This is a genomic window from Citrobacter sp. wls717 (assembly GCF_005280955.1).
Taxonomy (GTDB): domain Bacteria; phylum Pseudomonadota; class Gammaproteobacteria; order Enterobacterales; family Enterobacteriaceae; genus Citrobacter; species Citrobacter werkmanii.
The window spans coordinates 230,687-288,357 of sequence record NZ_SZWW01000031.1 but is presented as its reverse complement, the minus strand read 5'-3'; the positions used below and the strand labels follow the sequence as shown (position 1 = coordinate 288,357).

Below are 57,671 nucleotides of genomic sequence, written 5' to 3'. Positions count from 1 at the left end.
CCGCCATCAGCTGCATAGGGAGGATCATATTGACGGCGCTTTCACCAAATTTTGCCGCAATCGAGGGAGCCAGGCCGGAGAAGGAGAAAAAGGCCGCAACGCCAGAGCCTGTCAGCACAGCGGTTACGCCCACCAGCGCAGTCATCACCAGCGTCATGCTGGTAAAGCCCAGACCGGCGTTTTGTACGGACTGCAGTAAGTAATCCACCGCGCCAATTTTCTGCAGCCCCTGAGCATAGATGTCCGCACATACCAGTAAAGAAACGATGCTGGTAAACATGCTGCCCATCCCTTTGAAAAAGACCTGTATTCCTTTGCAGCAACTTTTAAAATCCCGCGTGGTCGCCAGTTCGAAGAAAAAAGCGACCACTGCGCCAAGAATCATCGCCGTGACCACGTCAATTTTGATGGATTTGATCACTAGCGGACTAAAGACCAGCACCAGTAGCACGGGTAATACCGGCAACAACGCGTAAACAGCAGGGACTTTACGCCCCTCTTCTTCGGCCTCAACCACGCTTTGTGCGCCAGGTACGAAGCCATCTTTCTTGTCGAAATATTTTGCGGTGAAATAAATCACCACCGCCACAGCCAGCATGACTACCACAGCCACCGGCATCTGATAATGGGCAAAGTAGATAGCACTTTCCATACCGGCATGCTTCGCCGCCAGATTCGCCGTACCAACCGCAGGCCCTAAATCCATAAACGCGCACAGGCCAATCATCGCGGCCGCAGAAGCTTTACTGACACCCAGGCGAACCAGAACCGGGAAGAATGTCACCAGTAGCAACATCGCCAGACCCGCCGCACTTGAAATTGCCACATGCAGAAGCTGCGCACAGATATACCCTAACGCAAGGATTAAATAAGGCGCTTTAATCACCTGAAGCGGTCGAATGCACATATTAACCATCGCATTCGACGCTTTGATGTGATCCATATAGCTGGCGAATCCTCCCGCAGCCATAATGATAAGACCAATGCCCGCAATTTGTGTGGTAAGCGATTCTTTTGCAAAACTAAAGATATCCAGCCAGGTTGACCCCGTGGATTTCGCTTTATCATAGAGAATGCTGTTTTCTGGATAAAACAGTACGGTAATGGTCAATAATGCCAGTCCAGCGAGTAATAAAACAGTTTGCGGCTGATAATTTTTCACAATTAACCATGCAGCAATAACTGTTATCACTATTGCTATAATAAACGCCGTCATAATAACAATTCCTATGCCATACAAATCGGGTAGGGTTACCTGTCATATCATCATAGCTTATGTAGGATAGTAAAAAATCACACCTATATATAAGCAGCTATAGTATGTACGTTAATTTATCGTATTACATACTCAAATATTGAGTCTTAATTGTAATGGTTTGTGTGAGCGTAAAATACGGGAAAGGTGTTTTCCCACCCCTTTTTGTGAGTAAGATCGCAACTCATCTGAATGTGTCCGCGCTCTGCAGAAATAGATGGATACGGGTTTCCAACATATTCACTCTATGATTGACGTCGAAAGCGTATTACCCTATAACAACGTTGATATACAACAGCCATCGGGTATTATCCATGTACAAAAAAAACACATTAAGTCTGGATGAATATAATTCTCTTACTCTTAATATGGGTGATTTAACTGAATCTGAATGCCGACTCAATGAGTACATAAATAAACACTTCAATGAACTCCCCTATCATGGCATTGTCGACCTCTCACAAAATGCGATGGTAAGCAAAGCGACCATTGGCCGATTTTTGAATAAAATTGGGTTTACGGGCTATGCTGCTTTCCGCAAAGCATTAGACATTACGCTGTCAAAAAATAAAATCTCTGCACCTTTTGAGAAAAACACCATACAGCGTAACAATCCTGACATTACCACTGAAAGTATCGTTACCGATTTCACCCACAAAGTAGCAGAATTATTTAATCAATTTAAGAATAATATCGATATTACAAGCCTGAATGCTTTTATCGATCTGGTACTGAACAATCAACGTCATATTTATGTTGTTGGTCCTTCGTCTTCTCATGCCATGGCGACACATTTTTGTACCTTGTTAAAGTACTTTCGCAGTGACATCACTCTGTTACCGACGGATATCAGCGAACTCCCTAAATGTCTCATCAATATTAAGGAGGACGACGTACTGATTGTGTTCTCCTACTATCGATTTAATCGGGTAGCCCTCAATATTGCAAAGTGGTTCAGAAAAAAGAATGCTTCCGTGGTGCTGGTGACCAACTCAGAGGCAAACCCATACGGTAAATTTTGCGATCTGCAGTTTGTTCTCCCCAGCGACGTACAATCCATTTTTCAAAGCCGTATTCTCGGCTTCTTCTTCATCGAACTGATTTTGCATCTGGCTTATGAGAAAGGAGATAACGAGGGGAATTTTGCCCAACTGGAAGAATTGTTCGTCTTCTTTGAAACATTTTCGGCCTCAGCACACAACACGTAATGCCGCCAGGAGGATTCTCTCTCCAGGCAGCATTACGATTCAGGCCATCTCTGTCGTTTTCACACGATCGAATTCAGCAACCGTTTCTGCAATTAGCGCATCGTTAGCCCCAATATATGACAGCGGTTCGCAGGCGGCGGCAATTTCCGCCACAGACAATGACGCGCGGATTACCGAACTGGACTGCACGATCTCCATGAAGCTTTGCTCGCCTGTTGCATGCTTCAGCAGGTTTTTCACTAAGTTATAGGCAGATTCCCTGCCAATTTTAGCGGCAAGCTTCATCGTCAGCGATTCCGACATAATAAAGTGCTTCGAGCAGTCAAAATTAGCGCGCATCTTCTCTTCATTAACAATGAGATGAGAAAGCAAATTTTTTGCACGTGTAAGACTGGTCGATAAGGCATTAGAGGCCTCCGGAAGGATCGTCCAGTTCAGGACCCTCATAGAGGCGGCTCGCACATCCTGTTGATCCAGCATGGACGGTGCGCCGGAAGCATACATCCAGCCCATTCTGGCCAGCGTTTGCATCATGTTACTGGCGCGCGGATTGACTTTGTGCGGCATCGTGCTGGATCCGCCGCCACCTTCGCCCTCAAACACTTCAGCAATCGGCGTGCGCCCCATGGTTTCGACATCGTTAGCCAGTCGACACAACGTGCCGTGAACAAGCGCAAAAAACTGCACAACTTCAACGACCGCATCCTGACTGGCGTTATTAATACCACAGGGCACGTTCAGACCTAACGCCTGCATCAGTCGTTCACGCGTTTCCATTCCCTTCTCGCCCACGGAAGCCAGATTCCCCACCGCACCGCCAAAGAGTCCGGTCACCGCACGCGGATACAACTGCTGGAGTCTTGCCAGATGGCGGTTAACCTCTGCCAGATAACTGCAAACATGAAGCCCCCATGTTGTGGCGGAGGCATCCACCGAATTGGTGCGCGCAACCATAACCGTACGGGTGTGACGTATTGCCATCGCTTTCATCGCTTCACCCACATCACACAATTGCTCACGCAGCAACTGCAGCGTTTGCTGCAATCTCATCGCCATTCCTGAATCCAGTAGGTCCTGAGTGGTACATCCCCAGTGCAAAAACTGGCTTACCAAAGGTGTGCCAGAAGCAGAGATCTGATCAATTAGCGGTTTTATCGCCATCCCCACCGTTTGTGTATCCTTGGCCAGAGCAGGCCAGTCTATCTGTATTTCCTGGCAGGCTTGCGCAATTTCTGCTGCCGCCTGCTCAGGGATAATCCCTAACTCACTTTGAATGCGTGCGACAGTGGCCTCAAAACGCAGCCAGCAACGCATCAGATTGTCGTCAGACCATATTTCCCGCATCCGACCGTGGGTGAACAATGAAGAATAAAGATCAGAATCAAATACCGTTGTTTGCTTACCGAACATACAGCGCCTCTCCGGCCAATGAATGCGTCATAATCGAAAATGTGATTAATCAATTTTGCGGGATCTGTCCTGCAAATTACAGGGGAAAATAGTATTCCCACCCCAAAACCGACTATGAGAATGCACTATTCCCATTTTCAGTTTTTACATCCGTTAGAAATGGGATGCACTTCACAGTAATTTTCGCATTACATTTTAAACAGTCGTAATATTTCAATAAAATCGCTCATTAAATATAAGAACCATTAATACAATAGCGCAATCGGAGATATTTATGCGTGAATAATCACATTTCATTACGAGAAAAAATGTTTCCCATATCGCTGCCATTCCTTTTCCACAAACAATTATCCCGCTGTGAACTTTCTTTTTATGGTCAGGAAATTAATGCTGTTTTGAGGGATGACATGAAGCTAAAAAATTATTCACTAATATTACTAATGGGTATGAGTTCCTCGGCGTTCGCCTTAAACGTCTATAATAAGGATGGAAATACTCTGGATATCTATGGTCGCGTTGAGGGCAAAATTGCCAGTGGCCAGAATTCATTTGCCGGTAGTGAAAGCCGAAGCGATCTGGGTGGCCGTGTAGGTATTTATCTCACCCGAGATCTGGATCTTCTGCCAGATACCAAAATCGTGGGTCGCCTGGAATGGCAGGTGCGTACCGAAAAAAATGATAACAATACCGGTGAAAGCGATATGGAGGCCCGCTATTCCTATGTCGGCCTGTCGAATAAAACATGGGGTGAACTGATCACCGGGAGAACCAAAAACCCGCTGTATCAGGTAATGAAAATGACCGATAAGTACAAAAACTTTACCCCCAATATCTACAGCTATGGCATTACAACCATTGATGATTCGTACCAGTTCAACCGCCAGGACGGCACCGTACAGTGGAACGCCAAATTTGCGGGCAATGAGATTCAGTTGGCATGGGTCTCTGGTAATGGCAACAGCGATAACGAAGCCCTGGACTACGGCGCGATGGCCAGCTATCGCAAGTCTTTCAAATTTGGCGATTTTAGAATTACACCTGCGATTGCTGCCAGTCGTTATAAACGACAGGATGGGGTAGAGACTACCGATGGACGTAATCAAAACGATCAAATTATGGGAGGGTTACAACTCAACTATAAAGCCTATGAAGTCGCGGTAACCGCGTTACGGACTTCTATTTCCCGCGATAACAAAAGTGATAATAATTATAAAGGAATGGATTCACTTATTTCCTACAACTTTGGCACCGTCAAGGTTCTCACTGGATATAGTTTTTTAAATGAAGATGGTAAAGATATCGCTGAAAAAGAAGACTGGCGTGCTGAAGCGCAATTAACATTGGCTGAAGATACGTGGTTATCATTTACTTATGATAAAGAATTCGCCAGTAAGAACAAAAAAACCAATGATGATGCGCTCATCGTTGGACTCCGTTATGATTTCTAAGAGATAACCGATGAAAAAAATAACCTTGTTTACCGCTGCAATGACCCTTGCACTGAGCAGCATTTGCTCTCACGCGGATACATTATTAGCGCCTTCCGCCCATGCCAAAATGGATGGTGAGAATAAAATTGTCGCGCTTTATGGTAACTCGTTCACTTTCTATAACAATAATATCAATACCCGATTGCGGGATTTGACGCAGTCTTTACTGCCGGACCATGCCAAAGGCTATAAATATCGGGGGATCACGATTTCCAGCGGTCATTTAGGCTGGCAAATTGAGAATATGCGCTACCAGAACACGCTACAGAAATGGGATGTGGTGGTATTGCAGGGGAACTCCACAGAAACGATCTCAAAGAAAGAAAGCACCCGGCAAAACTTCGTTGACTCCGCAACCCAAATGGCCGAAATGGCGCATAAAGCAGGTGCAAAAGTCGTCTATTTCATGACCTGGGCGAAGAAAGCTCAACCCGAAGATAGCCAAAAACTGGCGGATGCTTATATCTCCATTGCGCAAAAAACGGGGGGATATGTCGCTCCGGTAGGTCTGGCTTTCGAGAAAGCGCGCAAAACCCATCCGGAAATAAACCTGTATTATCATGATGGCGTACACCCTTCGATTTCTGGAACGTATCTCGCAGCCTGCGTATTTTTCGCTACCCTGTATAACCAGTCTCCGGTCGGCGGCGCGCTTCCTGTTGATACGGATATGACCCCAGCTGCCGCCAAAGCGTTACAACAGGTAGCATGGGAAACCGTCACTGAGTTCCAGAAGTCATAATCATCAGGTTATTCATCCGCTGCGCGGCGACAATCGTGTCGGCGCGCAACGCGTTATCCCCGTCAATTCCTTAGCACCCTACGCAAATAAGAATTATTTTCATTTGTTTATACCTTGTGCTATATAACATAGCAAAGGCTATATTCGTTGATAAATTAACCACTTTGTTGTGAGGGATACTATGCCGCAGTTGCCCCATCTGAAGTCATTTCTCCTTGCTGGCGCGTTAACGGCGCTGACGTTGTCGCCTGCCTGGGCGCAAGAAAAGTTCAAAGTGATAACCACCTTTACGGTGATTGCGGATATGGCAAGTAACGTGGCAGGTGACGCCGCGGACGTCAGTTCCATCACCAAACCTGGGGCAGAAATTCATGAATATCAACCCACGCCGGGCGATATCAAGCGGGCGCAAGGCGCACAGCTTATCCTTTCGAACGGGCTCAACCTCGAGCTGTGGTTTGCCCGTTTCTACCAGCATTTATCCGGCGTGCCGGAGGTAATGGTCTCCAACGGTGTGCAGCCAATGGGTATCAGCGAAGGGCCGTACAACGGTAAACCGAATCCGCACGCCTGGATGTCGGCAGAGAACGCGCTTATCTACGTGGATAATATTCGCGATGCGCTGATGAAATACGATCCGCAGAATGCCGCGATCTACCAGAAAAATGCGCAGAGCTATAAAGCCAAAATCCAGCAGACCCTGGCGCCACTACATGCAGAACTGGCGAAGCTCCCTGCCGATAAACGCTGGCTGGTCACCAGTGAAGGCGCGTTTTCTTATCTGGCACGCGATAACGGCCTGAAAGAGTTGTATCTGTGGCCGATCAACGCCGATCAGCAGGGCACCCCCAAACAGGTACGCAAAGTGATCGATGCGATCAGAGTGCATCATATCCCAACGGTATTTAGCGAAAGCACTGTCTCCGACAAGCCTGCGCGTCAGGTCGCCCGTGAATCCGGTGCGCATTACGGCGGTGTGCTGTATGTCGATTCGCTCAGCGCTGCTGATGGCCCGGTACCGACCTATCTGGATTTACTGCGCGTCACAACACAAACCATTGTTAACGGCATCAACGAAGGTCTGGAGAGACAACCATGAGTCACTCTGCGATTACCGTAAATCAGGTTACGGTGACGTATCGCAACGGTCACACCGCATTGCGGGACGCCACTTTTCAGGTTCCGGGCGGTTCGATTGCCGCCCTGGTCGGCGTAAACGGTTCGGGAAAATCAACGCTTTTTAAAGCGCTGATGGGTTTTGTTCGCCTGGCGCAGGGGGAAATATCTATTCTGCAGCAGCCGGTTAATCAGGCGCTGAAACAGAATCTGATTGCCTATGTTCCTCAGTCGGAAGAGGTGGACTGGTCGTTTCCGGTACTGGTGGAAGATGTGGTAATGATGGGTCGCTTTGGCCACATGGGCTGGCTGCGTCGGCCAAAACAGATCGACCGCGCCTGTGTTGATGCGGCGCTGGCACGGGTCGATATGCTGGACTATCGCCATCGCCAGATAGGTGAACTGTCCGGCGGGCAGAAAAAACGCGTTTTTCTGGCGAGGGCTATTGCCCAGGATGGACAGGTGATTTTATTGGATGAACCCTTCACCGGCGTGGATGTGAAAACCGAGGCGCGCATCATCGACCTGCTACGCGAACTGCGCGATGAGGGGCGGACCATGCTGGTCTCTACCCATAATCTGGGGTCCGTTACCGAGTTTTGTGATTACACGGTAATGATTAAAGGTACGGTGCTGGCAAGTGGCCCGACCGAAACCACCTTTACGACTGAGAATCTTGAGCAGGCATTCAGCGGCGTTCTGCGCCATGTGGCGCTGAGCGGCGGTGAGCAACATGTGATTACCGATGATGAACGCCCGTTTATTTCACGACGCGCGGCCAACGAGGGGGAATAATCATGAACTGGCTGACAGAACCGTTTGGTTACCAGTACATGCTCAACGCGATGTGGGTCTCGGCGATGGTCGGCGGCCTGTGTGCGTTTCTCTCCTGCTATCTGATGCTCAAAGGCTGGTCGCTGATTGGCGACGCGCTGTCGCACTCTATCGTTCCGGGCGTTGCTGGCGCTTATATGTTAGGGCTTCCCTTCGCGCTTGGCGCTTTTCTTTCCGGTGGACTGGCAGCGGGCAGCATGCTGTTTCTCAATCAGCGCTCGCGCCTGAAGGAAGATGCGATTATCGGACTGATTTTTTCCTCTTTTTTCGGTATCGGGCTGTTTATGGTGTCGCTCAATCCGATGTCGGTCAACATCCAGACCATTATTCTGGGAAACGTGCTGGCGATTGCACCGGAAGATATTGTGCAACTGGCCATCATCGGCGTCATCTCGCTGACTATTCTGTTGTTGAAGTGGAAAGATCTGATGGTGGTTTTTTTTGATGAAAACCACGCGCGCTCCATCGGTCTGAATCCTGGCTGGCTAAAGCTGTTATTTTTTACGCTGCTCTCCGTTTCCACGGTTGCCGCTCTGCAAACCGTCGGTGCATTTCTGGTGATTTGTCTGGTGGTCACACCCGGCGCCACCGCCTGGCTGCTGACGGATCGTTTTCCACGTCTACTCACTATCGCCGTAGCTATCGGCAGCCTGACCAGCTTTTTTGGCGCCTGGCTGAGCTACTGGCTGGACGGCGCAACCGGCGGAATTATTGTGGTTCTACAAACGCTGCTGTTCCTGCTGGCGTTTGTCTTTGCGCCAAAACACGGTCTGCTGGCGAATCGCCGTCGTGCCCGTCAGGTAAACAAGGAGTCCGTATGAGCTTAACGACGCTGCTGGAACCCTTTCAGTTTAGCTTTATGGTCAATGCGCTGGTCATCTCCACCATTGTCGCCATCCCCTGTGCGCTGTTGTCGGTGTTTTTGGTGCTTAAAGGCTGGGCGCTGATGGGCGATGCCATGAGCCACGCGGTTTTCCCCGGCATTGTGCTGGCGTGGATTGCAGGTATTCCACTGGCGATTGGCGCGTTTATCGCCGGACTGTTTTGCGCGGTGGCGACGGGCTATCTCGACGACAATAGCCGAATTAAGCGTGACACCCTGATGGGGATCGTCTTTTCCGGTATGTTTGGCGCGGGCCTAGTGCTGTACGTTTCGATCCAGTCGGAGGTCCATCTCGATCATATTCTGTTTGGCGATATGCTGGGCGTGTCGTTTAGCGATATTGTGCAAACCTCCGTTATCACGCTGGGGATTGCGCTTATCATCGGGCTAAAGTGGAAAGATCTGCTACTGCACGCATTCGATCCGCATCAGGCAAAGGCCAGCGGTCTTAACACGACGCTGCTGCATTATGGTCTGTTGTGTATGATTGCCCTGACGATCGTCGCCACGCTGAAATCGGTAGGCATTATTTTGTCGATTTCCTTACTAATTGCCCCGGGCGCCATCGCGATATTAATGACACGGAAATTTTTCCATGCCTTGTGGCTGGCAGTGGTTATCTCAGTCGTTACCTCGTTTATGGGCGTGTATCTGTCATTTTTCATCGACAGCGCACCAGCCCCCACCATCGTCGTACTATTTTCTCTGCTGTTTGTGATTACTTTTATTTATTCCGGTCTGCGCGTTCGCCGTTTCGAACGGCGACGCCAACAATACGACCGCTAACGGCGTGGGCAGTGATATGTCCACTATCGTTATTAGAATACGTAATGACAATATTCCCAGCGCCCTGAACAAATGTCCCGCTCTGAAAGCATGCCATATTGAATAACGCTATTTATTAATCAAATAGCCGCAATCGCATTAGATAAAAATACAGCTAAATTTCAGCCAGCGGGGAGCTTTGCTATGAATGTTAAGTTAAAGGTTATTTCGGCATGTGTGTTACTTTCCATGTCAGTCTCAGCCACCCAGGCGCTAGCCGCATCTGATACCAACGGGACAACTTACTTAGTTAATCGTGGTAACCCACAGTTAAAAGCCAACGGCAAATATATCGACCAAATGATTGCCGAGGTAATGGCAAAAAATAATCTGCCGGGTTTATCCATGGCTATCGTTCAGGCCCCCTATATTCCGCGTTCTGCAGGATACGGCCTGGCAACGGCAACCAATGATGAACTCGCGTCCACCAAGACTATGTGGGGGATTGGGCCAATCACTCAGGCTTTTACCGCCGTTGCGGTGATGCAACTGGTAGAACAAGGTAAATTAAGCCTTAATACCCCGGTGAGCAATTATTTACCGGACCTGCCACAAAGCTGGCATGACATTACGATTCTGGAGTTAATGCAACATTCATCCGGGATCCCGGACTTCAGATTATTCGGCTATAAGCAGACGCAAAAATATACGCCTGCGCAGCTGGTTGATCTCGTCAAAAATAAACCGCTCGAATTTAAAAGCGGTACGGATATCAACTCCAGCGCGACCGATTTTATTCTGTTAGGGATGGTTATTGAGAAGGTCAGTGGAATGAGTTACGCAGACTTTATCGACAAATACCAAATCGAGCCGTTAGGCCTGCAAAGCACCATGTTTGCGAAAGACATGCCAACGAAAGTGTTTCTCGATCGCCCAACGCCTGATAAGCAACACAATCAGCACGCAAAATTTAAATCTGAAATCCCCTGGATAAACCCCGTTGAGCCCGCGACAGGTTATGTCTCATCGGGTGACAAACTGGAGCCGGTAAGCGCAACCGCCACTGATAACCTGTACGCCTACGGCGGCCTGTGGTCATCTGCAGAAGATATCAGTAAGTGGGATATCGGTCTGGCAGGCAGTACGCTGGTTAAAGACAAAACGCTGCGTGACATCATCTATAGCCCGGCAAAACTGAAAAACGGTAAAGTTGTGCCTGCCATGGCTGGCTGGGAATTTACCCATCATCCTGGTTTCCTTGAAATTAAAGGCACCACGGGCGGATTTAGCGCCTATCTGAGCCGCTTTACCGCAGGTGATGAGCTGGTTTGCGTGACCCTATTGACCAACAAAGAAGGTGTGGACCTGACTCAGGTGGCGCGTGATATCGCTGAGGCCTATAAAACCGGTCTGGGCTCTGGATTAAATTCAGAGAAGATCAAAAATCAGGAGAGTAAATTTTCTGTCGATGAGACGATCTTCCGTCTAAAAGCCCTTCTGAAGAGTGAAGGAGTTCCGGTCTTCACTGAAATTGATCATGAGAAAAATGCTAAGGATGTAGGCATGAACCTCAGGCCCACCAAAGTCCTGGTATTTGGTAACCCGAAAGTCGGCACAAAACTCATGCAAGATAAACAGGGGATCGCGCTGGCTCTGCCACTACGAGTTTCGGTATGGCAGGATAAGATTGGACGGGTTTGGGTGGGCTATGAAAATCTGGATGATGTGGCAAAAACCTACGATCTTCATGATCAGCAGACCGTTGATAAAATTGACAACTTTATGACTAAGCTGGTCAGCCGGGCTGTAGATGTTTATACCCAGTAACCGGAGAAGACTTCCCGGTCATCACCTGTAGCGGGAGCGTGACGGCTCCCGCTACGCATGGGCGTTCACTATTTCAGCGCCAGCTTAACAACGGACTAAACGCTTCGCTGCCCACCAGCGCACGCAGCGCTGGTAGATGGCAATTTCGCGCCAGAAGCGGCGGTACGGCAAAAATCGTATCGCCAGGTAAGATGACATTCTCCAGTTGCCCCCACAGATACCAGCCGGTCTCAACCCCGCTATCCGGTACAAACAAATGCAAATGCCTGCCCTGTTGCGGCTCATCGGCAATGCCCAGCCACTGGCTAAAACGCGGGATATCCGGCGCAACCCCTGTCACCAGCGAACAGCGCCCAACCTGGTTTGCCGGAATATAAAAATTGAGCGTCCCGAGGGTAATACGCACCACAGCCAGATTAATGAGAGTCGGCATAACCACTGGTCTCCTGATAACGCGCAAAAACCAGATTCAGATCGAGCAGCGTGAACCAGGTTTCCGCCACGTTAACCACACCCACAGCGATAGTCTGCAGCGCCGGAGGCAGCGAGTCTCCCGGCAAGTGGATCTGGCTTTCGGCGACTTCCAGCACATCAATCAGCTTATCTATCAGGATCCCGCTTTGCATTTTTTCGGCGCAACCAATCAGGATGGTACGTTTACCTGCCGGGTTAACGTCAGGTTTGTCGATCAGGCTGTCCAGCCTCATCACCGACTCCACGCGACCACGGTAGTTGATGACGCCTTCCAGCATCGGCGCACAGCAGGGAACCCAGGATATAGGACGCTCCGCGAGGATCTCTTTTATCTGCGCCCCGTAGAACGCAAAATTCTTACCCGCCAGTTGAAATAGCACCAGCGTGCGCTGCGGTTCATCTACGTTTTCACACTCCGGCTTTTCACCGTGATTTAGGGCGAGAATTTGCTCCAGCTGTTGGCTCATGTTTTCTCCTTTTACTCAGCAATGCAGAAGGTGTTACGGCCATTTTGCTTCGCGGCATACAGCGCCTGATCGGCGCGTTCGCGCAGCGTTTCAACACGATCGCCAAACTGCCACTGCGCAATACCCGCGCTGAAGGTACTGTGAAAACTGGCGTCATTGACGGCGAAGGTGACCTGTTCATAGTCCCTGCGCAATCGTTCGACCACCCGAGCCGCCTTTTCGCTACTGGTATTGGGCATAATGATGACAAACTCTTCGCCCCCGTAACGCCCAACAATATCGGTGCTGCGTAAGCGATGGGAAAACAGCTGCGAAATCCCAACAATCACCTGGTCGCCAACCGCATGGCCGTAGGTGTCGTTAATGCTTTTGAAATGATCCAGATCCACCATCACCATGCAGAACGGATTACTACTGTAATTCGACTCGGCAATCGCGCTTTTCAGAAAATGGGTCGTCGTCGAGTGGTTATATAACCCACTCAGACTGTCCTGCGACATACGCGCGCGCAGAGTGCGCATTCTTTCGGCACGGATAGACACGGCACGGATGAGCTCCTCAGGATCGGCTTGTTTGAGAATAAAATCCTCCGCGCCGATGCTCATTGCCCCAAGCTGCGCATGCTTGTTGGTCTCGCTGGAGAGATAGGCGATCGGCAGACCAATATGCTGTGGTATTTGACGAATAAGTTTCGTTAACTCCTCACCGCTAAATTCCGGCATATGGTAGTCCATCAGTACCAGATCGATAGGTTGCGCGTTCAGCACATGCAGTAAATAGTGAGGTTTCTCCAGCACATGTACCTCCATGCCCGCCATGCGCAGCCTTTCAGCGTTGTATTCCGCCACCGCGGGCTCGTCATCGATCAACAGCACCTGATACGGTTTTTTCAGCGAAGGCTGCGTCAGGCGGTGTAGTTCCTGTACCAAATCAGTGATAGAAGCCGGTTTCACGTAGTAGCCATCACAGCCGGATTTAATGGCGTTGATGCGGGCGTTAAAATCGCTGTGGCAGGAGAGAAATAGTACCGGGAAAGGTTTGCCCACTTTCTGCTTCAGATCCGCCATCGCCAACGGTCCACCGTAGGCGTTGTCCGGAAAGCTGACATCCATAATCACCACGGCTGGCGGTTGAGCCAGTACGGCTTGCGTAAAATCCTCAGTATTGGCAAATACATGACAGGTAAAGCCGAAACAACGCAACTGGGTAGCAAGCAACTCAACCTGGTCGACGTCATCATCACACAGGTAGATAGGCTTACTGGCCCGCCGGACATATCCCTCTTCCGGACGCTGCGAGGAGACAGGAAATGTGAACTCCGTGTCGCTAATACGATGCTCAAGATTGAGCTGCTCCTGGGTGAGGGTATACAGCCAGCGAATAATTCTCCGCAGCTCATCATAATGAAGTATGCTTTGCTCTGTTTCCGGTTCTGTTAGTAAACGCTCACCTTCTGCTGAGGCATTCGCCAGCGGGCTAAAACCAAAAGACCCCGCTGAACCGTGAATACTGTGCAGCAGAATGTGCAGTTGTTTACGACAGGTTTCGCTGGGTTCAGCGACTAATTGAACGAGCAGCCTTTCTGCCTGTGCCAGCATATCGGGGATGCGACGTAAAAATCCCTGACGCAGACGCGCTATTTTTTCCTGCGCTGCCGCCATCGCTATGTGCTTATTTTCTGGTTTCATCAAACGCCCAGGCTTATTCAGTAACGGCGGACGGTAGCAGGAGCGCATTTACTGCCGCCCCCAGATTTTCCGCCAGGTTTTCGTCTTTTTTTACCCACCGGTCGTACCGGAGATCGCTGGCCGTCACTTCGTTTGCACTGAGTAATATAAAGGGCTTAGACCAGGCCTGAGCGCGTAACAGCGCCAACAAATCCAGACCACTGATCTCAGGCATATGCAGATCGCTAATCACCAGGTCGATGTTTTTATCCGAGTCCAGGCACGCCAGGGCAGAAATAGCGCTTTCCACAATCACCACGTCGTAGCCATCCATCTGCAAAAAAATAGAGGCCAGTTCAGCCGCAAAAAGATCATCATCAACTAATAAAATTCGCATCTTCTCTCTCGATTTTGCGCCATCAGCACAAAAGCATTTTTAATGTTTTTATTAAACTGTCCTGCTCGAAATCGCCTTTAGCGATGTAGGCGTCCGCCCCTACCTGAATGCCCCGTCGTCGGTCTTCTTCCTTCGCGCGGGACGTCACGATGATGATTGGCGTGTGCTGGTAATTTTTCTCTGCGCGCAACGATTTGGTGAAGGTAAAACCATCCATAAACGGCATTTCGACATCCGTCAGTACGGCATCGAATTGGGTCAGTTTCGCTTTTTGCAGCCCTGACAGCCCATCTTCAGCCAACGTGACCTGATAGCCATGCGCCTCCAGCACATTTTTTTCTATCTCGCGGGTATTGAGGGAATCATCAACCACCAGCACGTGCCAGGCATCTTGCGCCACGCTCGTCGCGGGCGCCGGGGCGCTGGTTTGCCGTGACTGTTGCGCCATCGCCATCAGCGCAGGCACTTGCAGGATGCTGACCAGTTGGTTATCCGGCGTCTGTACCATCCCGGAGACCAGCGACTGCTGCTGCATATGCTTTGGTAAGGGTTTGATCATCATCTTGCGTTCATCGAGCAGCTTATCTACCCGCAGCGCCATTTTGCTGTACTGGTTCTGCACGACGATTAAACGTTGTCCCGCAGATGAGAGATTGCCCTGGCGATCGTGAATGCCCAGCAGAGCGCCTGTGCATACCACGGGAATAAACTCGTTATGCAAAATAATGGCCGGTCGCCCGGCGATATCGCTAATCCCCTCCGGGGTACATTCCACCACTTCAACCACATACTGTGCCGCCAGTCCGAACAGGTGTCCCTGCTCTTCAAATTGCATAATTCGCATCATCGTGAGCGAGACAGGCAGGCGCAGGCTAAAGCTGGTTCCGACGCCCGGGCGACTGTATACCTGCAAATCACCTTGCAGGTCGGTCACCACCGTTTTGCGCACCACATCGAGACCCACACCGCGCCCTGAAAGCTCAGAGACTATCTTGCTGGTGGAAAAGCCGGGATGAAAAATCAGCTCATTACACTCCTGCTCGGAGAGTTGTCCGGCCATTGATGCGGGAACCAGGCCTTTACTGACCGCCTTCGCGCTGATGGCCTCATAATTCAGACCGCGACCGTCATCTTCGATGCGCAGTAATATTCCGCTGCCGTCCTGCTGAGTGGTGATGGTAATGGTGCCGCGGGTCGATTTCCCCAGCGCCAGGCGTTCGTCGATCTCGCCAATACCGTGATCGACCGCATTACGCAGCAAATGCGTCAGGGATTCCGATAACCGGTCAATGAGCTGGCGGTCAATTTCCACTTCACCGCCGACGAAGCGGCACACCACCTGTTTGTTCAGCGTGGACGCCAGTTCACTAACCTGGAGGGAGATCGGCTCAAACAGCGTCGATAGCGGAAGCATGCGGATCCGCGCCGCCACATCGTACAGTTCAAACATCTGCAAATGCTGGATCTGAACGCTTTCTTTTAGTTGAGCGCTAAAATCATGGATCTGCTGGCGAAGCTGCTCGGCGCTCAGGCCCGGCAATCGGGGGACCAACTGACTCAGGTTTTGGATCTGCTGTTCAAGGCGATCATGTCCGGCGAGCACTTCCCCGAGGATGTCGATCAGGCCATCCAGCTTGTTCAGCTTTACTCGTACGAAATCGGCCTGCTTGATACCGGAGTCCAGGGAGGGGGCTGCGGCAGAAGCCGAAACACCAGGTTTGTCCGTAGCCGCTGGCGACTCCAGCGCCACAGTAACGGTTTCTCCCCGGCTGGCGGAGGCCAGGCGTTCGCACAGCCCGGCATCCGCCGGTGGCAACTGATTATCGCCCTCGCTGACAAAAAGCTGGGTCAACTGGCCCGAAAGATACTCCACGGACTCATGAATCAGATTACCCAGCGCCCTGTCCGGCGTCAGTTTGTTATCTCGCAGCTCACTTAATACATCTTCAAGATGATGAGTGACATCAGCGATACTTTGCAATTTCAGCATCCGCGCGCCCCCTTTCAGGGTATGCGCGGCGCGAAACATCTCACCTATCCAGGCTTCAGTATGTTCATCAGCGGAGAGGAGAAACGCCCCTTCGCTGATCGTCTGCAAATGACCTCTCCCTTCATCAATAAAGCGCAGAACGAATTTTTTCAGATCGATAGCCATAATCGCTCTTATTTGCCACTTCGGTGGGCAAATTGCGCCAGTTGATGTTCACAAAGAAAACGAAACGTATTGCCAGGAAACACCATCGGCAAACGCAGACGACAAACCGCAGAAGGGTTGTTCATTTCGTCGTTCAGTAATTGCATCACCACGCGATACGTACGCTGCGCAGGCTGGCGTAACTCGCTTTGACGGTACATTTCGGCCAGATAATAGTGCGCCGGCCAGTAACCCGGCTCCTGATAAACCACCTGTTTAAACCAGGCGATAGCCTGCTGCGTCTGGCGCTGCCACATCATCGCCAGGCCGAGCAGCATTTTGGCCTCTGCCGACCACTCATCCTGGGCGAGGATCTTCTGCGCGTTTCCGGCAGTCTGAGAAAACTGACGCTGTTCGAGGGCAATGACGCCCTGAATCAGCAGCGCATCCGGATTACGGGGATCGTCGCGCAATACGCAGGCGATACACTTTTCGGCCTCAGAAAAACATTTATCATCGAGACAGGCACGAGCCTTTTTTAGCCAGTCATCATTTTTCTGAACCATGGGCATGGAAGGTTCATCCTCCACTACCGTTCTCGGCCGTGGAGCGCGTACCGCGACCCTGGGTACTGGTGCGATTGTTGGCGTTTCACGATGATGGCAAAAATAAAAAATTCCCTCTTCCTGCTCCAGCTTCAGGATGTCGAAATTGTTGGCTAACGTTTCCGCGTTGCCAAAAAATAAGGCCCCCTGAGGCTGTAGCATTTTCGACAAATTACCGTGCAGTTCACGACGCGTTGGCGTGTCGAAATAGATAGAGACGTTGCGCAGCAAAATGATGTCCACTTCCGGCAACAGCTGCTCTTTTATAATGTTGGTGCGGTGAAACGAGACTTTCTCGCGGATCGCATCATGCAGTCGGTAAAGATTTCCTGAGCGGGTAAAGTAGCGCTGCTGAATGTCTGGGTCGACGCCGCGAAACGAGTAGCTTGAATAGCTGGCGTTTCTGGCTTTTGCCAGGATGACCGGGTCAATATCACAACCGTAAATTTCAATCCGCTGGGCCATTTCCCCCGGGTATTTCTCATGCAGTTTAATCGCCAGCGAATAGGCTTCTTCTCCGGAAGAACATCCGGCGCTGAGAATACGTACCGGGCCGCTGCGCTGTTGCAGCAGACGCGGGACCCACTTATCGCAGATCAGATCCAGCGTCTCGTTTTCGCGGAAAAAATAGGTTTCGTTAATGGTTATCAGCGTAATGAAGCGATCAAACTCGTCCTGCGAAATACGCAGTTGTTCATAATATTCATAGTAATTACTGATGTTTCGTTCGCTCATACGCCGTTTCAGCGCCGATTTCAGCAACGCTTCCATTGCGTTATCAAAGTGCAAACCCACCCGGTCTTTGATCAGGCGGGCGTAATCAGGAAGATTGGGGATCATGGCAATTTACTCTCAAAATGCCCGTGAAAGGCCATCGATAGCAGCACCTTCGCGAGACCGTCCAGCGGGATCGTGCGGTGTATCAGTTGCCTGTCGATCGCGTTCTTATTCATACCGAACACCACCGAGCTCTCTTCATCCTGCGCCAACGTTCGCCCTCCCCGGCGGAAAATAAGCTCAATGCCGCGACAGCCATCGCTACCCATACCCGTCATAATCAGCCCGACGGCCTTTTCGCGAAATACCTCAGCCACCGACTCCAGCAACAGATTGCAACTGGGATGATAGACATCGCTTTCCTGTCTGGGGATTGCCGCCAGGCGTTGATTGCTTTTGACGATCAGATGCTGCTCCGGCGGTAAAATATAGACGTATCCCGCTTCAACCCGATCGTCTTCCTGCGCCAGCCGCACCTTCAGTTCGGTCACGCTGTCCAACCAGTGCACCATATTTTTTGCGAAGCCATCGGCAATATGTTGGGCAATGAGCACCGGGCATGGAAACGTACCGGGGAGATCCTGTAATAGCTTGCTCAGTGCCTGCGGCCCCCCCGTCGAACAGGCAATCGCCAGCACAAAAGGCCAGTCCTGCGGTGTCTTTACTGTGTCCGTCGTCGGGCGCGCGGCGGGCATTACTGGTTCGGTTGGATGGCGTAATCCCTTGATATGACGGATCACTTTCACACCGACTAACAATTCCACTTTGCGATGCAGCGCATCGGTCGAGAGCGGGAAATCGCTGCTATGGTGCAGCACCGCCAGAGCACCACGGGAAATATAATCATCATCCCATTGTTTTTCTGGGCAAAACCGCATAACAAGGATGGGAATAGCGCTGGTCGCCATGATCGTTTCCACAACCTCAACGTTATCGGGGCTTGAGGTATCCAGCGTCAGAATCAGCAGATCGGGCATCAGTTGTTGTAATAATCTCATCGCTTGTCTGCGATGGGCGGCTTGCCCCACCACTTTAATGTGCGGATGATCTTCCAGTTGCCTGACCAGTTCATTACGCGATGCGCTGTCCAGGTCAAGGATCAGCACCCGTATATTGCCGCTGTTCATACATCCGTTTCCGTCAAGGTGAATGACGTCGACGCCTCTTTCAGCGCTTTCGACAGTTGCGTCATATCCTGACTGACAACCAAAATGTCTTTGATCGATTGCGAGGTATAGTTACTGGCCACGACGATCTCACGCAGCGCCATGACCACCTGATTGCTCGCCGTTTTCTGCTGCTGGGTCGATAGTGAAATTTGTAGCGCCGCCGTAGAGGTTTGCTCGGCGGTAACGACGATGTCGTTCAGATGTTCAGCACTGACTTTACAGGCCCTGGCTCCCGCTTTAATGCTCTCGCCGCCTTTCTCCGCGTTCAGCACCAGACGATTGATCGCGTTTTGGATCTCGCTGATCTTATTCTCGATCTCAACCGTCGATTCCGTTACTGAATCGGCCAGACGACGAATTTCAGCCGCCACCACCGAGAAACGCTTACCGGCTTCTCCAGCGCTGGCAGCCTCCAGCGCGGCGTTAAAGGCGATAAGTTTCGTTTGATCGGCAACGCTATTGATGATCACCATCACGCGACTGATTTCCGTCGACTTATTGCCGAGCATCATAATTTCACGCATGTTTTGCTGATTATCGGTATCAATATCCGTCATCCGCATCAGCAATTGTGACATCGACTCTGAACCTTTATTGCAATCCTCAAGCGTCTGGTTGGCAATATCCACCACCGCCCGCGAGTGCTCAGCAATTTGCGTAGAAGAGGCCGACAGCTCTTCCATCGTGGAAGTAATTTCGGCCACCGAAGATGACGTTTCCACGCTGGTTGACGCCTGACCATCTACCGCCTCGGTGATATGCAACGATGCCTGATGTACCGAATCCGCGTGAGAAACCATATCGCCGACCAGCGAGTGCAGACGCTGACGCATCATCTCTACCGCACTCAGCAGTTCGCCAATTTCATCGTGATGATCGATCTCCACGTCAACCGTTAAATCTCCTTTTGCGATGGTCTGCGCAATCCCGAGTACGCGGTTTAAACGGCGTGAAATCAGAAAACGACTGGCAACGGCAATCAGCAGTAAAATGACCGGTAACAGGAAAGCCGTGAACAACAACAGGCCATTGCGTACCAGGTTACTGCTTCTGGATACATCATCAACGTAGCTGGTGGTGGCAATGATCCAGTCGATCCCGTCGATATATTCATAGACGGCAACCTTAGTCCTCGGCGGCGTACCGTAGCGACTTACCCAGTTGTAGTAAGTGATGCCATTTTTATGTTCGAGGATATCGGCAAACAGCTTATAGCCATTGGCATCGGTGATATTAATCGCCTGTTGATTGCTCAACGATGGATGGACCAACATACGACCCGGTTCGAATCCGGCATCCAGCACGTAGGCGTAACCCTCTTTACCAATATGCACATTCAACAAACGTTGAATAATCGGTTGCAGACTTTGTTTAACATCGAATCCCACCGCAACCGCGCCAACGACCTGACCATATTTATCGGCTATCGGCTCATAGTGGCTAATAAACTGCTTTCCGAACAGCGTGACCACACCCGAAAATGGTTTGTTTTTCAGCAGTAGCGGCAATGCCGGGTTATCGTGCCCCAATGCCGTTGCGGTGGCCGTATTGCCAGAGCTTGCCAATAACGTGCTGCTAACGCGCACAAACTGCTCGCCTTGCAAAATAAATGTGCTGGCAAATACGCTGGTTAATTCGGTGAAATGCGCGTTAGTATTGGGATTGCTCAGTATCGCTTTTAATTCAGTTGCATCCATATAACGCAGCGGTTTATCGGCAACGTTTTGGTAATTATTAATATAAACATTACTGTAATGCTCTGCATCGCGGGTGACACGCTGGAATTCATTAGAAATACTATTGTGGAAAATACGCGTGTTGGTTTTAATCATCTCCAGGGCATTAGCCTGCAATTCACGGGAAAGGTAAGAAGATAATATAAAAGAGGCACCGATCAGCAGCGTTGCAATACAAAAAACCAGAATCATACCGAGCTTCATCGCCACACCGGGATGGATATTGTGTAGCCATGAGAGCAGCCGGGCGCGCAGTCCCATACCGGCAGCGCCCACCGTTCGATTCTTCACTTTACTAATGTCACTCATGATTTTTATTCTCTACCTGAGAAGAAGTTACTTTTTTGGCCATCAGGCGTTAGCGCCCTGCTATTCCAACGTGAGCAATGGCGTAGGTTTGCCAATGTGATATCCCTGTAACCACCCAACATTCATTTTTTCCAGACATGCCTGAATATTGGCGTTTTCGACAAATTCGGCGACGACCTGCATATTTTTCATTTCAGCGACACGGCAGAATGACTCGACGATGTAGTAGCTGATCTCGCTTTCGGTGATCCGTCGAATAAAAGAACCGTCTATTTTCAGAATGTCTGCTTCGATATTCATCAAGCGCGCATGACTGGCAAATCCGGTACCAAAGTCATCAATCGCCACGCGGCATCCCAGCTGACGTATTAAGCTCAGGGTTTCCACGGTTTGTTCTTTATCTGATAATGTATCCGCTTCTGTGATTTCAAAAATAATCCGCTGCGGCTCCACAGCGTAATCGTGCAGAAGCTGAGTGATTCTGGACACGATATTTGAACGACACACCGTGACTGGTGCCAGGTTAATGGCAAAACAGCGCTGCGGATGGGTGCGCATGAACTTTAGGGTGTTTTCGATAACCCAGAGATCGATATCCGGCGCCAGCCCCGCATCATGGGCAACCGGCAGAAAGCTGTTTGGTGGAATAAATTCCCCCCGTTCGTTGAGCATACGGATCAATATTTCATGATACGGCGCTTCGCCATGGGTACTGACTATCGGCTGGGCCATCAGAACGAAGGCATTATTATCCAGCGCATTTTGCAATGCGGTACGGATTTCAGTTTTATCAACGATGTGGTTGCCAAGGACCCGGCTATGCTGCGCTTCGAGGTTTTCCGGCCTGCCGTTGGTCAGGGATAAGCCGGCGACCATGCCGAGCTTACCCACCAGCTGGTAGATATCATCGCTATGATCGTTAATCAGGCAGTAGCCCAAACCACTGCGAAAACCCAGCCGGTGATTGTTGTAGAAGAGGCGAAAACTATTGGCAGCCTGGTACAGGTCGCATAACCGCTCGCAGGTCCCATTTTCCAGGCGGATAAGCAGATCATAACCCGCGTGATAATAGACCTTCTCGCTTTTGATCAAATGACTCCTGAGATGCTCAGCAAGGATCTTCTGGTAGCGGGCGCGAAAATGAAAACCATAGCGGCGCGAAAAGAGCTCCAGCTCGGGGATCTGTATCAGGCATACCGTCGCCCCCTCAGTGGTAAACAACTCCGTCTTCAGAGCACGCAGGTTCGCCATGCCCGTCATCGGGTCAGTCAGACCCAACAGCAGGACCTGGTTAAACCGCTGACGGGTAAATTTTGCCAGCGCTCCCATGATCACAATGGTGAGTGAAAAGACAAAAATAAGGGTGGAAACCAGCGCCTGATGCAGCATGAAATTGATGTCGCTGGCGATATAGCTGTCGTTATGTTTGCCTAAAATAATCAGTACGACTGTCCACACCAGCATGGTGAACGAGTGACCAATCTTAATCGCCCCCCACAGCATCAATGGAAATAACAGGATCAGGCTATAGAAAGAAAAAAAGATGTTCGGACTGTGCGGTGACGTCAAACAGAACATCAGTGAAATTAGCAAAATACACCAGATGCTGACGCCAAAAGCGGTGATATTCCCTTTACACTGAAAGACAATCGCTCTGATAAAGGTCAACAGGTAAGACGGTCGACGAATGATGCGATAAATTTTGTAGAAAAAGGGGATGCCCGTCAGGCAACCGTTGATGATCCCCTGAATACGTACCAGCATCTCCAGGCTCATAACTGGAATATTGTCCACATCCGGGCGATGACCATGGGTGACGAACGCGGCAAAAATCCTGCTGAATAACAGATAGAGCAGGATGTTAAAGCCGCATAGCCAAATCAGGCGGCTCAGGCTGATTTTTATACGGCCAAAACTGGCGCAGCTGCGTCTGCCCGTCACGTTGCGATAAGCGGCATAGCTCAAGGTTGAGGCCATAACCAGACACAGCGCATCCACCCGCTCGCTTTGTGGCCCCACTACGAACATCAAGGCGAGAAACAGAATAAATCCCGGCAATACCCGAAAACCAAACAGAACCAATGCGGCGGAAAATACGGCGAGTTTGAGATCGTAAACTGTTAAAATATTATTATTGAGAAGACAATAGCCGTTAAGATATTGTGCCAGTGGATATAACAGGCCAGGCAAAGCAAGTGGCAGGCACCATTTTTGAATGCTTTTTGCTGTGTGAGTATTTATTATCGCGTCCAAATCAATTTATCCGCTATGCACTATACCAATAGGACTTTAATCCAGACTCGAATGTCACAAACAAATCCTTTTGGGTCAGTCGCTGAACCATAGCAAAATTGTCAACATTGACCGCGCACTGAGAAAATAAAGTTAGGCTCTATATTGAAGCGAGCATCTTATTCATATCAGATCAGGAAATAAATACTCATTAATAGACAAAAATGGACATCCCGGCGGGATGAAACTACAGCACACTCACTTAATAGCATAGCTAATTCATTGATGCTAAATATAAAAACCACACCTTACTGACAACTTCACCACACCTCCAACCAGTACAAACAAAAAACACGCCTTGTCGTTTTAATGTCAACATTAATATCCTGGATGAGGCATAATGAAAAATGTATTTTTATGAACACTTTTGCCTGTTGACGATAAGCACAGCGTTATCTATATTCGCATACCGTTATTGTTGTCATTACTCATCCTGGTTCAATGTTAGTTATTTGTTACGTCATTACGTTTCACATCTTTCATCTACTTATTTGCAACAATAATATCCCATTAAGAAATAACAGAAATAAATTTAGCATCGCATAATCAATTCAGGAATTAACATAATCCGTGGCAAAGTCTCTGTTTTCCCTTAAAGCAATAAAAGGGTGGCAACATTCCATCACTGGCAAAATAACGCAATTCTTGCTGGTGGGTATCGTTATTGCTTTTAGCGCTGGCGCCTTTACCAACTGGAGCCTGATAGACAGCTTTTCTTATCAACAGTGGGTGCAGCGCGCTGAGGCGAATGCGCAGATTATGACCTACATTATCCGCAGCGTGTACACCACCGTTTCGGTTGAAACCAGCGATGCCGGGCAGATCTCCCGCATCGTCTCCGACAGACAACTTGGCGATACCGACTCCATTCTGCAAACGGGTTATAACCCGGTAGACGTCCTGGCGTTGGCATCAGTGCAGACGCACAGCCCCACCTGGCTGTTTCTCTATACGCCGGAAAAAGGGTATGTTGGGATTAACAACAAGTCTGAAAATGGCGAAGGAATTATCTCCTTCTCTGGTCGTTTGCCGCGCGATGTGCTGGTCAATTACTATGTTGGCTTCGCCCAGATCAATGGCGAAGAGTGTTTCATCAGCGCCGTCCCGATATTGACGCCTTCCGGCGAGATCCTCGGGAGCCTGATAAGCAGCATCGGTAAAAAAAGTGAGTTGTACGCTACCTACGATGCGATGCTGAAAAAGAGCTGTATCATTTTCGTTCTGATTTTGCTGGTGACGCTGGCGCTGGTTACGCTGTTTATGCGCCGCTTATTCCGACCGGTTCCGCTGCTGATCAACTCCCTCACCCGTATTGCCCATGAAGAGACCGACTGCATTACCCCTTATCTTGATCAGGACGATGAAATTGGGCATCTCGCAGGAGCGATTGAGAAATTGCGCGTCGCCATGAAAGAGCGCGGTTATCTGCAACGCATGCATGAAATGTCGCAAAAGATGGAGCATATGGCCCATCATGATTCGCTGACCGGCTTACCCAACCGCGTTTCGTTTGGCCAGGCGCTAGATAAGCGCGTCAGTGAAATTCATCTGGATGAAAAACCGTTCAACCTGCTATTGATTGACCTCGACAATTTCAAACCGGTCAACGATACCTTCGGCCATAAAGCCGGGGATGAACTGTTAATTAGCGTGGCCCAGCGCCTGCAATTGCTGCTCGGCCCTGACGACATCGCGGCGCGTCTGGGCGGTGATGAGTTCGCCATCCTGCAACATGTCAGCGACAACGCCATCAGAGAGGCGAATCGTCTGGCAAAACGCATTATTCGTGCGCTGAGTACCCCATTCACCTGGAGCACGCATACTTTTTCCATCAGCTGTAGCATCGGTATCACCACCGCGCCATATCAGGGCAACAATACCTCGACACTGATGATCAATGCCGATCTTGCTATGTATGCCTCTAAGCATCATGGCCGCGGCTGCTTCCATTTCTTTGAAGACGGCATGGTGATGAAGCAGACCCACAGCCTGTTTATTAATCAGGAAATTATTGATGGTATTGATAACAAGGAGTTCGAACTTCACTACCAGCCAATCATAAACCTGGCAGATGAAAGCGTGTATGGGTATGAATCGCTGATCCGCTGGAATCATCCCAGCAAGGGACTGATTTACCCAGATTATTTTATCAGCATAGCCGAAAGTTCCGGCCTGATTGTACGTTTAGGCGAATGGATTATTCGTCAATCCTGTGAAGCGGCGGCTAAATGGCCGGAGCGCACCAGAATTGCCGTCAATATATCGGCCTACCAGTTGCACAGTCCGGGGCTGGTGGATGTGATCAAAGACGCCTTACGCATCAGCCAACTCGCGGCAGATCGCCTTGAAATAGAAATCACCGAATCCGAGAAACTGGATAGATCAATCGCCTTACCCGTACTGCAAGAGATCCGCGCTATGGGCATCGAAATCGCCATGGACGATCTGGGAACCGGGTATGCGGCGCTGGATTACCTGCTGATTTATCCTTTCACCCGCATCAAGATCGCCCGCACGCTGGTCGATAAGCTGCAGCAGGATAATGCCAGCCAGTATTTGATTGTGATGCTGATTCAGTTTGCCCATAAGTACAATATGTCGGTCACTGCTGAAGGGGTGGAGACCGCGCAGCAGCGTGACATCCTGCGCGACATAGAGTGCCAGAATGTTCAGGGCTATTTCTTTAGCTATCCGCTTCGCGAACGTGAGGTGCTTTCCGCGTTTGCCGAAGAGGCTATTGAAGAAGGTCTGAGCAATGCCTGACATCTTTCGCGTGGCAAAACGCCTGCTGATGATGGTGGTGCTGCTGGCAGTGGCCACGCCATGCATGGCAGATAAGCAACTGCATACGCTGGAACAGATCGCCAGCAAGAAAACCATTACCCTTGGCTATCAGGATGATGCGTTTCCCTTCTCCTGGCAAAATGGAAATACCCCTGCGGGCTACTCCATTGATATCTGCAACAGTATCGTCAGCGCGCTCAAGACCAAACTCCAGCTAAAAAACCTGAAAATAGAGTGGGTAAAAGCCAATTCAGCATCGCAGTTTGTGCTGATTAAAAACCACATGGCAGACATCATGTGCATACCTGCCTTTTATTCACAAAGCCGCCACAGCATGAGCGAGTTCTCCCTGCCGTTTTATTTTTCGAGCACCCGCTTTGTGATGCGTAAAACCGAAAGCAGCGACAACCTGGCTAAGCTTTCTGGACATAGCGTACTGGTAAAAAGCGGTACGATTTACGTTGAGCAACTGCAAAAAGTGAATGCCGCGAATGATCTGGATATTAATATTCAACTCGACACCAATAATATTACGGCCTTCAACGAACTGAAAAACGGGGAGTATTCAGCACTGATCTCCAGCACGGTATTACTCAAAGGGATGATTGCTCAAACACCAAACCCTGAGGAGTATGCGCTGTCAGATATTGCACTCAGCGCCCCGCTACCAGCGGGCCTGTTGCTCCCGTTACATGATAAAGAATTTAAAGAGTTTGTTGATGGCACGTTGTCTTCTCTGATGACCAGCAACGACTTTACTGCGCTGTACAATAAATGGTTTCAGTCACCGATTCCGCCGAAATCCATCAATTTAAACATTCCCATGTCAGATAACCTGAAAGCACTAACGGCTGCTAAAAAGAAGATCAGTTTTGATTATGAAAAATATAATTAATCGTGAAATGGCAAGGGTGAAACGTACGGTGCAATGGCTGATCCTACTGGCAGGTATCGTCATCTCTCCTGCGCTGATGGCTCAGCAAAACGCCGCGACGCTCGACCATATTCAGAACAGCAGCGTGCTAAACGTGGGCTATCGCCAGTTGCCGCCATTTTCATTTACCGACCACAATGGCAAGGTGACGGGTTATACCATTGCGGTATGTAACATGATTGCCGATAAGTTGCGCCAGTATCTTAAGCTCAATAGCTTAACTATTCATTATATTCCCGTGAGCTTCGGGGAACGCTTTACCGCATTAAACACGCGCAAAATTGATATGGACTGTAGCGTAAATACCAATGCGCCGGAGCGGATATCCAGCGTCTCATTTTCTCTCAACTATTACATCGCAAAAATGCGCATCATTGCGTTACGTAAAAATAATATCCACTCGATTGTCGATCTTAAAGGCCGCACGGTGAGCCTGCCTGGAAGCTCAAAAGATTTGCTGGAGTTTAATAAAGCCAACAGAGAGCAGCATCTTAATATTTCGACAATTACTACCACCACGATAAACGGTGCGTTTGACAAGATGGCGCATAATGAGGCCGCCGCCTTATTCCTTGATGATGTTCTGGCCTGGCCGTTGATTAAGGATAGCGAGCAACCGGAACTGTTCAGCGTGTCGGCACAGAGCATCGGCAATGATATGCACTATGCCATTATGATGAGGAAAAACGATCCGCAGTTCGTGACGTTTGTTAACAGCACGCTGAAAGATTTCTTCGCCTCACCGATCAACGCGCAGTTACGCAAAAAGTGGCTGTCTCCCTGGTCCTGCGAAAAGATGAAAATCCCATCGCCAGGTAGCTGTCAGCATAGTAATTGAACACTATCAGCCGCTCTTTACACCACCGCCTGCTGCGCCTGTGGAAAATCCCCGGGGTGCTGCTGTTGCTATTGACCGTCCATTCGCTGCGCGCCGCCTGGGATTTTGCCAGCATCCAGCAGAAATCCGATGCGCTTTACGGCCCCGCAAGCCCGCAAGCGCAACGGCGGATCAACGCCTGGCAGCAGTTGTTGCTCCAGTTGCGTAATGCAGACGAACAAACACAATTACACGCCGTAAACCAATTTTTTAACGATAAGCTCCGTTATACCGAAGATATTGACGCCTGGCATGACGTCGATTACTGGGCAACCCCCATTGAATCACTGCGCAAAGGTGAGGCGGATTGTGAAGACTACGCGATCGCTAAATATTTCACTCTTCGCCAGTTGGGCATCTCCGAAGACAAACTGCGTATTACCTATGTTAAGGCCATGCGCTATAACCGGGCGCATATGGTGCTGACCTGGTACCTCACGCCTGAAGCGATTCCTCTGGTACTCGACAGCCTGACCAATACCATTTCACCGGCCACCCAGCGTATGGATTTATTACCCGTTTACTCCTTTAACAACACTGGCCTTTGGCTTCCGGGCAATCAGAACAATAAGCGCGTTGGCGACAGCAAGAGACTTTCTCGCTGGCAGCAAGTTTTCATCAAAATGCGGGAAGAGGGCTTCCCGATGGATAAATAGGAATCACCTGTGTCTCTTTTTAAACAGTTACTCCTGACAATCTCTCTCTTTATGATGGTTGTGTTTAGCGGCAATTTTATCGTGACGTTAGAAAGCTCTCGCGATCAGTCCAATAACCAACTCCTTTCACATGCCCAGGATGCAGCAACCGCGCTGGGCGTTTCGCTGACCCCCAACGTCAACGATCCGGCGATGATCGAGCTAATGGTTAGCTCCATTTTCGATAGCGGTTACTACAAAAAAATCCGTATTGTCGATCTGCAAAACGGCAAAACGATGCTTGAGCGCCGCGCGGCGGCGTCGATTCCCAATGTTCCCGGCTGGTTTGTTGATCTGGTGGATGTGACTCCGCAAACCGGCGAGGCGACAATCATGCGCGGCTGGCAGCAGGCCGCTCGTGTGGAAGTGACCAGCGATCCGATCTTTGCCGTACAGCGTCTGTGGGACAATACCCTGGGCAATCTGCTGTGGATGCTGTCCTGTAGTCTCGTCTGTTTAATCGCTGGCATTCTGCTGCTGCGCAAACTGCTGCGCCCGCTCAATTATCTGGCAAAACAGTCAGAAGCCATTGCCCGCCGCGAATTTCTGACGCTACAGGAACTGCCAAAAACACCGGAATTACGCCGCGTCGTTAACGCCATGAATTTGATGGCAGCGAAGCTCAAGTCGTTATTTGAAGAGCAAGCTGTCTATAGCGAACGTCTGCACAATGAAGCTTATCTCGACAGCCAGACCGGAATTGCCAACCGCCGCGCGTTCGATATGCAGTTTCAGGCGCGGCTAAGTGATGCCGATACGGCGCCAGGGTATCTGATGCTGGTTCGCGTTCAGGACTTAGGCGGTCTGAATCAGCGTTTTGGCGGCCCGCATACCGATAAGCTGTTGCTCAATATCGCCAACCTGCTGAACGCGCATAAAGAAAAATATGCCTCTCTCGACAGTACCCTCGCGCGCATTCGCGGCGGCGAGTTCGCCCTGCTCTGTCCGGGGGTTACGCACGGTGAAATGCTGGACATGGGCAATTCGCTGTGTCAGAAGCTGACGGCCTTTTATGCCACCGGTATGTCAGACCAACAGCCGGTCGCCTATACCAGCATGGTGCCATTCAGCGCCGGAGATAACGCCCAGTCATTGCTGATCCAGGCCGATCGCCTGCTGGTGGAAGCAGAAACACATACCGACCATCAGGTGGTTCCCACCACCGAGGTGCCAGCGGCTACCGAAGATCAGCATTTGTGGTTTGTTCGCCTTGAGCATGCGCTGGAAAATCAGCAATTCCAGTTGGTTTATCAACCCGTTGTGGATTGCCGCACGCCCGACAAAATCCTGCATTACAAAGTGCTGTCGCGCATTATTGACGAACAGGGCAACACCATTACCGCCGGTCGTTTCCTGCCGTGGATCCACCGCTTTGGCTGGAGTCATCGCCTCGATAAAGTGATGCTGAAACTGACGTTGAACCAACTAAAAACTGCACCGGGGAAATTAGCGCTGAGTATTTCAGGCAGTTCTGTCGCCAGTGCGAACGCCATTGCTGACCTGCTCAATCCGCTGCGCTATTCACCAAAATTAGCCCATCAGTTGATTCTGGAGCTGGATGAAAATCAGCTCCCGGGACCACATCAGATGGCGGCATTTGTCAAAGCTGTAGGCCAGCATCGCTGCGCGCTCGGTCTGCAACACTTCGGCAGTCGCTTCAACATGATCGGTCATCTGTCGCAGTGGGGGCTTGCTTATCTGAAAATCGACAGCAGCTATATCCGCAATATTGACGAAGAAAACGATAAGCGTTTGTTTATTGAAGTGTTGTGCAGCGCCACGCGCAGTATTGATTTGCCGCTGATTGCCGAACGTGTTGAAACGGAAGGTGAGCTTAAGGTACTGCAGGAATTAGGGATTGATGGCGCAATGGGTCAATTATTAGGTGAACCCGCGCCGTTGTGATAACAGCAGGCAGCCTGTATATCGCCGGATGGCGCTTCGCTTATCCGGCCTACAAGCCGGCTGCCTGCATCAGCTAAAAAATACGGTCATCACTCCCAAGCAGTTGTTCTAACCCGCCAAGCTCCTGACGCGCGTTCGCGCGATTCATTAATTTAACCTGCGCCATCGGCGGAAGATCGGTAATGGCAATCACGCCTTTACGGATCAGCAGGTAAATCAGATCGTCGAGCACGCGAACCATCTCCAGGTCGCTTTTTTGCAGCATCTCTAACGTCTGTTGGGTGTCATTTTCAGCGTTTTTACCAGCGCCTGCTGCCTGCGCGTGTGGTCCAGAATTCATATCAGTGTCTTTCATTTCGTATACCCTGATGCCGCTGCCCTGTTCACACAGGGCAGCAAGCAACGGTTAGTGAGTCGGGTTGTGATCGGGTTTGGCTATCAGGTGATCCAACGAGTAGGTCGCAGAATGCAGATCGCCGCTTGCATGAGTAGACAGCGCAGTATCAATGCCATGCGCGACCTTCGCCGGACTGGCTATTTGATGGTGATCGCCGCCGCTTTGAATGTACTTCGCAATATCCACGCCTTCGTGCAGTTCACGCGCCAGATCGCTGAGATCGACTTTATCGAGCACAGCCTTCGCCCTATCGTCAGCGCTCAACACGGCAGTTGCCTGCCCGTGTCCGGTCGCGGCTGGCGCATAAGACAGAGATAATGCGTTGTCATCGAACAGGTTGTGCAGCGCGTGCTGCATCGCGGCATGATTTCCTTTATCCGCCGTATGCCCTTTGTGTGGTGCCGGATCATCCATCGTCACATTCAGCGTTTGCGTATACGGCGTAATATTGCCGTGGTCATCATGCGCCTCAACCAATACGCTTACGCGGTTATGGCCTGCCCGGAACGCTGAGGTCTCGGCCTCAATGTCATAGGTCAGCCCATTATTGCCCTGATGGAGAATCGCATCGTACTGATGGCCATTTACCAGCGCTTTAATGCACTCGCCATCATGCACATCACCGCTCACGCTGCCGGTGATATGGGTGATAGCCCCCTGTGCTTCCGCACGTGAAATATGGTTGTCCCCGGTGAGTTTATCCACAATAAGCGTGGCGTCTGCCTGTTGATCCACAGCATAGGTGTGGGACGTTGTCTTTGAATACGGGTTGCCTGGCGCATCATGACCGTTGACCTCAACCGAGAACGCGGTGTTCGCTTTCATCACATCGCTGTCTACATCGACATGATAAACCCGCTCACCATTCCCCAACGTATCTACCGAACCAGTATATTCATGACCACCAATCTTTAATTTGATCGAATCCCATACATCCACATCGCCGCCAAGATGCCCGGTTACCCTCACCGTCGTTCCCTGAAGTTCCTGCTGGTTCAGGACGTTATCCTGGGTGACGCTATCAATATCCATCGTTCCTGCAGCAGTCCTGTCAATAGTGATGGTCTTATCGGTATGGATCTCATCACGGTTACCTGCATCATCATGGGCGGTGACGTGAGCGGTTATCTTTTGATCGTGAATCAGGTCAACCGTGCTGGCATCTACGCTAAATACCTTCTGACCACCATTGTCTTTTACATCAGCCACCAGATCTTTACCGTTAACCGTGATGGTCACCCGATCGCCAACATCCACGTCCCCGGTCACATAACCGCTGATAGTGGTTTTCGCATGCTGAGTTTCCTCGTTATTCAGCACATCATCGACTGACACGTTGTCCAGCACGATGCTGGCATCAACCTGCGTATCGATAGTGACCGTTTTGTCGTTCACGGCATGCATTGGGTTCAACGCCGAATCCTGCCCTTCTACGCTGACGTGAATATTCGGATCATTTTGCAGCCCGACCGTACTCACCATCGCTTTGTAGCCCAGTTGCCCGTTCATATGCGGCAGCTCAATGACACGCGTATGTACTGTGACGCCATCGACGAGAATGGCGACTTTATCACCGAGATGCACGTCGCCATCCACCGTACCACTCACCTCAACGCTTCCGGCTTTCACTTCATCAGCATTGATAATATCGTCGCCACCGACGGTGTTGATGGTCACGCTGCCGTTTGCCGACTTATCAATCGCGTAGCCCTGCGTAAAGCTGGCGGACTGCACGTTGCCGTGATCGTTATATCCTGAGACTGTCGCGACAATCGCGCGATCGCCCAGCAGGTCTTTGGTGTAGATATCAACGCAGTAGCGATGGTTATTATCGACAGTCGCCGCATAAGGGTTTCCGTTAACCGTCAGCGTTACCTTATCGCCCGGGTGCACATCTCCGGATACCGACCCCGTTACTGTCATCTTAGGTTGCAGCGATTCGTGCGCGTTCAGCACATTGTCACCGGCAATGTTATCTATCGTCACGCCAGCATTAGCGCTCAGATCGACCACGACATGGCTGCTGGCAGAGGCGCTACCCAGGTTGCCGTTATCATCCGTTGCCATGACCGTCGCGATAATATCCGGGTTATTGTGCAGATCGTTGATACTGACCTTCGTCGACCAGGCCAGGTGACCATGTTTATCATCATGCACGACCGCAGTTAGCGTATTGCCATTGACCTGCAGACTCACCACGCTGCCATCGTGGATCCCTTCGCCGCTGACCGTGCCGCTGACGGTCGTTTTTCCGCTTTGCGCCTCAGCAGCATTGATAACATCATCACCGGCGATCTTATCCATCGTTATCTGCAGCGGGTTATCCGTATCGACGGTGATGGTTTTCTGCACCGTATCTGTGGCTGTCCCAGCCGTGATGGAGACATCAAACATCGGGTGCGCCTGCAGTTCGCTGGTCGGCACATCAACCTCATATGCCAACTGTCCCGACATCGTCGGGAGGCTCATAACATGTCCGGTGTACTGCACATGATTGATGGTGACAATCACTTCGTCCCCGGACTGCACGTCGCCGCTGACCAGGCCACGGATTGCCGTTGTCGCCTTTTGCGCTTCATCGTGGTTGAGAACATCATCGCCCGCCACCTTATCAACGGTAAGATGCACGGTCGGTTGGTGAGGTTGCGTGGTTCCTGTTCCCGTTGTCGTCGGGGTGTGCATACTAAAAGGCGTATTGGCAGGCGTATAAGTCTGGGTTACCCACGGGAGATCGATAAATTTATGCTCTACCGCTGTCGCCGTGTTGCCGTGATCGTCATGGGTGGTGATGGACACGGTGATATTGCCGTTGTTATTCCAATCCTGAGAAAGAATATCCAGCGTGTAACCCAGTTGCCCATCAGGGAGGGTAATAACATGCGTTTTAAGATGCGTGTTGTTACCCACATCAACGGTAACCAAATCATTAAGCTTCGCGTCCGGGGTAACATGCCCGGTTACCGTCACAAATTCCGGGCGGTTTCCAGCGGGTAGCGCCCAGCCTCGCCAGCTCAACGCAGAATCAATCGTAATCCCGGCATCGGCAACGGTATCAACCACCACAAGCATGTCATCGTGCCCGTGTGCAATATTGCCGGCGTCATCTTTCGCCGTTACTTCAGCATGAATATGCGGATCCATTAGTAGATCCAGAGTCGACACCTTAGTGCTGAAAGCCCGCTGGCCGTTGTGATCTTCCACCTGCGCATAATAGATCTGATGATTGATGGTGAGTTCAACCGTATCACCGATTTTGACATCGCCTCCCACCGTACCCGTAACCGTCGTTTGCGGATTCAGGGCTTCGTCGTGGTTAATCACCGCATCACCACTGCCAGTGACGATCGGATCGATATGAACAATCGCGTCAATCTGGTCGTCGATAATCACGGTGCTGTGCGCATCTGCCGTGGCGTTATTTCCTGCCGCATCAGTGGTGGTGATGGTTGCGGTGATATGCGGATCGTTTTGTAGCCATTGCGTATCCACGCCAATGGAATACCCCAGGGTTCCCAGATTGGGCAGGTTTGTCACCGTCGCATCAACCATATGGCCGCCGATATTCAGGTGCACCACATCATTAACCCTGGCATCGCCGCCCACCGTACCGCTGACGATCGTCGTCGTTTGCCCCAATTCGATCTTATTCAATACATCGTCGCCCGTTACCGGATCGATGGTGATTGAGGCCAGCGCTTGCGCGTCCAGCGTAACCGTATGATGCGCTGTAATTTGCGCATGGTTCAGGGCATCGTCCGTGATATCCATGGTGACGCTGATATGCGGATCGGCGACCAGATCGGCCGTCGCAACGGGAACGTGGAATCCCATTTGTTGATTACCGCGATCCTCTACCACACCGGAATAGGTATGGCCGTTGATGGTCATGGAGAACGGATCGCCGGGGTGAACTTCCCCGCTCACCGTCCCGCTCACCATCGTATAGCCATGCATCTGCTCAGCAAGGTTCAGGGTATTATCCGGCGTCACGGCATCAATGGTTATCTGCGCATCGACACGGGTATCGATAATCACCGTGGTTTCTGCATTGGCCGTCGTCGGGTTGCCCGCGCCATCGGTGGTGCTGACCGTCGCGGTCAGATGCGGATCGGAGATCAGATCGGCGGTACTGACTTTAATGCTATAGCCGAGAACGCCGCCTCCGGTATCGCTCACTTTTCCCGTCAGGACGTGGCCATTCACGGTGAGATAAACGACGTCATTTACATGAACATCCCCAGCCACTTTCCCGGTTACATACGTGAATGGTTGTTTTGATTCATCACCATTAATCATATTGTCGCCAGTGACGGGATCAATCGTCAGCATGGCTTTGGCATGTAAATCAACCAGCAGGTCGTGCGTTATCTCCGCTTGCTGGAAATTATGCACATTATCTTCACCGACTACACGAGCAACGATATGCGGGTCTTTGACCAGATCGCGGCTCAGAACGTCCAGCTTATATCCCAGCGCATTGTTATGTTCCGGGAGTGCCTGCGCGGTTGTTTCGTAGGTATGACCGTTGACGATGACCTGAACTTTAGCGCCCGCGTGTACATCGCCGGACACCGTGCCCATCACCTCAGTGAGATGTTTTGCTGCTTCTGCGCCGTTGAGCTTGTCATCGCCCGCTACCGTATCAACGGTGATTCCCGCCCCGGCATGATTATCAATATGCACCACATGGGTTGCGGTGGTTATAACCTCATTTTCTACCGCATCGTGAGAGGTAACCGTGACCTTAACGGACACATTTTTATCCTGGAGCCCCTTATTATCACTGAACGCCGTTGAATCAACGGGGACTTGATAGCCCAGATGTCCGCCACCAAGGTCGATGACCTTGCCGTTAAACGTCTGGTGATTGATCTCAACGATCACCGCATCGCCAGGCTGCGCGTCCCCTCCCACCTTACCGCTGATGAGTTGCATCGGCGTATCCAGCTCCTGGTGGTTAAGGTTGTTGTCGTCAGTAACGTTATCAATAGCCACGGTGCTGTGCGCCTGGGTATCCAGCGTGACGGTTCGATGCTCCACCGCAACCGCCTGATTGCCCGCAGCGTCGTGGCTGACCAGCGTGACCATTACGTCGTTGCTGCCTTCCTGCAGCACACCCGTTGGTACAAACACTTCGTAGCGCAGAACGCCGTGATCGTTAACCACTGTGCCGCTAAAGTCCTGATTTTGCCCCTGCACGTGAACAGTCACCACGTCACCCGCTTTGGCATCCAGACCTTTCGCGATACCGCTAATCAGCGTCGGCATGCGGTTTTCAATGGCGTTTACCACATCATCGGACGCCACCACTGCGGTCGTCACCACGTTTTTAGCAAAATTATCGATATGCACTTTATGGCTGTCAGTCGCGATGGCAAGGTTACCCGCCGCATCATGCGAGGTGACCGTGACGTGTACGTCGACATCCGTCAGCACATGAACGCTGTTGTTCGCAAACGCTGATGAGTCCACATCAATGCGGTAACCCAGCTTCCCCTGACCAAGGTCAATGACTTGACTCTCGTACTGATGACCATTAACCACCAGTTGGATCGGGTCGCCGACCTTCGCATCTTCCCCCTCGACACTGCCCGTAATGCGCTGTGTCGCCGCGGACAGTTCCTGGTAATTGATGACATTGTCCGTGGCAATGTTATCCAACGAGATAGCGTTATGCGCATGCGTATCGAGGGTGATAATACGGTGCGATTCACTGGTCACCGCGTTGCCCAGCGCGTCATGGCTGAGCAGTGTTGCGACCACCGCATTCTTTCCTTCATGCAGAGTTCCATGCGGCAAAACCACTGCGTAGCGTAACTGACCATTATCGTTGATCACCGTGCCGCTAAAGTCCTGTCCTCGTACGCTGATGGTCACCGCATCGCCAACTCTGGCATCGCCCCCCGCCGCGATACTCACAATGGTGGGCATGCGATTTTCGTTGGCATTCACCACATTGTCCGTCGCTACCGCATCAATTTTGAGCGTGTTTTCCGCATAGTTATCGATATGAACTTTATGCGTATCGGTGGCGATGGCCAGGTTTCCCGCCGCATCATGAGAGGTGACCATCGCGGTAATATTCACATTCGTCAGAACATGGCCGTTGTTATCGGCAAATGAAGAAGAGTCCACATCGATGCGATAACCCAGCTTACCGCGGCCAAAATCAACCACCTTACCGCTGTACTGATGCCCATTTATCTCCAGTAAGACCGGATCGTTGACCTTCGCATCCTCACCGCCAACAAAACCGGTAATCGTCTGTTTAGCCGCAAGCAGTTCCTGGTAATTCAGCGCATTGTCTGCAGTGAGGTCATGTATGCGGATAGTATTATGCGCCTGCGTGTCTAACGTGATGGTGCGGTGTGCCAGCGCGGTAACTTCATTTCCCACCGAGTCATGACTGACCAACGTCACCACTACGTCGTTTGTACCTTCCTGTAAGGCCGTCTTCGGCAACGCGACTTCGTAGCGCAACTGCCCGTTATCATCAACGATTGTTCCGGCATAGTTTTGCCCATGGACGCTGACGGTGACCGCATCGCCCGCTTTAGCATCACCACCAGCGTCCCCGCTAATTAGCGTTACCATACGGTTTTCAATGGCGTTGACCACATCGTCCGTCGCCACAGCATCGATGCTGACCTGATTGGTGGCGAAGTTATCAATGTGCACGCTGTGGGTATCGGTGGCGATCGCCAGGTTACCCGCTGCATCATGAGAGGTGACCGTGACCTTCACGTCCACGTTACCGTCGACCGGCACGCTGTTGTCAGCAAAGTCTGCAGTGTTTACCGTGATACGGTAGCCCAGCGCATTGTGGCCTAAATCGATAACTTCCCCGCGGTACTGATGACCGTTGATCTCCAGTTGTACCGGATCGCCAGGTTTAGCATCTTCATTGCTGCCAATGGTGCCGGAGATGACCTGGTTACGTGTGTACAACTCACTACGATTCAGGGTGTTATCACTATCTACATCATTGATTGTCAGCGAGTTATGCGCCTGAGTGTCGAGCGTGACGGTACGGTGCGCGAGCGCGGTGACTTCGTTACCCGCCGCATCGTGGCTGACCAGCGTTACCACCACATCGTTTTTACCTTCCAGCAACGTTCCTTTCGGTAATGCCACTTCATAGCGCAACTGACCGTTATCATTGACTACCGTTCCGGCATAGTTTTGCCCCTGTACGCTGACGGTGACCGCATCGCCCACTTTGGCATCACCGCCTGCCACACCGCTAATCAGCGTGGTCATGCGGTTTTCAATCGCGTTGACCACATCATCCGTCGCCACCGCGTCAATGTTGACCTGATTGGTCGCAAGATTATCAATGCGCACGCTGTGGGTGTCGGTGACGATCGCCAGGTTGCCCGCCGCATCGTGAGAGGTAACAGTGACCTTCACTTCCACGTTACCATCAACCGGCGTGCTGTTATTAGCAAAGTCGGAAGCGTTAACCGCAATGCGGTAGCCCAGCGTATTGTTACCGAGCTCGATCACCTGACCGCTGTACTGGTGACCGTTAAGCTCCAGTTGTACCGGGTCACCCGCCTTCGCGTCTTCGCCGCTGACGGTTCCGGAAATCACCTGGTTGCGCGCAAACAGTTCAGCGCGGTTCAGGGTGTTATCGTCGGTGACGTCATCAATCGTCAAGGCGTTGTGCGCCTGGGTATCCAGTACCACGGTACGGTGCGTCACGGCGATGGCCTCATTGCCTGGCGCGTCGTGGCTGACCAGCGTCACCTGCACCTCATTCGCGCCCTCTTTCAGGGTGGCTGAAGGCACCACGATCTCATAGCGTAGCTGCCCATGGTCGTCGAAAATCGTGCCATGAAACTCTTTGCCCTGAAGGGTCAGGATGACCGGGTCGCCCGCTTGCGCATCGCCGCTGGCGACGCCAGAAATGACGGTCGGCATACGAAACTCATTGGCATTGACGACATCATCATTCGCCACCGCGTCAATAGTCACGGCGTTTTGCGCGGATAAGTCGGTATCAACATGATGCTCGGTGGAAACCGTTGTGCGATTGCCGGCATCGTCGAAAGAGGTCAGCGTGGCGTGAATATTCGGGTCGTTCAGCAATCCCTGAGTCTGTACCGGAATGGTATAAATCAGAGCGCCATTACCCGGGTCAGTAACGACGCCGGTATATTCTTTACCATCAACCAATAAGGTAACGATATCACCTGGTTTGGCATCTCCGCCGACACTCCCGTGAATCATCGTCTGCGGCTGGCGGGACTCGGCGTAGTTAATGAGGTTATCCGGCGTGACGCTTTCAACGCTAATGTTGATGTCTGGTCCGGTAATATCAATCAGCGCATGATCGACACTTTCTGCTGTTCGTCCTGTGACATCGGTCGCTATTGCCACTACGGTTACATTTCCTGGCACTAATCCGTTAAGGTCGGTATTAATATTCCAGTGACCGTTATTCACCGGAACCTCAACGGTGAATGTGTTTTTTTGGCTATCGGTGAAGGTAAGCGTGACGTGATTTTGATTGCTGGTGCCGCTTAAATGGGTCTGGTGGAATTCACTTTTGTTAATAAAGCCGTCATTACCGGCAAACTCAGTAATTTGCACTTCAGGCGGGAAAACGCTCGCCGAGGCTGCTCCCACTCCTCCAACCGGCAAATTGATCTCCCAGTTCGGGCTACCCAGACCTTTAGTATTAAAACCCGCTGTAGGATCAACCACCTGTCCGGTTAATTCAAGCTGAACCAGGGTGTGACCACCGCCACCGCCTTCAAGTTGTACTGGCGCGTCATTCCCCGCAGCGGTAGCTTCCAGCACCTGCGTCGGGTCAGCGCCGTCGGCAATGGCTTTTTGTACGGCGGCAATATCCTGGGCATCATGCTCCGGATTATGGTTGACCTGTAGCCCGTGCTCACCCCAATGGCTGTTACGGCCAATATCCAGCGTCTTCCCGTCTGGTAAAGAGAGACTTACCGCGCCGCTGGCGCCGGTCACAATTTCCTCACCGCTATATACCCTGTCGCCTTCATGAACAAGTCGTTGTGCGCCATTAGCATCGACAACGTATACCTGCCCAATGATTGCTTTGATCACACCGAGTAATTTGCTCACCGTAACCTCACTTAATTACCATCATTATTTTTATAAAATCGTTAATATATTAACGAACAAATATCACATTCATTTAATGTAAACATTAATATCTCAATGTAGAAAAAAACACATTTTAAAGAATGCAATTACATGAGACTTGACTGGCAAATGAATATAATAAAAAATAACCAAAAATAAAACACGATGTGACAAAACATGTCTGAGAATAGCTGACCACAGGCTTCAATTAAGACAATTTACCTTTGTTAATTAATATAACGTGTTTGTAAAAATGGATGATAGCGACGACAGCAGGATGTCATAACCGTGTCATATAAGGCATTCATGTCATGAAAAAGTTTTTAGTTTTTCTGCTTTCATGCTTTTCAATATCCTCAGTAAATGCAGAAGACTTACAAAATACCGTTAAAAACGCTTTAGCTAATCATCCTGAAGTTAATGCCGCAATAAATAGCCGTTATTCTTCAGAGCAAGAGCTGCGGGCCGCTCAAGGTGGCTATTTACCCTCACTCAATTTAAATGCAGAGGCCGGACGCAAAAATGTTGATGATGCAACGACTCGCGCGGCAGGACGCAATAACGGTCTGACCCAGTCACCTAACGAAGCGACGCTGAGTCTTGAGCAAAATGTGTTTAATGGTTTTGCCACCTCCAGCGAAGTTGCACGGCAAAAAGCGACCGTTGACTCGCGCGCCTGGAGCGTGATGAACACCAGCGAAAGTACCGCTTATGCGGTCATTCAGGCCTATTTCGACGTGCTACAACGCGAAGAGTTTGTTCGCCTTGCTGAGGACGATCTGGCAAACCACGAACGCATTTACGACCAGATAAAACTGCGTACCGATCAGGGAGTTGGGCGCTCAGGGGACTTTATGCAAGCCGAAGCGCGTCTGGCGCAGGCGCGTAATAACTTGCTGACCGAGCAGACGAATCTTGAAGACGCGAAAACCACCTTTGTCAGCGTGACGGGCATGGATCCGCAAGGTTTAAGCCTGCCCGAGAGTATTGACTCTCAGTTGCCCACCTCGCTGGAAGACGCCAAAAGTCGGATGGAAAAAAACAGTCCATTACTGAAATCCGCCAATGCGGATATCGACGCCGCGCATCAGCAGTATGAGGCCTCGAAATCAACCTTCTATCCGCGCGTGGACGTTGAGCTTTCCCGCGGGATTAGTAATAACACCGACACCACCCGCGCCCATACTGAAGAGTGGGAAGCAATGGTAAAACTGCATTACAACCTGTACCAGGGCGGTAGCGACAAAGCCAATATGAACTCCCGCGCGTATCTGCATAAACAGGCGCAGGACGTACGCAATAACACGCTACGCCAGCTGAATCAGGAGCTGCGCCTGGCCTGGACGGCGTTACAAAACGCACGCGCTCAGCTTCCTTCAGCGGAAGAATATGCCGACCGTAGCGTTAAAGTGCGCACCGCTTATCAGGATCAATTCAGTCTTGGCGAACGTACGCTGCTGGATTTGCTCGACAGTGAAAATGAAGTTTTTTCTTCTAAACGTCGCCTTGTTGAACTGCGTTATCTGGCGATGACCAGCGGCTACCGTATTAGCGAACGCACGGGTGAATTAATGAATATTCTAAAAATCACACCGCCGCCATCAGGGCAACCGGTCGATTCACAAGAAGAAAATAGCTTACCGGATCTGCATTAATAATTATTAATCCAAAATAAATCTCTGACCTGCACGCTGATAATTAGCTTGCTATTATTTTAACGTGCACGGTCAGAAATGGTTGCGAAAATGAGTGCACAAGCTGAATTATTGAATGAAGTATCCGGGAATTATGCTTCTCCTAATTCTCAACATCACGACCCCCGCAGTTATAATGACGATCCGCTATTAGATAGCTTACTCATTCTGTGTGCGTTGCACGATAAACCGGCGAGCCGTTCAACATTAAGCAGTGGGTTGCCATTAGAAAACGATCGGCTCACGCTGAATATATTTCCACGCGCGGCGGCAAGGGCCGGTTTAAAGGCGCGGATTGTCACGCGCGCACTCGATAAAATTCCGGCCATGTCTCTGCCTGCAGTCCTGTTACTGCGTTGTGGCGGAACCGGAGTATTACTGGCATGGAACGACGACGGCAGCGCCCGCTTTATGCCCAGCGAAAGCGAAGGTGGAGAGATTTGCGTCGATGTCGCCACGCTTGAACAAAGCTATGCCGGTAAAGTGATTTTTGCTCATCCGCGCCACGAATTCGATTTGCAGGCGGAAGCTTTTCTGCCACGTACCAAATCCTGGTTTAAAGACACCCTGAAGCTGTCACGTTTCCTGTATATGGATGCGGTGCTGGCCAGCCTGCTGATCAACCTGATTGCGCTCGGCACGCCGCTCTTCACCATGAACGTCTATGACCGGGTCGTACCTAACCAGGCAACGGTCACGCTGTGGGTATTGGCGGTCGGTATCTGCCTGGCTTTTATTTTTGATCTGATATTGAAAATGCTGCGCGGTATCTGCCTTGATATTGCGGGCAAAAAAAGCGATCTCATCATCTCCTCAACGCTGTTTGAGCGCATTATCGGCATGGAGATGAAAGAACGTCCGGCGCGGGTGGGCAGCTTTGCGCAGAATATTCACGAGTTTCAGTCGCTGCGTGATTTCCTCTCATCACTTACGCTGACGACGATTATCGATCTGCCCTTCACCCTGCTGCTGCTGATCGTTATCGGGATTATCGGCGGTGCGCTGGCCTGGATCCCGCTCCTGACGCTGCCGATTGCTTTGTTGTGCAGTTGGGCGTTACAAAAACCGGTCAACGCGGCAGTCACTAAAACCATGAGTCTCGCCAGCGAACGCCAGGCATTACTGATTGAAACCCTGAGCAGCCTGGATGCCATCAAAGTGAACAATGCCCAGAGCGAACGCCAGTTTCAGTGGGAACAAACGCTGGGCAGCCTGAGTCGCCTCGAGCTACGGGTGAAAACGTTGTCCAGCCTGGCGAGTAATCTGACCGGCTGGTTCCAGCAAATCTCCGGGGTGGTGATGATTATCGTCGGGGTGTACATGATTATCGGCGGCAAACTGAGTATGGGTGGACTTATCGCCTGCTACATGCTCAACGGCCGGGCATTAATGCCGCTGGGTCAGTTAACCGGCCTTATCGCCCGTTATCAGCAGGCGAAGCTCACCATCAAAAATACCGAGAAAATGATGTCGCTGGCGCAGGAGCGTCGCGCGGATGAAAATCCGCTCAAACGTGAGCAGCTACAGGGCAGCATAGAATTTCGCGATGTCGATTTCAGCTACCCGGAACAACAGAACCTGTCGCTGCAAAAAATTAATCTGACCATTCAGCCCGGGGAACGAATCGGCATCATCGGACGCAGTGGTTCCGGTAAAAGTTCGCTCAGCAAACTGCTGGTCAATCTGTACCAACCCAGCGCCGGAAATATTCTGATCGACGGTATCGATTCTCGTCAGTTGGATGTGAACGATCTGCGCCACAGCATCGGCTACGTGCCGCAGGATATCCAGTTGTTCAATGGCACGCTACGCGACAATTTGCTGTGCGGGGCGCGTTATATCGATGACGAAACCATGCTGCGGGCAGCAGAACTGGCCGGCGTCAACGATTTTGCGCGCTTGCATCCTGACGGCTATAACCTGCAGGTTGGCGAGCGCGGCTCCCGACTTTCCGGTGGACAGCGGCAGGCGGTAGCGCTGGCACGCGCGCTTTTGCTGGATCCGCCTCTTCTGTTACTGGATGAACCCACCAGCTCGATGGACAACACCAGCGAGGAGAAGATCAAACACGCGCTGGTCCCCTGCATCGCGGGCAAAACGTTATTACTGGTTACGCACCGCGCTTCCATGCTGTCGCTGGTTGACCGCCTGATTATTGTCGATAAAGGACGCATCATCGCGGACGGCCCGAAAGCGGTGGTGATGGATGCGTTGAAAAAGGGGCAGATTAATGCATCTCGCTGATTTCCTGGCTCGTGCCCGCCGCGCTATGCAGCACTATTTTCATGGCCGTGATGAAAATCAAACTGACAGTATCAATGAAGTCAGCCAGGCCATTATTGATGACTCCCCGAGAGTGATTCGACTGACGCTGTGGACGATCCTCGCGCTGGTGGTGTTGTCTTTCGTGTGGGCTGGCTTTGCGAAAATCGATGAAGTCACCCGCGGGGAAGGTAAAGCGATCCCGTCATCCAAACTGCAAAAAATCCAGAACCTGGAAGGTGGGATCGTCACCGAACTGTATGTGCACGAAGGGCAAATTGTTAACCCTGGAACGCCGTTGCTGCATCTGGATGATACGCGCTTTGCCTCTAACGTCGGCGAAACAGAAGCGGATAAACTCGGCCTGCGGGCAAAAGTTGAGCGCCTGACGGCGGAAGTTGAAAACCGGGACTTTGTTATTTCCCCAGAGATTGCCAGCAAAGCGCCGGATGTCGCGCGGGGAGAAACTGAACTGTACAACAGCCGCCGGGAGCAGTTTCACAACGAAATATCCGGACTTGAAGAACAGTTGGTGCAGAAAAAACAGGAGTTGCGCGACTTTGAATCGAAAGAAGAGCAGTTTAAGCACAGCCTCGGGTTAATACGCCAGGAAATCAAAATGTCCGAGCCGCTGCTCGCCTCGGGCGCCATTTCGAAAGTGGAATTACTGCGCCTGCGTCGTACCGAAGTGGAAACCGCCGGGCAGCTCAACTCTGTTAGTTTGTCGCTGCCCAAAGCCGCGTCAGAAATTAAAGAGATTGAGAATAAAATCGGCGAGAGTCGAGGCCGCTTCCAGAGCGATGCGCTGGCTCAACTCAACGAGGCCCGTACCAACCTGAGCAAAACCCAGGCCAGCGTAAAAGCGCTGGAAGACCGGGTGAATCGTACCATGGTCACTTCACCGGTGCGCGGTATCGTCCAGCAGGTGATGGTGAATACCATCGGCGGCGTCATCCAGCCTGGCAGCGATCTGGTAGAAATCGTTCCGTTGGATGACAAGCTGTTAATCGAAGCCAAAATACAGCCGCGCGATATTGCCTTTCTCCATCCGGGTCAGCATGCAATGGTGAAATTTACGGCCTACGATTACACCATCTATGGCGGTCTGCAGGGCGAGGTGGTGCAGATAAGTCCGGACACCGTCACCGATAAACAGGGGCGAAGCTTTTACATTGTTCGCCTGCAAACGGACAAAAACTACCTGGGAACGAAAGAGCATCCGATGCTGATAATCCCAGGCATGGTAGCAAGTGTCGATATTCTCACTGGCAGGAAAACGATTCTCAGCTATCTGTTAAAACCGATTATTCGCGCTCGCGCGGAGGCACTCAGAGAACGTTAAGCGTCTGCGCTCCCTTTTTTCATGTCAGGGAGCGCATAAATTTATAACGGAGTACAGAAGGAAAGTTTTCCCCGGTTTAACGTGATTTTCCCGTCATTAACCAGTTCCTGTAAAACCTTGTGGATGGCGCTGCGGGAGATATGATTACGGGTCAAAATAAAGGTATACACGGACGTTTTCTCACGCACCTCAGGTTCCATCGACCAAATATATTTTACGTGTTCAATAATCTGCTCACGAATGGTGCGATGCGACTGCAACGCTTCACGCTGGAAATAGCGTTGCAGGTGATGCGTTAAGATATCAAACGCCTGCTTCCATAAGTTTTTAGCGGTAAACAAATGATCGGCGTTCTGCACGCTCATTGCCCACATTTCACAATCGGTATCGCAACGTAAATAGTGTCCGGCGACTTCAGTGCGCATTTGCGGCAAACCGAGTATGGCCGGAGCAGAAATACTCACGGTTACCAGATCATTTTCCACACGATAAACAGAGACGGTCCCTTTCTCCAGAAACAAGATATTTCCATCAACCTTCAGATCAATACGCTGACGTTTTTTGCGTAACGACAGCCAGGCATTATCTGACTTCTTCATTTCATCACCCACAAGTACTACAGCATTTTCAATTTCTTTCTGGAACATGGGACTCTCTACCGCAAATTATGGCTTTATCAAAATTCACTTAGCATCAAAAATAAATGTCAGCCCTCAAGAAAGCTGACATTTATCCCTCTTCTACATCTGCCACCGGCATTCCCTGGTGCCGTGGGCGCGTTCAGACACATGCTGTTTTCGCGTGGTGGCGTCAGGCAGTATATTGCGCTGTCCATAAAGAATTAATGGCAATCATCTTTGCCGCCATTATTTCATCTTTCTCTTCTTTGCAAGGTAGCCAAAAAGACACAATCCATTGATTTATATATGGTTTATTTTTATTAAAAAAGTTATCATTGTTGTTATATTATGATACTAATTTGAAACACTTCGCGATTTTCGTTGTAGGATCGGGGCCATGCTGGTAGCTATTATGGGCTAAGTGGTATCATGGCTTACCAGCCACCTGGCGCATTATCAAGAGTAGAGACTACTATGTCTGAGACTGGCAATGTCAGTTATCTGATTGAAAATAAAATAATATTTACGCCAGCCACACAATGTCTGGCGCGAGTAGCTCAACCCAATCAGCAGATAAAACTCAAACACTCAGCGTCATTATGTCTTTTATTACTTATTCAGCATCGCGGCCAGGTGGTTTCACAAAACGAACTACTGGAGTTTGGCTGGGGTAAAAACCATCGTCAGGTTAGTTTCAATGCCTTTTATCAAAGCATTCTCTCCCTGCGTAAAAGTTTGCTACAGCTGGATCTGGAGCAACCGCTAATCACAACCATCCCTCGCAAGGGGTTGATTATCCAGGAATCGTTTGACATTCAGACGATTGAGACGCCAGAGGGGATCTCTTCTTCAGGTGAAGAGTCCGTGGCCCCGGATACCGTTATAGAAGATCTGTTACCCGGGACACCGCGTCAATCTTTGTTCACCACCGCAGAAATAATCATGGTGACGCTGACTCTTATAATTTGCGCGCTTATATTATACCCATGGCAGGCCAGCGATGATTATTTTTCCAACTATATCACGGTCAGCAAAACGCCCACTGACTGTCAGTATTACTTTAACAATGATGCCAGTAATTTCTCCCGGCATACGGCGTTTATCAACAACAATCCGGGATTGTGTCAGAGCAATAAATTCATTTATATTACGACCTATCCTGAGTCAAAGAAATTGTCCGTGCTTGTATGTCGCTCACCGATAAAAGCCAGGCAAGACAACGCCTGTCAGTCGGTATATTACCCCCGGTATGATAGCTAATGAATTTATATCCCCGAACGTCCCGCATCCGGACAGGTGTAATCCTGCTGATCTGTTTTGCTGCGCTCATGGTTACTGCCGTCTATCGGTTCAGTAAAAACACAGGTGAACTTCATAATCTGACCTGTCGTTCAGCCATCGAGATAGTACGTAATACAAGCTCATTTCGTGGGATTATTGATATTAAAATTGGCGGGAGTAAAGGCATTGTGAATGTTGATGGCATTATTAAAGATGCCAGAAGCAATGAGCAAACTGTGCAACGCATGGTCCTGTTCACACAATCCAGCTACGGCTCAAGCCCGGTCTGGATTTCACAGAAAATACAAATATCCAATCGCGAAACGGCCCCCGCCAGCCTTATTCAGGAACTGCTCCCCGACTTTTTCCTGACCAATACCAGCGTATCCAACGTCGATTATTTTGCGCTAAATAGCAAGACGTATCTGATTACCAAAGAAGGGATCCCTTACCTGTACTGCCAGAATTATGCGTTGCCGCAAAATGAATAATTATAAGCTTTCTGGAGGCTCAACCTACGAGGGAATGCCAGAGGATGAATTTATGGTTCTCCCCTCTCCAGAATACATTGTCATCGTCTGAGTCGCCCCGGAGCGGAATCTGGATCGAGAAGTCATCCTTCCCCGCTTTCCCTGAAAAGCATATCTCCGTTATCATGTGCCTCTTATGTGATAACAACGAAAACAAGAATATCGCAATCCATTGAAAATCAGGGAACTGGACACAACTCCATGAGTACAATCGATAATCTCGACGCCCACACCCCAATGATGCAGCAGTATCTCAAGCTGAAAGCTCAGCACCCGGAAATACTGCTGTTTTACCGCATGGGCGACTTTTATGAACTGTTTTATGACGATGCGAAACGCGCGTCTCAGCTGCTTGATATCTCCCTGACTAAGCGCGGCGCATCCGCAGGCGAGCCCATCCCAATGGCGGGTATTCCCCACCATGCGGTAGAAAACTACCTTGCCAAGCTGGTCAATCAAGGAGAATCCGTCGCTATTTGCGAACAGATTGGCGATCCGGCCACCAGCAAAGGACCGGTGGAGCGTAAAGTTGTGCGCATCGTTACGCCCGGCACCATCAGTGATGAAGCGCTGTTACAGGAGCGCCAGGACAACCTGCTGGCCGCCGTCTGGCAGGACAGCAAAGGCTACGGCTATGCCACGCTGGACATCAGCTCCGGGCGTTTTCGCGTTAGCGAGCCTGCCGACCGCGAGACCATGGCCGCCGAACTGCAGCGAACTAACCCGGCTGAACTGCTGTATGCCGAAGATTTTGCAGAAACCTCACTGATTGAAGGACGTCGCGGCCTGCGCCGTCGTCCGCTGTGGGAATTTGAAATTGATACTGCCCGTCAGCAGTTAAATCTGCAGTTTGGCACACGAGACCTGATTGGCTTTGGCGTTGAGAACGCCCCGCGCGGATTATGCGCTGCGGGCTGTCTGCTGCAATATGTGAAAGATACCCAGCGTACCTCACTGCCGCATATTCGTTCCATCACCATGGAGCGTCAGCATGACAGCATCATTATGGATGCCGCCACCCGCCGCAATCTGGAGATCACCCAGAACCTGGCTGGCGGCGTTGAAAACACATTGGCTTCGGTACTCGACTGCACCGTAACACCGATGGGCAGCCGTATGCTCAAGCGCTGGCTGCATATGCCGGTCCGTGACACCAAAATCCTCACTGAACGCCAACAAACAATCGGCGCGCTACAGGATATCACCAGCGAATTGCAACCCGTGCTGCGTCAGGTGGGCGATCTGGAACGCATTCTGGCGCGTCTCGCTCTGCGTACCGCGCGCCCGCGCGATCTGGCCCGCATGCGCCACGCTTTCCAGCAACTCCCTGAACTACGCGCGCAACTGGAAAACGTAGACAGCGCCCCGGTGCAGATGCTGCGTGAGAAAATGGGGGAGTTTGCGGAGCTGCGTGAACTGCTGGAACGCGCCGTCGTGGAAGCTCCACCGGTGCTGGTACGCGACGGCGGCGTCATCGCGTCTGGCTATAACGAAGAGCTGGACGAGTGGCGAGCGCTGGCCGATGGCGCAACCGACTATCTCGACAGACTGGAGATCCGCGAGCGCGAACGCACGGGTCTTGATACGCTGAAAGTCGGATTCAACGCCGTTCACGGATACTACATTCAGATCAGTCGTGGACAGAGCCATCTGGCGCCAATTAATTACGTGCGTCGCCAGACGTTGAAAAACGCTGAACGCTACATTATTCCAGAACTGAAAGAGTATGAAGACAAAGTTCTGACTTCCAAAGGTAAGGCGCTGGCACTGGAAAAACAGCTATACGACGAGCTGTTCGATATGCTGCTGCCGCATCTGGCTGATTTACAACAGAGCGCCAGCGCGCTGGCGGAGCTGGACGTCCTGGTCAACCTCGCAGAACGTGCTTATACGTTGAATTACACCTGTCCGATCTTCACCGATAAACCCGGCATTCGCATTACCGAGGGCCGTCACCCGGTGGTGGAGCAGGTGCTGACAGAGCCGTTTATCGCCAACCCGCTCAACCTTTCCCCACAGCGCCGGATGCTGATCATCACCGGGCCGAACATGGGGGGGAAAAGTACCTATATGCGCCAGACCGCATTGATTGCGCTGCTGGCGTATATCGGCAGCTATGTCCCGGCACAAAAAGTCGAGATTGGGCCTATCGACCGTATTTTTACCCGCGTTGGCGCGGCGGATGATCTGGCATCAGGTCGTTCCACCTTCATGGTTGAGATGACCGAAACCGCCAACATTCTGCATAACGCTACCGAAAACAGCCTGGTGCTGATGGATGAGATTGGACGCGGCACTTCAACCTACGACGGTCTGTCGCTGGCATGGGCGTGCGCAGAAAATCTGGCGAATAAAATCAAAGCATTAACATTGTTCGCCACCCACTACTTCGAACTGACTCAGTTACCGGAGAAGATGGAAGGCGTCGCGAATGTACATCTGGACGCGTTAGAGCATGGCGATACCATCGCCTTTATGCACAGCGTACAGGATGGCGCGGCGAGCAAGAGCTATGGCCTGGCGGTAGCAGCCCTGGCAGGTGTGCCGAAAGAGGTCATAAAACGTGCGCGGCAAAAACTGCGCGAACTGGAAAGCATCGCGCCGAATGTTGCCGCAACCCAGGTCGATGGTACACAGATGTCGCTGCTTTCGGTTGCGGAAGAAACATCTCCCGCCGTTGAAGCGCTGGAAAATCTCGACCCGGATTCACTCACGCCTCGCCAGGCGCTGGAATGGATCTATCGGTTAAAAAGTCTGGTGTAACGCCGTTGTGCCGGGTATGGCTTCGCCGCACCCGGCATTTTTTGATTAACGCTTATCTTCCGCCAGCAGCGGCGGGATACTTGGCACCATTGGCGCATCGTCGATATCTTTCTGCGTCATGCGAAACGCTTGCGGATAATGCTCGCGGCTGGTACGGCGTAGCGGCTCGGTATTACGCCAGGTGTACAGACAATGCTGGCACTGATATACGGTCCAGACACCTTTTACCGGCGAGTTCGCCATCACTTCAATATGTTCATCGGCACAACGTGGACAAATCATCTGCTACTCCTTATTTACGGTTGGCCAGCATGGCGGTCAGCTTTTCAGCCCAGGCTTTTGTTTCCGGTAAATCACATACCGGTTGGCTGTAATGACCTCGGTTATCCGGTGCAACCGGTGTCGTGGCATCGATGATGAGCTTGTCGGTAATCCCCGCCGGACTGGAACCGGGATCAAGTTCCAGCACCGACATATTCGGCAGTTGCACCAGATCGCCCGCCGGATTGACCTTCGAGGAGAGCGCCCACATCACCTGCGGCAGGTTGAACGGGTCAACGTCTTCATCAACCATAATCACCATCTTCACGTAACCCAGGCCGTGCGGCGTGGTCATAGCACGCAGTCCCACCGCGCGGGCAAAGCCGCCGTAGCGTTTTTTGGTGGAAATAATCGCCAGCAGTCCGTGGGTGTACATGGCGTTCACCGCCTGCACTTCCGGGAATTCGGCTTTCAATTGTTGATAAAGCGGTACGCAGGTCGCCGGGCCCATCAGGTAGTCGATTTCGGTCCACGGCATACCGAGATAGAGTGATTCAAAAATCGGTTTGCTGCGATAAGAGACTTTATCGATACGCACCACGGTCATATTGCGTCCACCGGAATAGTGGCCGGTAAACTCGCCAAATGGACCTTCGATTTCGCGTTTACGGCTTTTAATGACCCCTTCGAGGATCACTTCAGAGCCCCACGGCACGTCAAAACCGGTAAGCGGCGCGGTAGCGATCGGGTACGGGCTTTCACGCAGCGCTCCCGCCATCTCGTATTCAGACTGATCGTATTTCAGCGGCGTGGCGCCCATCAAAGTGATGATGGGATCATTACCCAGCGTGATGGCAATCGGCAAATCTTCACCGCGCTCTTCCGCTTTATGCAGGTGCAGCGCGATATCATGCATTGGCACCGGTTGCAGACCGAGCTTACGTTTGCCCTTCACTTCCATGCGGTAGATGCCGACGTTCTGTTTGCCGAAGTTGTCCCGATCCAGCGGATCGCGCGACACCACGCAGGCTTTATCCAGGTAGAAACCGCCGTCGCCATCGTTCAGGCGAAACAGCGGCAGAATGTCGAAAAGATTAATGTCTTCGCCGTCGACGGTATTTTCAGCCCATGCCGGGTTCGCACGACGTTCCGGGGCAACCGGAAATTTATCCCAGCGACGGATAAACTCATCAATCTGTTTTTTCACCGGGGTATTTGGTGGCAGACCTAAAGAGATGGCGTGATTCTGCCATGAACCGATGGTGTTCATCGCCACGCGGGCATCGGTAAAACCGCGAATATTGTCAAACCACAGCGCAGGCGCGCCATCACCAATACGCCCGGTCGCGTTGGCCGCCGCCGCCAGATCCGGCTCGGCGTTAACTTCCTCACTGATTTTCAGCAGTTGTCCCTGGTCGTCCAGCGCCTGCAAAAAGCTGCGCAAATCATCAAATGCCATTATTCGTTCTCCTGTGCAAAATTCTGCGCCTGTCGTAATCCCTGCCAACGACGGGCGTTAGGGTGTTCAAGCCCAAACTGGTCGAGCACGCGCGCGACAATGTGCTGGGTGATGTCATCGACCGTTTGCGGATGGTTGTAAAACGCGGGCATTGGCGGGACCATCGCCACGCCCATGCGGGAAAGCGCGAGCATGTTTTCCAGATGGATGGTGCTGAGCGGCATTTCACGCGGCACCAGCACCAGTTTGCGCCCTTCTTTCAGCACCACGTCTGCGGCGCGCCCCACCAGCCCTTCCGCGTAACCTGCGCGAATACCGGCCAGCGTTTTCATGCTGCAGGGGATAATGATCATGCCGTCAGTACGAAACGATCCGGACGAGATGGTCGCGGCCTGGTCCGCGGGGTTGTGGCAATAGTCTGCCAGTGCGGATACATCACGGACGCTGTACGGCGTTTCCAGCTCAATGGTCGTTTTTGCCCATTTCGACAGCACCAGATGGGTTTCCACCCCTGGCATTTCCCGCAGCGCCTGTAGTAGCGACACGCCGAGCGGTGCGCCGGTAGCCCCCGTCATTCCTACGATCAGTCTCATTCAACCCCTCAACTTGTTCGTGTACGAACGTTTTGATTAAAATACTCCCACAATTCATTGTGGGCAAGGCCACCGCGCACGGATAGCTAAAACAGCGATGGTTAAAAAAGGAGGCGTAACCCGCTATGATAGAGACTGACCGATATCCCGGAGCTCTCATGCCGTTACGCAATAAAGCATTTCATCTTTTACGTCAGCTTTTTCAGCAGCATACGGCTCGCTGGCAACATGAGTTACCAGAGCTAACCAAACCGCAGTACGCGGTGATGCGCGCCATTGCCGAACAGCCCGGCATTGAACAGGTCGCCCTGATGGAGGCAGCGGTCTGCACTAAAGCCACACTTGCGGAAATGCTGAGCCGGATGGAAAAGCGTGGGCTGGTCAGGCGGGATCACGACCCTGCGGATAAGCGTCGGCGGTTTGTTTATTTGACTGCGCAAGGAGAAGCATTATTGGCCAGCGCAACCCCGGTAGGAGATCGCGTGGATGATGAGTTTCTGGGCAGACTGAGCGAGGAAGAGCGCAAACAGTTTACTCAACTGGTGCGTAAGATGATGGGATAATCGTTCGGATGGCGGTTTTGGGTGATGTCTTTGTAGGCCCGATAAGCAAAGCGCCATCGGACAATATGTGCCGACCAATAAGCGGTAGCGCTAAAGAAAAAGGCCAGTCTCGATGAGACTGGCCTTTCTTGATGGAACTTGTGCTTACTCGCGGAACAGCGCTTCGATATTCAGCCCCTGAGTCTGCAGAATTTCGCGCAGACGACGCAGGCCTTCAACCTGAATCTGACGAACACGTTCACGCGTGAGACCGATTTCGCGGCCCACATCTTCCAGTGTCGCAGCTTCATACCCCAGCAGACCGAAACGACGTGCCAGCACTTCACGCTGTTTGGCGTTCAGTTCGAACAGCCATTTGACGATGCTCTGTTTCATATCATCGTCTTGCGTGGTGTCTTCCGGGCCGTTTTCTTTTTCATCGGCCAGGATGTCCAGCAACGCTTTTTCGGAATCGCCACCCAGCGGGGTGTCTACCGAGGTAATGCGCTCGTTGAGTCGGAGCATACGGCTGACGTCATCAACCGGTTTATCCAGTTGTTCAGCAATCTCTTCTGCGCTCGGTTCGTGGTCCAGTTTATGCGACAACTCACGCGCGGTACGCAGATAGACGTTCAGCTCTTTTACAATATGAATCGGCAGTCGGATCGTACGGGTTTGGTTCATAATAGCCCGTTCGATCGTCTGACGGATCCACCACGTTGCGTATGTTGAGAAGCGGAACCCGCGTTCCGGGTCAAACTTCTCGACGGCACGGATAAGCCCCAAATTGCCCTCTTCAATCAGGTCCAGCAATGCCAGACCGCGATTGCCATAACGGCGAGCAATTTTCACCACCAGACGCAGGTTACTTTCAATCATGCGGCGGCGAGAGGCGACATCTCCACGCAGTGCGCGACGCGCAAAATAAACTTCTTCTTCGGCTGTTAACAGTGGTGAATAACCAATCTCACCAAGGTAAAGCTGAGTCGCGTCCAACACACGCTGTGTGGCCCCCTGCGATAACAGCTCTTCTTCAGCCAGGTCGTTATCACTGGGTTCCTCTTCACTCAAGGCTTTCTCATCAAAAGCCTCTACTCCGTTCTCATCAAATTCCGCATCTTCATTTAAATCATGAACTTTCAGCGTATTCTGACTCATAAAGGTGGCTCCTACCCGTGATCCCTAACGGAACTAGCAAGTGAAAGCCTGGTTCCGCCGAATTATCGCTGCGGCAAGTAACGCAGCGGGTTTACGGATTTCCCCTTGTAACGAATTTCAAAATGCAAGCGTGTTGAACTGGTTCCGGTACTACCCATGGTAGCTATTTTCTGCCCCGCCTTGATTTCTTGTTGTTCCCGGACCAGCATTGTATCGTTATGGGCGTAGGCGCTCAGGTAATCATCGTTATGTTTGATGATAATAAGATTACCGTAACCACGCAGCGCGTTACCGGCATAAACGACGCGTCCATCTGCGGTCGCGACAATAGCCTGTCCTTTGCTGCCTGCAATGTCGATCCCTTTATTGCCACCTTCGGTAGCCGCAAAGTTTTCGATCACTTTGCCGTCAGTTGGCCAGCGCCAGGTAGAGATTGGCGCGCTGGTCGACGTTGAGCTTGCAGTTGTTTCGGTTGTGCTAACTGCTGGAGCCGTTACTGGCGCTGTGACAACTGTCCCAGCAGGCTTGTTGTTCGGCAACATTTTGTTAGCACTTTGTTCACCTGAATCCTCAGAATACGTAATTGTTGGTTTCGAAGCAACAGCAACGGTGGAATTTTGTGCAGGGTTGGTCACAACTCCTTGCTGTGCTGCATCCGCCTGGGTGATGGCATTCCCACCGGTAATCGGTGTACCCGAGGCGTTACCCACTTGCAGAGTTTGGCCGACATTCAGGCTATACGGGGCCGGAACGTTATTGCGCTGTGCGAGGTCACGGAAATCGTTCCCGGTAATCCAGGCAATATAGAAAAGCGTGTCGCCTTTCTTGACAGTATAGGTGCTGCCGCCCGTGTAGCTACCTTTCGGAATATTCCCATACTTACGGTTGTACACGATACGACCGTTTTCCATCTGTACAGGCTGTTCTGCAACAGGTTGAATTTGCGTTGGTTGCGTAGTCGGAGTCTGCACCGGTTGGATCTGTGGCGTCTGTTGTACTGTCGACGTCGAGCTCATTTTTGGCGGAGGCGTAATCAGCATGCCGGAACTGGTGTTCGTGGATGCACCGCCGTCAACCGAGCTGACCGGCGCTGGTGGATTCGAGGTGTTTGAACAACCTGCCAGCCATAATGAAACCAGTGACAATGCCGCAATACGGCGAATGGTAAATTTGTGGCTTCCCGCGCTCATTTATCCCCCAGGAAAATTTGGTTAAAACCCGTAACGTAATCACCGTGCAAAAGCATCGACACGATACGCTGACTAATTCCAGAATATCCAGGAAAACTCCAGGTATTCAGAGCCAGTGTCTACGCAAGCTCCCCTTTTACTAAGGGAACAAAACGTACGGCCTCCACGGTATCAATAATAAATTCGCCTCCCCGACGACGCACCCGCTTCAGGAACTGGTGCTCATCGCCCACGGGTAAGACGAGAATACCGCCTTCATCCAGCTGCATCATCAGCGCAGTTGGGATCTCCGGCGGTGCTGCCGTTACAATGATAGCGTCAAACGGGGCTCGCGCTTGCCAGCCCTGCCATCCATCACCGTGACGGGTAGAAACATTGTGTAAATCCAGCTGTTTCAGGCGACGACGCGCCTGCCATTGCAGGCCTTTAATACGCTCAACGGAGCATACATGCTGCACCAGATGCGCCAGAATCGCCGTCTGGTAGCCGGAGCCAGTGCCAATTTCCAGCACCCGCGATTGCGGCGTTAGCTCAAGCAGCTCAGTCATGCGTGCAACCATATAAGGCTGCGAAATCGTCTGCCCTTGACCAATCGGCAAGGCAATATTGTCCCAGGCCTTATGTTCAAACGCCTCATCAATGAATTTCTCACGCGGCACGGCGGCGAGTGCATCCAGGACATGCTCATCTCGGATGCCCTGCGCACGTAATTGTTCAAGAAGAGTATGTACGCGTCTGCTTACCATTGCGTGTCGACTCCCACGCTGTCCAACCAGCTCGAAACCACCTCATGCGCGCCGTAGGCGGTTAAATCGACATGCAGCGGCGTGATGGAAACATAGCCTTCATCGACGGCGGCAAAATCGGTATCCGGCCCGGCGTCGCATTTTTCCCCCGGCGGCCCAATCCAGTACAACGTATTTCCGCGCGGATCCTGCTGTGGAATAACCTGATCCGCCGGATGGCGGCTGCCGCAGCGGGTGACGCGGATGCCTTTAATCTGATCCAGCGGTAGATCCGGAACGTTGATATTTAAAATACGCCCGGTGCGCAGCGGTTCACGACTCAGCGCCCGTAAGATACGACAGGTCACTGCCGCAGCAGTATCGTAGTGCTTATGGCCATCAAGCGAGACAGCCAGCGCAGGGAACCCAAGGTGACGACCTTCCATTGCCGCCGCAACGGTACCGGAATAGATGACATCATCCCCGAGATTAGGACCTGCGTTAATACCAGAAACGACAATGTCCGGACGCGGACGCATTAACGCGTTCACGCCCAGATAGACGCAGTCGGTGGGCGTACCCATTTGTACGGCGATATCGCCGTTATCATAGGTAAACGTGCGAAGTGAAGATTCCAGCGTCAGCGAGTTAGACGCGCCACTGCGGTTACGATCCGGGGCAACCACCTGTACGTCAGCAAACTCACGCAGCGCTTTCGCCAGCGTTTGTATACCGGGTGCATGGACCCCATCATCGTTACTCAGCAATATACGCATAATCACCCATTGTGTTAATAAGTTCCCTTACTACACTGGTGGCGAAGCTACCTGCCGGTAGCCAGAAGCGTAACTCAACGGTTACGTCATCCCACCAGTTCCAGCTTAATTGTTGTGGATACAGCAACATAGCGCGTCGCGATGCCTCGACTTTCTCGCGCAATAGCAGAGACTGCAGCACGGTTTCATCCGCAACAGCGCTTTCT

42 protein-coding genes (2 of these 42 running past the window's edge) are annotated in these 57,671 nt (G+C 51.3%); 20 read left to right on the top strand and 22 right to left on the bottom strand.

Going from position 1 to position 57,671, the window contains the following annotated elements; all coding sequences use genetic code 11:
• Nucleotides 1-1,216 carry the 5' portion of a C4-dicarboxylate transporter DcuC gene (dcuC, locus tag FDX09_RS16155; RefSeq protein WP_137347519.1) on the bottom strand. Its footprint begins 152 nt before the window's first position, so the window shows 1,216 of its 1,368 coding nt (coding positions 1-1,216); the start codon lies at nt 1,214-1,216; its stop codon lies off the left edge, out of view.
• A gap of 353 nt (nt 1,217-1,569) precedes the next feature.
• On the opposite strand from dcuC, the gene FDX09_RS16150 reads away from it, so the two are divergent.
• A complete protein-coding gene (locus tag FDX09_RS16150) occupies nt 1,570-2,463 on the top strand; it encodes a MurR/RpiR family transcriptional regulator (RefSeq protein WP_137347518.1) in 894 nt (297 codons plus the stop codon).
• Nucleotides 2,464-2,502: 39 nt separating this feature from the next.
• Here FDX09_RS16150 and FDX09_RS16145 read toward each other — a convergent pair whose 3' ends face one another.
• Nucleotides 2,503-3,873, bottom strand: coding sequence for an adenylosuccinate lyase family protein (locus FDX09_RS16145; protein WP_137347517.1), 1,371 nt, complete (start codon nt 3,871-3,873; stop codon nt 2,503-2,505).
• A gap of 407 nt (nt 3,874-4,280) precedes the next feature.
• Between FDX09_RS16145 and FDX09_RS16140 the strand changes: the two genes are divergently transcribed.
• The 7 genes from FDX09_RS16140 (at nt 4,281) to FDX09_RS16110 (ending at nt 11,530) form a co-directional block, all read left to right on the top strand.
• Entirely contained in the window at nt 4,281-5,321 is a 1,041-nt protein-coding gene (locus FDX09_RS16140; RefSeq protein WP_085048860.1) for a porin, read from the top strand.
• 10 nt (nt 5,322-5,331) lie between these two features.
• A complete protein-coding gene (locus FDX09_RS16135; RefSeq protein WP_085048859.1) occupies nt 5,332-6,105 on the top strand; it encodes a DUF4886 domain-containing protein in 774 nt (257 codons plus the stop codon).
• 181 nt (nt 6,106-6,286) lie between these two features.
• Entirely contained in the window at nt 6,287-7,204 is a 918-nt protein-coding gene (locus FDX09_RS16130; RefSeq protein WP_137347516.1) for a metal ABC transporter substrate-binding protein, read from the top strand.
• Entirely contained in the window at nt 7,201-8,016 is an 816-nt protein-coding gene (sitB, locus tag FDX09_RS16125; RefSeq protein ID WP_069324560.1) for an iron/manganese ABC transporter ATP-binding protein SitB, read from the top strand. The genes FDX09_RS16130 and sitB overlap by 4 nt, the downstream gene beginning before the upstream one ends.
• A 2-nt stretch (nt 8,017-8,018) precedes the next feature.
• On the top strand, nt 8,019-8,876 hold the full coding sequence (sitC, locus tag FDX09_RS16120; RefSeq protein ID WP_085048857.1) for an iron/manganese ABC transporter permease subunit SitC: 858 nt from the start codon (nt 8,019-8,021) through the stop codon (nt 8,874-8,876).
• The gene (sitD, locus tag FDX09_RS16115; protein WP_137347515.1) at nt 8,873-9,724 is read left to right on the top strand and encodes an iron/manganese ABC transporter permease subunit SitD; all 852 of its coding nucleotides are present in this window, start codon (nt 8,873-8,875) and stop codon (nt 9,722-9,724) included. The genes sitC and sitD overlap by 4 nt, the downstream gene beginning before the upstream one ends.
• A gap of 183 nt (nt 9,725-9,907) precedes the next feature.
• Nucleotides 9,908-11,530: a serine hydrolase gene (locus FDX09_RS16110; protein ID WP_137347514.1), complete on the top strand. Its 1,623-nt coding sequence runs from the start codon at nt 9,908-9,910 to the stop codon at nt 11,528-11,530.
• Nucleotides 11,531-11,603: 73 nt separating this feature from the next.
• Here the strand turns inward: FDX09_RS16110 and FDX09_RS16105 are convergent, their stop codons facing one another.
• From FDX09_RS16105 to FDX09_RS16065, 9 genes are read right to left on the bottom strand one after another with little or no spacing between them, the layout of a single operon-like run.
• Nucleotides 11,604-11,963 (bottom strand): hypothetical protein, encoded by a 360-nt coding sequence (locus tag FDX09_RS16105; protein WP_137347513.1) that lies wholly within the window; start codon nt 11,961-11,963, stop codon nt 11,604-11,606.
• Nucleotides 11,947-12,471, bottom strand: coding sequence for a chemotaxis protein CheW (locus FDX09_RS16100; protein ID WP_085048853.1), 525 nt, complete (start codon nt 12,469-12,471; stop codon nt 11,947-11,949). Before FDX09_RS16100 ends, FDX09_RS16105 begins: the two co-directional genes overlap by 17 nt.
• 11 nt (nt 12,472-12,482) lie before the next feature.
• Nucleotides 12,483-14,159 (bottom strand): diguanylate cyclase, encoded by a 1,677-nt coding sequence (locus FDX09_RS16095; protein WP_137347512.1) that lies wholly within the window; start codon nt 14,157-14,159, stop codon nt 12,483-12,485.
• A gap of 13 nt (nt 14,160-14,172) precedes the next feature.
• Nucleotides 14,173-14,535: a response regulator gene (locus FDX09_RS16090; RefSeq protein WP_137347511.1), complete on the bottom strand. Its 363-nt coding sequence runs from the start codon at nt 14,533-14,535 to the stop codon at nt 14,173-14,175.
• A gap of 22 nt (nt 14,536-14,557) precedes the next feature.
• Entirely contained in the window at nt 14,558-16,690 is a 2,133-nt protein-coding gene (locus FDX09_RS16085) for a response regulator (protein ID WP_137347510.1), read from the bottom strand.
• Nucleotides 16,691-16,698: 8 nt separating this feature from the next.
• Nucleotides 16,699-18,114, bottom strand: a complete 1,416-nt coding sequence (locus FDX09_RS16080) for a protein-glutamate O-methyltransferase CheR (protein ID WP_087856241.1) — start codon at nt 18,112-18,114, stop codon at nt 16,699-16,701.
• Nucleotides 18,111-19,178, bottom strand: coding sequence for a chemotaxis protein CheB (locus FDX09_RS16075; RefSeq protein WP_137347509.1), 1,068 nt, complete (start codon nt 19,176-19,178; stop codon nt 18,111-18,113). The genes FDX09_RS16080 and FDX09_RS16075 overlap by 4 nt, the downstream gene beginning before the upstream one ends.
• Complete coding sequence (locus FDX09_RS16070; protein ID WP_085048848.1) at nt 19,175-21,265, bottom strand: Cache 3/Cache 2 fusion domain-containing protein; 2,091 nt, start codon at nt 21,263-21,265, stop codon at nt 19,175-19,177. Before FDX09_RS16070 ends, FDX09_RS16075 begins: the two co-directional genes overlap by 4 nt.
• A 60-nt stretch (nt 21,266-21,325) precedes the next feature.
• A complete protein-coding gene (locus tag FDX09_RS16065) occupies nt 21,326-23,455 on the bottom strand; it encodes an EAL domain-containing protein (RefSeq protein ID WP_223851218.1) in 2,130 nt (709 codons plus the stop codon).
• 672 nt (nt 23,456-24,127) lie between these two features.
• Here FDX09_RS16065 and FDX09_RS16060 point away from each other — a divergent pair.
• Genes FDX09_RS16060 through lapD form a run of 5 tightly spaced genes read left to right on the top strand, consistent with a single transcriptional unit; the run spans nt 24,128 to nt 30,752 of the window.
• A complete protein-coding gene (locus tag FDX09_RS16060; RefSeq protein ID WP_137347507.1) occupies nt 24,128-26,320 on the top strand; it encodes an EAL domain-containing protein in 2,193 nt (730 codons plus the stop codon).
• The gene (locus tag FDX09_RS16055) at nt 26,313-27,236 is read left to right on the top strand and encodes an amino acid ABC transporter substrate-binding protein (RefSeq protein ID WP_137347506.1); all 924 of its coding nucleotides are present in this window, start codon (nt 26,313-26,315) and stop codon (nt 27,234-27,236) included. The genes FDX09_RS16060 and FDX09_RS16055 overlap by 8 nt, the downstream gene beginning before the upstream one ends.
• A complete protein-coding gene (locus tag FDX09_RS16050) occupies nt 27,220-28,113 on the top strand; it encodes a transporter substrate-binding domain-containing protein (RefSeq protein WP_137347505.1) in 894 nt (297 codons plus the stop codon). Before FDX09_RS16055 ends, FDX09_RS16050 begins: the two co-directional genes overlap by 17 nt.
• Nucleotides 28,110-28,808, top strand: a complete 699-nt coding sequence (gene lapG, locus FDX09_RS16045) for a cysteine protease LapG (RefSeq protein WP_085048843.1) — start codon at nt 28,110-28,112, stop codon at nt 28,806-28,808. The genes FDX09_RS16050 and lapG overlap by 4 nt, the downstream gene beginning before the upstream one ends.
• A gap of 9 nt (nt 28,809-28,817) precedes the next feature.
• The gene (gene lapD / locus FDX09_RS16040; protein ID WP_110497012.1) at nt 28,818-30,752 is read left to right on the top strand and encodes a cyclic di-GMP receptor LapD; all 1,935 of its coding nucleotides are present in this window, start codon (nt 28,818-28,820) and stop codon (nt 30,750-30,752) included.
• Between the two features lie 73 nt (nt 30,753-30,825).
• Here lapD and FDX09_RS16035 read toward each other — a convergent pair whose 3' ends face one another.
• Complete coding sequence (locus FDX09_RS16035; RefSeq protein ID WP_087856250.1) at nt 30,826-31,107, bottom strand: hypothetical protein; 282 nt, start codon at nt 31,105-31,107, stop codon at nt 30,826-30,828.
• A 51-nt stretch (nt 31,108-31,158) separates the two neighbouring features.
• On the bottom strand, nt 31,159-40,248 hold the full coding sequence (locus FDX09_RS16030) for a retention module-containing protein (RefSeq protein WP_137347504.1): 9,090 nt from the start codon (nt 40,246-40,248) through the stop codon (nt 31,159-31,161).
• Between the two features lie 332 nt (nt 40,249-40,580).
• On the opposite strand from FDX09_RS16030, the gene FDX09_RS16025 reads away from it, so the two are divergent.
• The 3 genes from FDX09_RS16025 (at nt 40,581) to FDX09_RS16015 (ending at nt 45,567) form a co-directional block, all read left to right on the top strand.
• A complete protein-coding gene (locus tag FDX09_RS16025) occupies nt 40,581-41,924 on the top strand; it encodes a TolC family outer membrane protein (protein ID WP_137347503.1) in 1,344 nt (447 codons plus the stop codon).
• A 90-nt stretch (nt 41,925-42,014) separates the two neighbouring features.
• Nucleotides 42,015-44,207: a type I secretion system permease/ATPase gene (locus FDX09_RS16020; RefSeq protein ID WP_249360013.1), complete on the top strand. Its 2,193-nt coding sequence runs from the start codon at nt 42,015-42,017 to the stop codon at nt 44,205-44,207.
• Nucleotides 44,194-45,567 carry an HlyD family type I secretion periplasmic adaptor subunit gene (locus FDX09_RS16015; RefSeq protein ID WP_137347501.1) on the top strand — a complete coding sequence of 458 codons (1,374 nt, stop codon included), beginning with the start codon at nt 44,194-44,196 and terminating at the stop codon, nt 45,565-45,567. Before FDX09_RS16020 ends, FDX09_RS16015 begins: the two co-directional genes overlap by 14 nt.
• 41 nt (nt 45,568-45,608) lie before the next feature.
• Here the strand turns inward: FDX09_RS16015 and FDX09_RS16010 are convergent, their stop codons facing one another.
• Complete coding sequence (locus tag FDX09_RS16010; RefSeq protein WP_223229541.1) at nt 45,609-46,166, bottom strand: helix-turn-helix domain-containing protein; 558 nt, start codon at nt 46,164-46,166, stop codon at nt 45,609-45,611.
• Between the two features lie 495 nt (nt 46,167-46,661).
• Between FDX09_RS16010 and FDX09_RS16005 the strand changes: the two genes are divergently transcribed.
• The 3 genes from FDX09_RS16005 to mutS all read left to right on the top strand — a co-directional run bounded on the left by FDX09_RS16005 (nt 46,662) and on the right by mutS (nt 50,761).
• Nucleotides 46,662-47,447: a winged helix-turn-helix domain-containing protein gene (locus FDX09_RS16005; protein ID WP_137347500.1), complete on the top strand. Its 786-nt coding sequence runs from the start codon at nt 46,662-46,664 to the stop codon at nt 47,445-47,447.
• Nucleotides 47,447-47,959: a hypothetical protein gene (locus tag FDX09_RS16000; RefSeq protein WP_137347499.1), complete on the top strand. Its 513-nt coding sequence runs from the start codon at nt 47,447-47,449 to the stop codon at nt 47,957-47,959. Before FDX09_RS16005 ends, FDX09_RS16000 begins: the two co-directional genes overlap by 1 nt.
• A 240-nt stretch (nt 47,960-48,199) precedes the next feature.
• A complete protein-coding gene (gene mutS, locus FDX09_RS15995) occupies nt 48,200-50,761 on the top strand; it encodes a DNA mismatch repair protein MutS (RefSeq protein WP_137347498.1) in 2,562 nt (853 codons plus the stop codon).
• Nucleotides 50,762-50,806: 45 nt separating this feature from the next.
• On the opposite strand, the gene FDX09_RS15990 is transcribed toward mutS, so the two are convergent.
• The 3 genes from FDX09_RS15990 to FDX09_RS15980 are packed head-to-tail and all read right to left on the bottom strand — an operon-like array spanning nt 50,807 to nt 53,074.
• A complete protein-coding gene (locus FDX09_RS15990) occupies nt 50,807-51,043 on the bottom strand; it encodes a non-oxidative hydroxyarylic acid decarboxylases subunit D (RefSeq protein WP_038633131.1) in 237 nt (78 codons plus the stop codon).
• Nucleotides 51,044-51,053: 10 nt separating this feature from the next.
• Nucleotides 51,054-52,481, bottom strand: coding sequence for a non-oxidative hydroxyarylic acid decarboxylases subunit C (locus FDX09_RS15985; RefSeq protein WP_137347497.1), 1,428 nt, complete (start codon nt 52,479-52,481; stop codon nt 51,054-51,056).
• Nucleotides 52,481-53,074, bottom strand: a complete 594-nt coding sequence (locus FDX09_RS15980; RefSeq protein ID WP_038633137.1) for a non-oxidative hydroxyarylic acid decarboxylases subunit B — start codon at nt 53,072-53,074, stop codon at nt 52,481-52,483. Before FDX09_RS15980 ends, FDX09_RS15985 begins: the two co-directional genes overlap by 1 nt.
• Nucleotides 53,075-53,232: 158 nt before the next feature.
• On the opposite strand from FDX09_RS15980, the gene FDX09_RS15975 reads away from it, so the two are divergent.
• Nucleotides 53,233-53,637, top strand: coding sequence for a MarR family transcriptional regulator (locus tag FDX09_RS15975; RefSeq protein ID WP_038633140.1), 405 nt, complete (start codon nt 53,233-53,235; stop codon nt 53,635-53,637).
• 144 nt (nt 53,638-53,781) lie between these two features.
• Here FDX09_RS15975 and rpoS read toward each other — a convergent pair whose 3' ends face one another.
• From rpoS to truD, 5 genes are all read right to left on the bottom strand, one after another.
• Entirely contained in the window at nt 53,782-54,774 is a 993-nt protein-coding gene (gene rpoS, locus FDX09_RS15970; RefSeq protein WP_000081498.1) for an RNA polymerase sigma factor RpoS, read from the bottom strand.
• Nucleotides 54,775-54,836: 62 nt separating this feature from the next.
• Nucleotides 54,837-55,919: a murein hydrolase activator NlpD gene (nlpD, locus tag FDX09_RS15965; protein WP_249360012.1), complete on the bottom strand. Its 1,083-nt coding sequence runs from the start codon at nt 55,917-55,919 to the stop codon at nt 54,837-54,839.
• 164 nt (nt 55,920-56,083) lie between these two features.
• Entirely contained in the window at nt 56,084-56,710 is a 627-nt protein-coding gene (gene pcm / locus FDX09_RS15960) for a protein-L-isoaspartate O-methyltransferase (protein ID WP_038633150.1), read from the bottom strand.
• Nucleotides 56,704-57,465 (bottom strand): 5'/3'-nucleotidase SurE, encoded by a 762-nt coding sequence (gene surE / locus FDX09_RS15955; RefSeq protein ID WP_038633152.1) that lies wholly within the window; start codon nt 57,463-57,465, stop codon nt 56,704-56,706. The genes pcm and surE overlap by 7 nt, the downstream gene beginning before the upstream one ends.
• Nucleotides 57,446-57,671 carry the final stretch of a tRNA pseudouridine(13) synthase TruD gene (truD, locus tag FDX09_RS15950; RefSeq protein ID WP_038633155.1) on the bottom strand. Its footprint extends 824 nt past the window's final position, so the window shows 226 of its 1,050 coding nt (coding positions 825-1,050); its start codon lies off the right edge, out of view; its stop codon occupies nt 57,446-57,448. The genes surE and truD overlap by 20 nt, the downstream gene beginning before the upstream one ends.

Bases quoted from the DNA above. Each gene is read 5' to 3' on its own strand.
- rpoS (WP_000081498.1), bottom strand. From the start codon at position 54,774: ATGAGTCAGAATACGCTGAAAGTTCATGATTTAAATGAAGATGCGGAA.
- FDX09_RS16005 (WP_137347500.1), top strand. From the start codon at position 46,662: ATGTCTGAGACTGGCAATGTCAGTTATCTGATTGAAAATAAAATAATA.
- FDX09_RS16070 (WP_085048848.1), bottom strand. From the start codon at position 21,265: ATGAGTGACATTAGTAAAGTGAAGAATCGAACGGTGGGCGCTGCCGGT.
- FDX09_RS15975 (WP_038633140.1), top strand. From the start codon at position 53,233: ATGCCGTTACGCAATAAAGCATTTCATCTTTTACGTCAGCTTTTTCAG.
- FDX09_RS16035 (WP_087856250.1), bottom strand. From the start codon at position 31,107: ATGAAAGACACTGATATGAATTCTGGACCACACGCGCAGGCAGCAGGC.
- FDX09_RS16050 (WP_137347505.1), top strand. From the start codon at position 27,220: ATGAAAAATATAATTAATCGTGAAATGGCAAGGGTGAAACGTACGGTG.
- FDX09_RS16095 (WP_137347512.1), bottom strand. From the start codon at position 14,159: ATGAAACCAGAAAATAAGCACATAGCGATGGCGGCAGCGCAGGAAAAA.
- FDX09_RS15990 (WP_038633131.1), bottom strand. From the start codon at position 51,043: ATGATTTGTCCACGTTGTGCCGATGAACATATTGAAGTGATGGCGAAC.
- FDX09_RS16080 (WP_087856241.1), bottom strand. From the start codon at position 18,114: ATGATCCCCAATCTTCCTGATTACGCCCGCCTGATCAAAGACCGGGTG.
- FDX09_RS16075 (WP_137347509.1), bottom strand. From the start codon at position 19,178: ATGAACAGCGGCAATATACGGGTGCTGATCCTTGACCTGGACAGCGCA.
- surE (WP_038633152.1), bottom strand. From the start codon at position 57,465: ATGCGTATATTGCTGAGTAACGATGATGGGGTCCATGCACCCGGTATA.
- sitD (WP_137347515.1), top strand. From the start codon at position 8,873: ATGAGCTTAACGACGCTGCTGGAACCCTTTCAGTTTAGCTTTATGGTC.
- FDX09_RS15980 (WP_038633137.1), bottom strand. From the start codon at position 53,074: ATGAGACTGATCGTAGGAATGACGGGGGCTACCGGCGCACCGCTCGGC.
- FDX09_RS16055 (WP_137347506.1), top strand. From the start codon at position 26,313: ATGCCTGACATCTTTCGCGTGGCAAAACGCCTGCTGATGATGGTGGTG.
- FDX09_RS16145 (WP_137347517.1), bottom strand. From the start codon at position 3,873: ATGTTCGGTAAGCAAACAACGGTATTTGATTCTGATCTTTATTCTTCA.
- FDX09_RS16090 (WP_137347511.1), bottom strand. From the start codon at position 14,535: ATGCGAATTTTATTAGTTGATGATGATCTTTTTGCGGCTGAACTGGCC.
- FDX09_RS16135 (WP_085048859.1), top strand. From the start codon at position 5,332: ATGAAAAAAATAACCTTGTTTACCGCTGCAATGACCCTTGCACTGAGC.
- FDX09_RS16140 (WP_085048860.1), top strand. From the start codon at position 4,281: ATGAAGCTAAAAAATTATTCACTAATATTACTAATGGGTATGAGTTCC.
- FDX09_RS16025 (WP_137347503.1), top strand. From the start codon at position 40,581: ATGAAAAAGTTTTTAGTTTTTCTGCTTTCATGCTTTTCAATATCCTCA.
- FDX09_RS16010 (WP_223229541.1), bottom strand. From the start codon at position 46,166: ATGAAGAAGTCAGATAATGCCTGGCTGTCGTTACGCAAAAAACGTCAG.
- FDX09_RS16110 (WP_137347514.1), top strand. From the start codon at position 9,908: ATGAATGTTAAGTTAAAGGTTATTTCGGCATGTGTGTTACTTTCCATG.
- FDX09_RS16105 (WP_137347513.1), bottom strand. From the start codon at position 11,963: ATGCCGACTCTCATTAATCTGGCTGTGGTGCGTATTACCCTCGGGACG.
- pcm (WP_038633150.1), bottom strand. From the start codon at position 56,710: ATGGTAAGCAGACGCGTACATACTCTTCTTGAACAATTACGTGCGCAG.
- FDX09_RS16085 (WP_137347510.1), bottom strand. From the start codon at position 16,690: ATGGCTATCGATCTGAAAAAATTCGTTCTGCGCTTTATTGATGAAGGG.
- FDX09_RS16000 (WP_137347499.1), top strand. From the start codon at position 47,447: ATGAATTTATATCCCCGAACGTCCCGCATCCGGACAGGTGTAATCCTG.
- sitC (WP_085048857.1), top strand. From the start codon at position 8,019: ATGAACTGGCTGACAGAACCGTTTGGTTACCAGTACATGCTCAACGCG.
- FDX09_RS16100 (WP_085048853.1), bottom strand. From the start codon at position 12,471: ATGAGCCAACAGCTGGAGCAAATTCTCGCCCTAAATCACGGTGAAAAG.
- FDX09_RS16015 (WP_137347501.1), top strand. From the start codon at position 44,194: ATGCATCTCGCTGATTTCCTGGCTCGTGCCCGCCGCGCTATGCAGCAC.
- mutS (WP_137347498.1), top strand. From the start codon at position 48,200: ATGAGTACAATCGATAATCTCGACGCCCACACCCCAATGATGCAGCAG.
- FDX09_RS15985 (WP_137347497.1), bottom strand. From the start codon at position 52,481: ATGGCATTTGATGATTTGCGCAGCTTTTTGCAGGCGCTGGACGACCAG.
- FDX09_RS16020 (WP_249360013.1), top strand. From the start codon at position 42,015: ATGAGTGCACAAGCTGAATTATTGAATGAAGTATCCGGGAATTATGCT.
- FDX09_RS16130 (WP_137347516.1), top strand. From the start codon at position 6,287: ATGCCGCAGTTGCCCCATCTGAAGTCATTTCTCCTTGCTGGCGCGTTA.
- FDX09_RS16150 (WP_137347518.1), top strand. From the start codon at position 1,570: ATGTACAAAAAAAACACATTAAGTCTGGATGAATATAATTCTCTTACT.
- sitB (WP_069324560.1), top strand. From the start codon at position 7,201: ATGAGTCACTCTGCGATTACCGTAAATCAGGTTACGGTGACGTATCGC.